The organism is Acinetobacter sp. 25-47-130, assembly GCF_056779705.1.
In genome coordinates, this window is sequence record NZ_JBWYII010000002.1 from 346,030 (window position 1) to 403,700 (window position 57,671).

Below are 57,671 nucleotides of genomic sequence, written 5' to 3' on the forward strand. Positions count from 1 at the left end.
AATGATTTTGACGATTAAGTGCAGTACTCCACTCAAAATGTCTAGCCGTTGGAATATGTCCACCACGACGTGCCGCGAGACGTTGCCCGGTATACTCCTCAGCCGTTCGGCAGTCCCATACTTGGCAAGTTTTATTTTCAATTTTTTTTATTAAAGTTGAATAATCAATACGGTGTTGATCAACATTGGATGTCTTAACTTGAAAAAGACATGTGACTGGCTGAACCTCTTCAACTTCTGAAGAAGTAGGATAGTTGGCGCCTAACCATGCATGAATACCACCATTTAATAAACTGGTGTTATAAAAACCCATACAGTGTAGATTCCAGATCAGTCGACCAGCCCATGCCCCACCTTCATCATCATAGACCACGACATGATGCTCAGGTGATATGTTTAATATCTCGACTAGCTGCTGAAGCCCTTCATCATCAGGCAATAAACCCGTAGTTTGTTCCTCTTGGCGCACTAAAAATTTTGGCTTCAGATGTATAGCATGCGGAATATGTAATTGCTCATAGACCGAACTTCGGGTCAAATCAACAATACGTAACTTTTCACTTCCTAAATGAGGAACAAGTTGTTCTGCTTCAATGAGCAGACCGAAATCAAAAGCGTTAGTGGTCATATTTATTGAATAGTTCTATTGGCCTTGTTCAAATCTTAGCACAAGACTTTTTCAAAATTATTCTGATTTTTTGCATGGTATTAGCAAAAAATCAGAAAAGGGAAATTATGATTAAGGAGACTCAACATCAAATACCTGACGCAAATATGCGAGGAAGGTATCATTATCAGTCATCGTTTTTCCTGGACTATCAGAGAGTTTAGCTACCGATTGACCATTGCATTCGACTAACTTTAAAACAATATTCAAAGCAGTTTGTCCCATATCATTGGTGAGGTTAGTACCAATCCCGAAACTGACTTGGAAACGATCTTTAAAATATTGATGCAAATCCCATGCCTTCTCTAAGTTTAGACCATCACTGAAAGTGAGCATTTTAGTTTTGCTGTCAATTTTTAATTTTTTATAATGTGCGTAGGCTTTATCGCCCCACTCATATGGATCACCACTGTCATGTCGTAGACCATCAAACAATTTGGCAAAATACAAATCAAAGTCTCTTAGGAATGCATCCATACCAACAACATCTGTCAGTGCAATGCCTAAATCTCCGCGATATTCCTGCACCCAAGTTTCAAGTGCAGCTTTTTGGAAATCACGTAAGCGAACATCCAGTGCTTGGAAAGCTTGTAAAAATTCATGCGCCATCGTACCAATGGGTGTAATACCCAACTGCTTTGCCAATAAAACATTACTTGTGCCACGAAAAATATGTGGTGCAGCCTTATTAAACTCTTCCACCACATGTTTCTGCCAGTCAAAACTATAGCGACGGCGTGTTCCAAAATCGGAAACAAGGAATGGTGGATCATTGGGTTGTTGACTACTTTCATAGTGTTTCAACAATTCAATTTTAGCTTTAAGACGGCGCTCTCCTTCTGCCAATACCTGCTCATCGCGAATACGACGAAAATAGAGTTCATTGACGATTGCAAGCACAAAAATTTCAAACATCATTGCTTGAACCATAGGTCCTTCGATACGAATATCTAAACGACCTTGATCATCGATACTGGTTTTAATAAAGCGGCGCTTAAGTTGGAATAATTCTAAATAGTCTACAAAATCACTTTTAATAAAGCGTAAACTTCTTAAATATTGTAATTCATCTTCTTTAAATTTGAGCTGACACAGTAAATCTAACTGTTCGTTCAGTTCCTCTAATATATCCACGAGTGGATAGGCTGTATCTTCAAGGTTACGACAACGAAATTGATAGACACTATCCGTTTGAGGAAATTGATGTAATACCACTTGTAACATCGTGAATTTATACAAGTCAGTATCAAGTAAGGATTGAATAATGGCAGACATATTATTTTTCAGTTTTTAGCAACTTATTGCATTAAAGCACATTTTGTTGCGATTCATAGCTCGTTTTAGTAATTGTCGAAGATTATTCGACTAATTACTAAAACTTAAACTGATTATTTTTTTGCATTGTCTTGACTATATGACTCAGTCAAAGCTTTCAATGCTTTATCTTGCCCAATAACTTTTGCGAATTCTTCTGTGGTCTTGTGTCCTGTCTGTTTTGCTTGAGCATCACAATCGACCTGGCGTAATTGTTTGGCAATTGACCATTCAAGCTTAAAGATAGCACCCATCAAAGCTGTATTACCCTTATTATCACGAGCACAGCGGTCTGCGCCGTTTTCCAATAGAGTCGTTACAATATCTTGATGACCATAGTAGGTCGCCATCATTAATGGTGTAAAACCAGCATGGTTTTTAATATTGACTGGAAAACCATGTTTCAAAAATTCATGAATAACTTCTTTGTTTCCTGTTTTCGCTGCTGCAAAAAATAAGTCAATCACTTCTTTCTGATCTGATTGTTGTGAGCCACTGACAGACGTCGTTTGAGCGTGAAGCATTACTGAACTTAAACTCAGTAAAGCGATTAATAAACTATATACAATATTTTTCATTCTTCCCTCACCTGAGTTTAAATTCGATAACGAATGCCTGTAAAACTCCCCTAGGGTTGCAGGAAAGGAATTGAGTTTTACAGGACTTTTTTGAGGTGACACCTTAGACCCTAATCACCAATTCAAAGACTAATCTTGATTAGTCTTTTAAAGCTGCCGCTTTCGCTTTAACAGTCGCTAAGTTACCGTTTACAGCTTTAGTCATACGTGTGCCGTAATCCGCATCTGCTTTATAGAAATAAGACAACATGATGTGTTTAGTTTCTGAATCTTTTACGTTACCAAGATCAGCTGCTAAGTTCATAATGAGGTCAGATTTCTCTTTAGCAGAGTATGAACGGTATAAATCACCCGCTTGCTTAAAGTTTTGCTCTTTCACACCACGTTGCTGAACTGTGCCAGAAAGTGGAGTTTCAACAGCACGTGCTTTAGGAGTCGATGGTTTTGGCTCCATTCGGCTTGGTTCATAGTTCACGTTAGATGAAGTTGCACCAACATTCATATAACCATCTTGGTTATTGTTGTTCACATTTACCAATGGACGGTTTACTGGAATTTGCTGGTGATTTGCACCCAAACGGTACATTTGTGTATCAGAGTAAGAGAAGATACGACCTTGAAGTAAGCGGTCTTCTGATGGCTCGATACCTGGTACTAAATTACCTGGTGCTAAAGCAACTTGTTCCGTTTCTTGGAAGAAATTCTTCGGCATACGATTTAATGTCAAAGTACCCACTTTTGTTTCTGGTACTAAATCAGTAGGCCAGATTTTAGTTGGATCAAGTGGATCGAAATCGAAGCTATTCAAATCTTTAGGATCCAACACTTGGATATAAAGATCCCATTTCGGGAAATTGCCCGCATTGATGTTCTTATAAAGATCATTCGTTAAGTGGTTGAAGTCTTTACCTTGTAATTCAGCAGCTTCTTTAACGTTTAGACCTTTAACACCTTGCTTAGAACGGAAGTTAAATTTAACGTATTTATATTCGCCTTTGTCGTTGTACAATTTAAATGCATGTACACCGAAACCGTCTTGTTCACGGTAGCTCGTAGGAACACCTTGGTTACCATATACATAAGTCAACATATTTGTTGCCCATGGCTGGCTAGACAAGAAGTCAAATACGCGATTAGCGTCTTGAACGTTGTCAATTGGGCTTGGTTTCATTGCGTGGATGAAGTCTGGGAACTTGATCGCATCACGAATGAAGAATACAGGCGTTTGGTTACCAACTAAATCCCAGTTACCTTCTTGAGTATAAAACTTAATTGCGAAGCCATGTGGGTCACGTAAAGTTTCTGGAGAATGCTTACCATGAATTACTGTAGAGAAGCGTAAGAATACTGGAGTTTTCGTACCTGCTTTGAAAAGTGAAGCAATAGTAAGATCTGATAAATCTTTAGTTGCAACGAATTCACCATAAGCTCCCGTACCACGTGCGTGTACAACACGCTCAGGGATACGCTCACGACCGAAACGTTGAAGTTTTTGAATCAACTGTACATCTTGTAATAATACAGAACCATTTGGACCTGCAGTGATTGAATTTTGGTTATCACCCACTGGTGCGCCGTTATCTTTTGTTAATGGTGCAGCTGATGCTGCTGTCGCAGTTGCAAGCATTGCAACCAACATTGAACGCTTAAACATCGTTTTCTCTCTCAAATTTACCTTTCCTGCAGGCGTAAAGTACCTTCTTTAACAAAATTGGTAAAAAGGTTAATTTTTATCATTTCAATCGCTTTATCAGATCAAAGGTATATACTCAGATTAATTATTTTTTTATCAACAACTTATGAGGATAGATGACGACTTTATCCCTTTTCTTTTTTCCAATTTGATACAATTCATTTGAATTAAAAAACATCAAACTTGGTTGAATTATGCGTGCTTTACTCCAACGCGTCCTTGAAGCGAAAGTCGTTGTGGATGGTGAGATTACTGGTCAAATCGAAAAAGGGATTTTAGTTTTTATTGGTATTGGCAAAGAAGATAACTTTGAAAAAGGTAAGAAGCTCATCGATAAGATTTTAAAATACCGTTTTTTTGATGATGACCAAGGAAAAATGGGTTGGAATCTTAGCCAAGCCGGAGGCGGGTTATTATTAGTCTCGCAATTTACCCTGATGGCACAAACCCAAAAAGGTTTGCGTCCTGACTTCGGCCCTGCAATGCCGCCTCTCGAAGCAAAAGAACTGTATGAACAGTTAGTTGAATACGCAAAATCTCAGTTTGAACATGTACAAACAGGAATCTTTGCAGCGGATATGAAAGTGCATCTCATCAATGATGGTCCGGTAACCTTCAATCTTGAAGTTGAATGACTAGAAAAGCCCTCTGATGAGGGCTTTTTCTCTTGCATTTAAATACTCATTTCTAGAATCAAAACGAGAAAATTCCGTATAGGTGCTGTATTACTTACCCGTCTTTTCTTTAATAAATTGACGAGCAAATTGTATTTTTTCTTTTACAGGTTTAGGAATTTTCGGTGGAATTAATTTAGCGACTTGGTTAAACCATACCAATAAGCTGAAATCACCTTCCATTTTAATACTGCCATTTTGCATACCCGTCATGAATGCAGTTGGATCACCTTTCATCAGGGTTTTAACACCTTGCTCGCTATCAGCAAACTGAAGTACGAAATCTGCTTTCTCTGCATCACCTGAAACAGAATCAATCTGGCCATTGTTGACTAAAATCTGACGTGCAACACCTAGATCTGTACCAATTTGAATACGGAACTCACGATCATGAATTAACTCAATAAATTTTGGACTCGTACGTGACAATTGTTTCATACGCAACGCCAAACCTAACACCAAAAGGTCTAGTGGATCTGTGCTTGCATCAACGATAGGTAATTTCACAACAGGTATTGAAGATAGTTTCATGACAATTTAAGTCCGTTTTTTTAATATCAAAAATAATTGATTCATCCTAGCATATCTTATAAGTAAGGAAATGCAGCTTTGTTTAACAAAACGTATAGGCAAAAAAAAGGTATATCATTTTGATACACCTTTAAATATAAAATTGTTACTACGCAGTTTTGGTCTACATCTCATCTGTCATGAGCTGGATTTAATCGTCCTCATATACAGGAGTATGTTCAATATAACGACGATTTTCTAAAGCCTTTTGCGCACGACTATCTTCGCGAAGTAAGAAAGCCGTTAAAGCCACCATGGCTAAGCTAATCGCTGTTAAATAACTATATGCCAAGGACATGTCAAAGACGTGTTGAACACTATAACGAATACCTTCAAGTAAACCCCAGAAGACCATACCCGCCAACATAAACCCTAGCCAATGACGATAAGGTGAAAAGAATACGGCCGCCAATGCTACAGCGATCAGAGCAAATCCGAGTATCGTTGCAAAAGTTAAAGTGACCATAAAAATCTCCGTCAAAATTTAGATGTTTCAAATACTGCCCAATGATGTTTCACAACAAATTAAATAACGCTTCACTTTCTTCAATGGTCTTGTTGGCGTCTATGAAAGCATTATGGTGAGTTTTTTTCAGAAAAAAAGACCTGATGCTTTTGTAAGCGACACATATTGTCGCAACATTCTTTTGTCATTACATTTTTTAAGATTAGACATTTTTCATAGAATCAGGATCAGTCAATCTTGGCGTGTCATTACAAAAAAATACCTCGTAATTTTTTGTCAAAAACATCTTTTTTTCGATGATGACCATCTGTTTTTTCGTCTGAACTTAGCTGATTAAAATTTGTCTAAGAATGATTCACTTAGATAAAAAAAAAGCGACCATTTGGTCGCCTTTTTAATAAGCTTTTTTTGATTTTAAGCTCGACTTAAATCTTTATCATGTACACCTAACAGGTACAGAACACCATCCAAACCAACACTTGAGATGGCTTGATTTGCATTTTGACGCACCAATGGTTTAGCACGGAATGCAACGCCCAAGCCCGCTATAGAGAGCATTGGCAAATCATTCGCACCATCACCTACTGCAATCGTTTGCTCAAGTGAAATGCCCATTTCATCCGCAATTTGGCCTAATAAAAATGCTTTACGAGCGCCATCCACAATATGCCCTTTAACTTCGCCAGTGACCTCCCCATCTTGAACATCCAAGATATTGGCATGAACTTCATCAATCCCAAGTTTTGCTTGTAAATATTCAGCAAAGTATTGGAAGCCACCAGATAAAATAGCCGTACGATAACCCAAAGATTTCAGGGTTGAAATAAGACGTTCTGCACCTTCAGTAATCGTTAAACGTTCTGCAATTTTAGGCAATACAGAAGCATCCATACCTTTCAGTAGCGCCACACGCGCACGGAAACTGCTCTGAAAGTCCAGCTCACCTTGCATAGCACGCTCAGTAATTTCTGCGACTTGTGCACCGACACCTGCTTCAATTGCAAGCTCATCAATCACTTCTTGTTCGATCAGCGTTGAATCCATATCAAAGCAAACTAAACGACGATTACGACGGTACGGCGTGTCTTCTTGTACTGCAACATCGACACTAAGGTCATTTGATAAACTTAAACATGCCGCTCGCATCGTTGCAGCATCTAACATCTGACCGCTCAAACCAAATTGCACACAAGCACGTTTTGGTTCATTTTCAAAATGATTCAACGTTGGGCGACCAGACAAACGAGTGACTGTTTCAATATTAAACCCTTGACTTGAAACAATATTAGTCACTGCTTGCAAATGTGCTGCAGTAAGTTCAGGTGCCAATGCCGTCACGATATATCGTGTACGTCCACCCTCTTTCACCCATTGCTCATAATCTTCTGAATCGATCGGTTTAAAGCGCACAGTAAGACCAATATCGTGTGCTAAAATCAGAATATCCTTCATGGCCAAAGCCGTTGCTGTCTGGTCTTCGGAAGCAACCACGATGCCGAGAGTCAATTGGTTATGGATAACTGCTTGTCCTACATCTAAAATTTGCAAAGAATGTACGGACAACACCTGCATCAATCGAGTAAACTGATTCGGTTGGTCAGGTCCTAAAAATGAAATAAGAATGATTTCTCGCATGAATTGACTCGGGTCTGAGCTACGAATATTGTAAGAATCATAATCGAAATTGAATTAATTTTCTTTGGAAGTTTACGTTGAATGCGCCTAGACAAGGGCTATTTGCTAGCCTGCTGATTGTAAGTTTTGCCTTGCATACCTTTTTATTGGTTATTGCAACGACACATCAATTAAATGAAAACCGTGCAAGCCAAGGTTTGCTAATGACGACTCAACTGGTCGCAGATAGCTTAACTGAACTTGAACCTGCCAATACTGTATCTCTTGCCTTATTAGCCAATCGCTATGCAACGAATCCAAGTGTTGCATATATACGTATTCTTGGCACAGGAGATCAAGTTCTCGCAACTGCGGGCTTGTCTAAGACGCGTCAGGGTGAAATCTTCGTTCGAGATGCACTACAAAATGAAAAGAAAATTGGCAGTGTGGAAATCACATTGGTTAAACCAAGTATCGGTGAAATATTAAGAACACAATGGCTGGCGATCCTCTCTTCACTCTTTATTCATGGCTTATTATGGTTGGCTTATCGTGCCATTGCTCGCCCTACGCGTAGCGAATATCTTGCGAGATTAAATAATGAGTCCCGTTTACGTCATGAGATCAAGCTGCTCACTGAAGCATTAGAACTGGAAAAGAGTCAGCCTAAACAACCTCATACGCCAGAGCAAAATAAAGAACAAGCTGCAATTACGCCAAAAGTACCGACTCTGCAGTTAGATCAGGATGCTTTATCCCTGAATATCCAATTTTATGATCCGAAACAATTAATTAATACGGTTAACAAATCTGTCTCTTTACCTTATTTTAATTTATGTCAAATTTTCTTAAATAAGAGTATCGAACTGTGTACAGCGCATTATCATTTGAATGTTGATGATATCGTTGTGAATCGTAGTTTTGATCAACAAGGCGCTGTCATCAGTATTTCTTCACTCAAGAATAACTCGATTGCTTGCATCTTAATGATTGGTTCGGTGTTTCAATTATTGTCAGAAGTACTCTATAAGCGTTACCGTGAGGATAAACGGTTCGTATTGCAAACGCGCTGTGCTGTAACCGCCCCAGTGGAGGCAATGCAACTCGATTCAGTACAAGCGGCGGAAAGACTCACACATCACCTAATTGCGAAAGAAATGGCGCTATATTTGACCCACGATCAGTTAAAGCATATTGGTGAATGCTATCAATTGGTTCCGATGCCGAATCCAACCAGTGTGTTAACACGTCACGCTTTCATGATTAATGGTATGAACGAAGCCTGTGCCGAACTCGCACAAAATATCCGTACTGAGATTTTGAAAGGCAAAGCCCAAAGCTCCTCGACGGATCGTACAATCAGCTCTTAATTAGATTAAATTTTAATAAGTAAACCAGATTTGATGCTAAGTTAAATCTGGTTTTTCTTTTTAAAAGCTCACAGTCGTGAAAAGTTAGACTAAGCGTCTAGTTTGTATACAAAATTGCTCTTTTGGTAATTTTATCTCTCTTTTCAATGTGCTATGAAGGTGTATGTTTGACTGTGTTGAATGGTACAGTCATAAGCATAGGCAAACTGACTAAAAAAGCGTTAGACTATGGCGCAACAAATTTATTCAAATGTCAGAATGACATAACAAAAAGGTGAAGGTTGATGTCGCTCAATACTGTAGAAGAACTTGTAGCAGATATCCGTGCAGGAAAAATGGTCATCCTGATGGATGATGAAGATCGTGAAAATGAAGGCGACCTCGTTATTGCTGCAACACACGTACGACCTGAAGACATTAATTTCATGATCACGCATGCTCGTGGCTTGGTTTGCTTAACGTTAAGTCGTGAACGCTGCAAACAATTAAATTTACCGTTAATGGTTGATGCGAATGGCGCTCAACACGGGACAAACTTCACGCTTTCTATTGAAGCTGCAAATGGCATTTCTACAGGTATTTCTCCAGCAGAACGTGCGCACACGATTCAAACAGCAGTTGCGGCACATGCAAAACCAGCAGATATCGTTCAGCCAGGCCATATTTTCCCACTCATGGCACAACCAGGTGGTGTGCTCCATCGTGCAGGTCATACCGAAGCAGGTTGTGATTTAGCTCGTCTTGCAGGTCTTGAACCAGCTTCTGTGATTTGTGAAATTATCAATGAAGACGGGACTATGGCCCGTCGTGCTGACCTTGAAATTTTTGCTGAAAAACACGGTCTAAAAATTGGTACAATTGCTGATCTTATTCACTACCGCATGACCAATGAACAAACGGTAGAGCGTTTGGATCAACAAAAACTCGATACCGAGTATGGTACTTTTGATCTTTACCGTTATCGTGAAGTCGGGAATCCTGATATTCATTTGGCATTGGTTAAAGGTCAACCTGAAGAAGGTGTGACGACTGTTCGCGTTCATGGCTTCAATCCAGCGCGAGACTTATTAAAACTTAATAAGCAAGATGGTGAAGCAGCTTGGAACTTAGATCGTGCTTTAAAAGAAATTGCTCAAAGCGATCGTGGTGTCTTGGTATGGATTGGACAACGTCAGCCGTCTGATTTAGGTCCAGCATTAGAAGCATTAACTGCGCCAAAACCAGCCAAGTCAAATGCTGCCTTATCTCAGCAATACCAAACTATTGGTGTGGGTGCACAAATTTTACGTGATTTAGGCGTACAGAAAATGAAGCTCCTGAGCTCACCTTTACGCTTCAATGCATTGTCTGGCTTTAATTTAGAAGTGGTCGAATACATCACAGCTGATCAGAGCTCTCATTCATAACTCTTATTAAATATCGAGGTTGCTATGGCGATTCGCCGTATTGAAGGTTTATTACATCTCGCGAGCGAAGATCGTTACGCGATTCTAGTTGGTCGTTTTAACAGCTTTGTTGTTGAACATTTATTAGAAGGTGCAATTGATACATTGCATCGACATGGTGTTAAAGACGATAATATCACTGTCGTTCACGCGCCAGGCGCTTGGGAACTTCCGGTTGTGGCGAAAAAACTCGCAAATTCTGGTAAGTTTGATGCGGTAATTGCACTTGGTGCAGTTATTCGCGGTAGCACTCCTCACTTTGACTTTGTTGCTGGTGAATGTGCAAAAGGCCTTGGTGTTGTTGGTTTAGAAGCTGGTTTACCTGTAATCAATGGCGTATTGACTACAGACAGCATTGAACAAGCCATCGAGCGTTCAGGTACAAAAGCAGGTAATAAAGGTGGTGAAGCTGCCTTGACTGCAATTGAAATGGTTAACTTGCTAAAGGCGATCTAAAGCATGTCGCAGACACTCCAAGCTACTTATGCAGCTAAACGCAAAGCACGTCGTTTTGCTGTACAAGGGATTTATGAATGGCAAATGAGCCACAACCCTGTGCATGAAATTGAAGCACGTACACGTGCTGAAAATGCCATGCATAAAGTGGATCTCAGCTATTATCACGAGTTGCTCACACAAGTGATTGCAAATCATGAAGCATTGGATGCGTTATTAATTCCAGTACTAGATCGTGAGATCTCGGCACTGGACGGCGTTGAATTAGCTACTTTGCGTCTTGGCGCGTATGAATTGAAAGAGCATCTTGAAATTCCATATCGCGTCGTTCTCGATGAAGCAATTGAATTGGCTAAACACTTCGGCGGTGCAGATAGTCACAAATACATCAATGGTGTATTAGACCGTTTGGCACAAAGCCTGCGTGAAGCAGAAAAGCAACAAGCAAAATAAGTTGTTGTTGAAATGGCTGAGTTTTCTATTATTGACACCTATTTCAATCGACCGAGTTATTCTTCAGTCGATTTAGGTGTCGGTGATGACTCAGCCCTGCTCACCCCACCTCCACAGCAACTATTGGTCATTTGTGCCGATACCCTCGTTGCTGGTCGACATTTCCCCATCGATACAGATCCCCATGCGATTGGATGGAAATCTGTAGCTGTGAATCTTTCAGACATTGCAGCCATGGGTGCAAAACCTCAAAGCATTCTCTTGGCATTGAGCCTACCCCAAATTGATCATCACTGGCTAAAAGGGTTTAGTCAGGGTTTGTATGATTGTTGCGATCAATTTGGAGTAAGTTTAATTGGCGGCGACACAACGCAAAGCCCACATCTCACATTATCAGTTACCGCTCTAGGCTGGGTGGATATTGGAAAAGCCGTGCCACGTTCTGGTGCTCAAGCAGGTGATTTAATCTGTGTATCCGGCACTGTCGGTGATGCTGCATTCGGATTAAAATATCCCGATCATGCTTTAAAAAAACGTCTCGATTATCCCACTCCACGTTGTGAACTCGGTCAAGCGCTTAAAGGATTGGCGCATAGTATGATTGACGTATCCGATGGTTTAGCACAAGATCTAGGACATATTCTCAAAGCATCTCATGTTGGTGCCGACCTACACTTAGATCAACTTCCACTTAGTCCTGCCTTACAAGCATTGCCCAATCAACAAAAATGGCAATTGGCTTTAGCAGGTGGTGATGATTATGAATTGTGTTTTACCATTCCTTCACCTGCCTTGGATGAATTAAAAGCTCGACACTGCGATACACCGATCACGGTGATTGGTGTCGTAAAAGAGACTCAGCAATTAGATTTTTATCATCATCAACAACCACAAGAACTAGAATTACAGGGATATCAGCACTTTGCCAAAACAACCAATTAATTTTAAAGCGATGACTTGGTCTGAACGTTTCATTGTTTTTTGTGGCGTTGGATTCGGCTCTGGTTTGGCACCAAAAGCACCGGGTACTTTTGGTTCAGCTTTTGCCTTGTTGTTTATCCCTGCTTTCATGACAATAGGTTTTTTGTATAGCACGATTGCCATAATCGTTATGTCATTGATTGGAATATATATTTGTGGAAGAGCCGCTGATATAATGCGCGTCCATGATGACGGACGAATTGTGTGGGATGAATTTGCGGGGCAATCGATCACGTTTCTCCCTTTAATCTACCTAGGCCTAATGAATTGGGTATGGCTATTGGTCGGTTTTGCACTTTTCCGTCTCTTTGATGTTTGGAAACCTTGGCCGATTCGTGTCATTGATCGTCAAGTCGACGGTGGTTTCGGCATTATGCTTGATGACCTGATCGCAGGTCTGTGGGCAGCACTTTGTATTATAATTTATCTCTATATTGATATGGCTTAAGCCAAGCTCCAAAGAAAGGATGTTGTATGTCAACCACAGTTGTTATTCTTGCTGCAGGTAAAGGGACGCGAATGCGTTCAAAACTACCAAAAGTATTACAGCCTTTAGCAGGACGTCCACTCTTAGGGCATGTCATTGAAACCGCAAAAAAAATACAAGCTGAAAATATTATTACTATTTTCGGTCACGGCGGCGCTCTAGTTAAACAAGCATTTTCGACAGAAAATATTGACTGGGTTGAACAAGCTGAACAACTTGGTACAGGTCACGCTGTTCAAATGACCTTACCTGTATTACCCAAAGATGGTATTTCTTTAATTTTATCCGGTGATGTTCCTTGTATTACAGCCGATACATTACAAAAATTACTTGAAGCAACACAATCTAAAGGTATTGGCTTAGTCACACTTACACTAGACGATGCTTCAGGTTACGGTCGTATCGTGAGAGAAAATGGTAAAATCCAAGCCATTGTTGAACATAAAGATGCTTCTGAAGCGCAACGTTTAATTAAAGAAATTAATACTGGCATTTATGCGGTAAGCAATGCCAAATTGCACGAGTGGTTGCCACGTCTGAATAATAATAATGCGCAAGGCGAATATTATTTAACAGATATCGTAGCAATGGCTATTGACGATGGACTCGAAATTGCTTCAGTTGAACCTGCTTTAGCTTTCGAAGTTGAAGGTGTAAATGATCGTGTGCAATTGGCAGCATTGGAAAGAGAATACCAAAACTACCAAGCGAAATTGCTGATGCAGCAAGGTGTACATTTGATCGACCCGAGTCGTTTCGATCTCCGAGGTTCACTCAAGGTTGGTCAAGATGTACGTATCGATATCAATGTCATTATCGAGGGCGAATGTGAACTTGGTGACAATGTCGAAATCGGTGCAGGATGTGTAATTAAAAACTCCAAAATTGCTGCAGGCACGAAAGTTCAACCATATAGCGTATTTGATTCAGCCATTGTGGGTGAGCAGACTCAAATTGGACCATTCGCACGTTTACGCCCTGGTGCTAAATTGGCAAATGAAGTACACATTGGCAACTTTGTTGAAGTGAAAAACACCACCATTGGTTTAGGATCTAAAGCCAATCATTTTACGTACTTAGGTGATGCTGAAGTGGGTGAGGGTTCAAATATCGGCGCGGGTACGATCACATGTAATTATGATGGTGCCAACAAGTTTAAAACGATCATTGGTGACCAAGCCTTTATAGGTTCAAACAGCTCTTTAGTCGCGCCGGTTAAAATTGGTAATGGTGCAACAGTTGGTGCTGGATCGACGATTACTCGTGATGTGGATGATCATAGTTTAGCCGTAGAACGCTCTAAACAATTTGTGAAAGACAATTATCCACGTCCACAAAAGATTAAGAATTAAGGGGATTACAATATGTGTGGTATCGTCGGCGGTGTAGCAGAACGAAGCGTAACGAATATTCTAATTGAAGGCTTAAAGCGTCTTGAATACCGTGGTTATGACTCAGCGGGATTAGCTTTAATCAATGCAGGTCAAGTTTTACGTGAACGTCGTGTCGGTAAAGTTATCAACCTTGAAGAAGCGGTTTCAGAAGCAGCAATCACTGGCGCGCTTGGTATCGCACATACACGTTGGGCTACTCATGGCAAACCTACAGAAAATAATGCACATCCGCATATATCTGGTCAAGTCGCTGTGGTACATAACGGTATTATTGAAAATTACCAAGAGCTTAAAGATGATCTTGAAGCATTAGGATATGTGTTTACATCCCAAACAGATACTGAAGTTGTTGCACACTTAGTTCATGATGCACTGAAGTCTGCTCCTAACCTGCTTAAAGCCGTTGAACAAGTTGTGCCTCAACTCAAAGGTGCATTTGCACTCGGTATCGTACATACAGATTACCCAAATGAATTGATCACTGTTCGTGAAGGTTCACCGCTCGTGATCGGTGTGGGAATTGGTGAGAACTTTATCAGTTCTGATCAATTGGCCCTATTACCGATTACCAATCGTTTTATATACCTTGAAGAAGGTGATATTGCGCGTTTAACACGTGATACGATTGAAGTCTATGTACAAGGTGAGCGCGTTGAACGCCCTGTCAAAGAACTTGATGCGACAGTGAGTAATGCTTCAAAAGGTGAATATAAGCATTACATGCTGAAAGAAATTTTTGAGCAACCCGAAGCGATCAAGCAAACCATCTCTCAAGCCTTAAATGCCGATCACTTACGTGATGATTTTCTTGCAAATGCTGTAGAAGATTTTTCTCAGATTCAGCAAGTTCAAATCATCGCTTGCGGTACCAGTTACCATGCAGGCATGATCGCAAAATATTGGTTTGAACAACTGATTGATGTACCTTGCCAAGTTGAAATTGCAAGTGAGTTCCGCTATCGCACTCCAGTCATCGTGAACAATACACTCTATGTGTGTATTTCTCAATCAGGTGAAACTGCCGACACATTGGCTGCTCTTCGTGATACACAAAAACGTGCCAAAGCGAAAAATATTAATATCACCACGATGACGATCTGTAACGTTGCAACATCTTCCATGGTGCGTGAAACAGATTACAGCTTATTGACATTAGCAGGTCCAGAAATTGGGGTTGCGTCGACCAAAGCATTCACCACACAACTTGCTGCCTTGATGCTTCTCGTGCTTAAGTTCGGTCAAGTTAAACAAACGATTTCTAATGAACAAGTAACTGAAATCATTACTGGATTGTGGCATACACCTAAAGTGATTCTTGATACATTACAATGTGATAAAGAAATTTTACGCCTATCTGAATTGTTTGTTGAAAAACAACATTGCCTATTTTTAGGTCGTGGAACACAGTTCCCAATCGCGCTTGAAGGAGCGCTTAAACTGAAAGAAATTTCATATATTCATGCTGAAGGTTATGCAGCTGGTGAGTTGAAACACGGCCCATTGGCCTTAGTTGATAATGATATGCCTGTTGTCATTCTTGCTCCTCAGGATGACATGCTTGATAAGCTCAAATCAAATATGGAAGAGGTTCAAGCACGTGGTGGTGAGCTGTTTGTATTTGCAGATGAAAATAGTGGCATTAAGGAGAAAGAGCGCCAACACGTCGTTCAAGTTCCGAGCGTTTCAGCACTATTATCACCAATCGTATACAGTATTCCTGTGCAGCTTTTGTCCTATCATGTCGCTGTACTACGTGGTACCGATGTAGATCAGCCGCGTAACTTAGCTAAGTCAGTTACGGTTGAATAATTCAATTTGATCTACACTTAAAAAGATCGATAATGAAAATTATCGGTCTTTTTTTTATCAAATGAAATATCTTATCAGTGCATGTTTAGTCGGACATCCAGTTCGCTACGATGGTCAACATTGCCTTCAAGAAAAAATTAAAACGCTGATTGATACCGATCAGGCCGTCGTAATCTGCCCTGAAATTTCTGGAGGACTTAGCACTCCCAGAGCCCCTGCTGAAATTCAAAAAGGAACAGGCTCCGATGTTTTGAGTGGTCATGCAAAAGTATTTGATCTTTCGGGAAAAGATGTTACCGAAGCATTTATTTTAGGTGCCAAACAGACCTTAGCTTTTGCGAAAAAACATGGGATTACTCATGCGATTTTGAAAGCTAAAAGTCCATCATGTGGTTTTGGTCAGATTTATGATGGCTCTTTTTCGGGGTCAAAAATAAATGCGGACGGTGTTACAGCAGCGCTTTTAAAGCAACATGGTATTCACATCATGACTGAAAAAGAATTTCTAGATCAGTTAATGAAATAAAATCAGCTACTTAATCACATCATCGTCATATTCATGTTTTTTAAGGTGAGCTTTGTCACGCGTCGCCCAATAACTCGCCAAGATGGGTCCCGAAATATTGTGCCATAAACTAAAAATCGCACTTGGAATTGCTGTAATGGGTGTTGCCGCAAAATGAACCGCAGCTAAAGCAACGCCTAAGCCAGAATTTTGCATCCCTACTTCTATCGAAACTGCTTTAGCATCTGCTTGATTGAGCTGCAATAATTTTGCAGTCCAATAACCTATAAAATATCCTAATCCATTATGTAAAATTACAACAGCAAGGATCAGTAACCCTGACTGTAAAATTTGCACTTTACTTCCAGCAATAATCGCAGCCACAATCAATACAATCGCGATGACTGAAACCATAGGCATCATTGCGATATATCGATCTATTTTTTGCTTAAATAGGCCGCTCACGATCACCCCTAAAATGATAGGGAACAAAATCACTTGCATTACCGATACAAGCATTGCTACCGCATCTATATCGATCCACTGACTCGCTAAGAGATAAAAAATCAATGGTGTCAGCAAAGGTGCTAACATCGTTGAAACTGAGGTACACGCGACGGACAAAGCCACATTTGCCTTTGCCATATAAGCAATGACGTTAGATGCTGTACCTCCGGGACAACATCCAACAAGGAGTACGCCAACGGCAATTTCAGCGGGTAATCGAAATGCTATGCACAAGCCCCATGCCAATAATGGCATCACTATAAATTGAGCACCCACCCCAATGGCAACCGCCTTAGGCTGACTGAGAACACTTTTAAAATCCTTCCACGACAGGGTCATTCCCATGCCAAACATGATAATCCCGAGCATCCAAGTGATATAAGACTTAAGCCAAATAAAAGCTTCTGGCATATACATGGCAATTCCTGCAAAAAGGAGTACCCACAGCGCAAAGGTTTTTTGCAAGAATTGATTGATGGCTTTCATTTAAAAAGTTCACTTATTGGATTAACGACGTATGATCTTGAACCATGACCTTTAAATGGTCTACGCGGAGTGTCTGAGAGTCATCAGTTCTTTGGCGTAAATTCGTTTCACACCTTGTGCAAGCATTTCTTGCCATGCATGTTGCAACGAACCATTTAAATCAATGCCTTTAGTCGCATCTGACACGACATAACTATTAAAACCTAATTTTGCAGCATCAATTGCCGTCCAAGCCACACAAAAATCAGTGGCGATCCCGACAATGAAGACATCACGAATTCCACGCTCACGCAGATAACCTGCTAAGCCAGTCGACGTTCGATGATCAGCTTCTAAAAAGGCAGAATAACTATCAATATGTGGATGAAAACCTTTACGAATGATCAACTGCACTTTGGGTATATTCAAGTCTGGATGAAAATCTGCATCATGTGTACCCTGCACACAATGTGAAGGCCATAACACCTGACGGCCATAAGCTAATTCAATCGTATCATAAGCAGACTTTCCAGGATGATTTTCAAAAAATGAAATATGGTCTTGAGGATGCCAATCTTGGGTAAGGACAACATTGTCAAAATGCCGAGCAAGTGAATTAATGGTTGGAATAATTTGATCTGAATTTGCTACCGCCAAATTTCCCCCAGGGGTAAATCCATTCTGAACATCAACAACGATAAGTGCACTTTGTTGTGGTTGGAACATCCTTTTCAGCTCCCAATATTTTTAAAATTGTTAGGGACTATTGCATAGGATCAAGAGAACTACAATTGCTTGAGTTGAAAATTTGATATCAAAATTCTATAAAAAAAGCCTGCATCAAGCAGGCTTTAATCTATGTTTTTGTCTTAATTCTGGATACGACGTACCAACATTAACATGAAGATTGCAGAAATAATAATACAAGGGATTGCTGCAGAGATTACGCCTGCTGCACCAAATCCAGCCGTTAATAATGATCCTGCAATTGCTGGCCCAAGCATAGCACCGATACGACCTACTGCTGATGCTACACCAACACCTGTACCACGTACTTCTGTTGGGTACACAATACCACCAAATGCGTAAAGCACACCTTGACAGCCAATCACGAAAGCACCAACCAATGCTGAAGCCAAATACATTTGTGTGAGTGAGCTTGCTGCATTCAACGCAAGAAGGCCAGCCAAAATACCACCGTACATTAACAAGATCACATAAGCTTTTTTCCAGCGGTCAGTTAATACACCTAAAATCACAGTACCTACAGTAGCACTTACCATGAAGTAGAATTGCGCTGTCGCACCTTCTTTTCTCGAAAAACCTAATTCTTGGAATAGAGAAGGTAACCAGCTGAGCATGATGTAAACCACCATGAGCGTGAAGAAATAGCTACACCAGATGAACATCGTACGAAGAAGATTCTGTGAATTAAACAAATCTTTAAACGAACCTTGTGGAGCTTCTGCAATTTCAGCTTCAGTTCTATTTTGCGTTTTCAAAAATTCTTTAGATTCAGGTAAGAATTTCATCATCACTGGTATAACAATTAATGGTAATAAACCACCAAGATAGAAAATATTTTTCCAATTAGCACCGAAATCTGTACTTGCAATTAAAGATAAGATCGCAGCACCGACAGGCATACCACAGTACATTAGCCCTACAGCACGACCACGATTTTGTGGGGTTACTGCTTCAGAAGCCAAAGTGATGAGAATTGGCATTGCTGCACCTAGTCCTGCACCTGCAAGGAAACGTACAGCCAATAAACTGTTAAAACTATTTACCCATACCGTACATAAAGTGAATACAGCGAAAACAGCAACAGACCAAATTAAAACTGTTTTACGACCAATACGGTCCGCAATACGCCCACCTACCAGTGCCCCAGGTAACAGACCTAAAATACCAGCACTAAAAAACACACCTAATTGTGAACTATCTAAACCAAAATGTTCACGAATACCCGCAGCTGCAATACCTGCAGCCTGAATATCTAAGCCTTCAATTACTGCAATGAGGAAGCAGATACCTACCGTCAAAATTGCATGTTTGTTACTTACTGATTCTTGCATTGAACTTCCCTCACTCATCAGCATTTGAGTCCGATGCCCGATTATCTATGTAAGTCAATGAAAGTGAGAGTTATCAAATGGTGTAATAAAATGTAATCAAAATAAGATTAAATTTCATACCTCTTGCCAACCAAAATAAATTCTAGTCTTCAAAACGATTAATTATTTTTTTTATTTAAAAAAAAACCAAGAAAAATCTATTATAAAATCTGTAAGTATTAGAATAATTTAACCTTTAAGTAAAAAAATTAAGACGTTTTATAAATTATAATAATCACATAATTTAAAAATTATTAGTTTATTCACCTTTATATACATACATCTTAAATCTGATGTAAGTGATATAAGATATTAATTCAGGGTAAATTGGTCAGATTTTAGTTCGAATTTTCATTTTTATCCGCAATACTTTCATAGACGAACATCTATCTTCACTGTTATTTAAATGCCTAACCATAAGGTCTTAAAATTGCTTTTTTTAAAAAAAGTTACTTGTTTTAACTAAACTTTTTTTTGACTGAAGTGAATTCATATTGTTCTTATTGGTAGCTTAGTTCATAATTTGCATACGCATTATCCAGTATGCAGGCATATTGGATCGTGATATAAATCAAAATACATACCCATCCAAACTTCGCTTCTCAACCTTCACTGGATGGAAAAATAGGATCGTGTTTTAAAATGACTACTCAGCAAGCTCAGGTAATTCAAGGCTCAATCGTCGCAATCGTCACTCCAATGTTTGAAGATGGAACTGTTGATTGGAAGGGTCTCGAGAAGCTTGTTGAATGGCACATTGAACAAGGTACAAACAGTATCGTTGCCGTGGGAACAACAGGTGAAGCTTCGACCTTAAGCATGGCTGAACACACTCAAGTGATCAAAGAAATCATTCGTGTAGCCAATAAACGCATTCCAATTATTGCCGGCACAGGCGCAAACTCAACGCATGAAGCGATTGAGCTTACCAAAGAAGCTAAAGAGCTTGGTGCAGATGCTGCACTTTTAGTAACGCCATATTATAACAAACCGACTCAAGAAGGCTTGTATCAGCATTACAAAGCAATTGCTGAAGCTGTTGATTTACCGCAAATTCTTTATAACGTACCTGGCCGTACTGGCGTTGATATGAGCAATGAAACTGTAGTTCGTCTTGCTGATATTCCTCAAATCGTAGGGATTAAAGATGCAACAGGTGATGTTCCTCGCGGTGCTGAGCTTTTAAAAGCACTTGAAGGCAAAGATATGGTGGTCTATTCAGGTGATGACGCAACAGCATATCAACTGATTGAGCATGGTGCGAAAGGTAATATTTCTGTGACCGCTAACGTTGCTCCAAAGCAAATGAGCCAAGTGTGTGCCGCTGGTTTAGTGGGTGATGCAGCTCAAGCAAAAGCAATTAATGATCAAGTTGCAAATTTACACGAAATTCTATTTTGTGAATCAAACCCAATTCCTGTGAAATGGGCACTTCATGAAATGGGATTAATTGGTACAGGTATCCGTTTACCACTTACTCCATTAGCAGAACAATATCGAGCTTCACTGCGTGATGCATTAAAAGCTGCGAGCATTATTTAAAGAAGAGTTTAACAACTATGCAACTACGTTTTGGTTTACCCCTTGCCCTTTCAGCCCTCAGCATGATCGGTTGTAGTACGATTGGTATCGATAATGGTTCACTCGATTATAAAAAATCTACTGCACAAACCCCGCTTAAATTTCCTGAAGGTTCAATGGTTAGACCAGCAACACCGCTTTATCCAGCGCCTGTTGTTGAACAGCTTGCAATAGACAATGCGCCACAAATGGTTAATAAGCGAGGTAATCGTTTCGAGCTACCTCGTCCTAATGTGGCACCAACCGTTTCTAATCCTGTTGAGACTGAACAATCAACTGCTGTTGGTCGTCCACAACTTTTAACTGATGGAAATGGCAATCCGTTGATCAAAATTGACGGAAATTCTGCTACAATTTGGCAATACACAATCGCCACCCTCAGTAGCCTCAACTACAACTTTGTCAATCAACCTAAGAATCCCCATTCCGCGACAATTCAAGTGGATGGTGAAAGTTTAGTGCTTAAACTGACATCTGTAGGTTCGAGTCATACCTTGGCCGTGTTTACCCCAACTAACGCGTTTGCAGACAAACAAAAAGCTGCGAGCCTGTTAACCCAGATTTATCAAAACTGGCCAGCCTAGTCGTTCTAGGCATATTTTTTCTGAAAAAGGTTCCACCATGTTAAAACAAACCTTGCTCTATACTGGTAAAGCTAAATCCGTTTATGAAACCGATAGTGCAGACCACCTGATTTTAGTCTTTCGTGATGATGCCTCAGCATTTAATGGCGAAAAAATCGAACAGCTAGATCGCAAAGGTAAGGTGAACAACCGTTTTAACGCCTTTATCATGGAAAAACTTGCAGCTGCAGGTATCGAAACTCATTTCGAAAAACTTTTAACACCAAACGAAGTTTTGGTTAAAAAGTTAAACATGATTCCAGTTGAATGTGTAATCCGTAACTATGCAGCTGGTTCGCTTTGCCGTCGTTTGGGTGTTGAAGAAGGTTTAGAACTTACACCACCTACATTTGAATTATTTTTCAAAGATGACGCTTTGGGCGACCCAATGGTGAATGAATCTCAAGCCATTGCTTTAGGTTGGGCTACTGCTGAACAACTTGAGCGTATGAAAGAGTTAACTCACCAAGTAAACGTGGTTTTAAAAGATCTTTTTGCTCAAGGCAACATGCTTTTAGTTGATTTTAAACTTGAATTTGGTGTGTTCCATGACCGTATCGTTCTTGGTGATGAGTTCTCTCCAGATGGTTGCCGTCTATGGGACAAAGATACCAAGAAAAAATTAGATAAAGACCGTTTCCGCCAAGGTTTAGGTGGTGTGGTTGAAGCTTATGAAGAAGTTGCTACACGTATCGGTGTTGACCTTTCTGATATCTAAATCAAAATTTAGATAAAATAAAGCCGAGTCATATGACTCGGCTTTTTTGTATCTGTTGATATTATTTTTATATTTTCAAATTATTGTTATACATTCATTATTTTTGTTAAGTCGCATTACCAATGCTCTCTCCTCATTGGTAATGCTATTAATTTATCGAATCGATATTTAAATAAGATGACAAATCTGGGTCATTGATCATTAAAAAACTCAATTGTTGTTTTTGTTTTTAAATTTACCCCCATTAATCGAATAAATTAATGCTATTTATTAAAATGATCGTTTTTACAATATCACTAAGTTCAACTAATATATTTTTATACCAGGCAACTACAGGAGTTGGTGGCTCAAGAGAGAGACTGTAGTTGCCGACCAGATGAATCGCTTTTCACCCAGCTTCCCATAGAACTGGGCTTTTTTTATTGTTGTTGCTGCTCTTGCTTCCAACGTCGCTGCTGTAAACGCTCTGCTTCGACTTCACGCTTATTACGAGCTGATTCGTACAATTTGGTGCCTTTCAGCTCTGGAGGCATATAATCCTGCAACACGAAATGTTCTGGATAGTGATGTGGATATAAGTAATCTACACCATATCCCTGCTCTTTCATTAACTTGGTTGGAGCATTTCTTAAATGCAATGGAACTGGAAGATTTGACGTACGTTCAGCCAACTCTAATGCTTTATTGATTGCTAAGTAAGTGCTGTTACTTTTCGCGCTTGTGGCCAAATACACTGCACATTGTCCTAAAATAATACGGCATTCTGGCATCCCAACCGCTTGAACGGACCTAAAACACTCCCCAGCCAATAACAACGCATTAGGATTAGAATTTCCAATATCTTCCGAAGCGGCTATCAACATCCGACGCGCAATAAAGACTGGATCTTCCCCCCCTTTTAACATTCTCGCCATCCAATATAGTGCAGCGTCAGGATCACTTCCACGAATTGATTTAATGAATGCTGAGACTAAATCATAGTGCTGCTCACCAGATTTGTCATATCGCGCAATATTTTGTTGAGCTACTTTCACCACGATGGCATTGGTGACAATATTTTCAACATCTGCTTCAAATGTGCTCGCTATGAGATCCAATAAATTCAGTGCTTTACGAGCATCACCTGCGGCAAATTGAATTAATGCATCATATTCTTCGATGTGAATATGACGGTCTTTCAAAAATTGGTCTTGCTTGAGTGCACGTTCAATTAAATGTTGAATATCATGCTCAGATAATGCATTCAGCGTATACACCAGACAGCGCGACAACAAAGCATTATTGACTTCAAAAGAAGGATTTTCTGTGGTTGCACCAACCAGAGTAATCTTGCCTTTTTCTACTGCGCTCAGTAAGGCATCTTGTTGAGATTTATTAAAGCGATGAATTTCATCAATAAAAACCACTGGCGCAATGAGATCGCCACTTTCCCCAATGATTTCTCGAAGCTCTTTAACACCAGTGTTGAGTGCAGACAAGCTAATAAAAGTACGATCTACAGCTTGAGCTAACAATAGCGCAATGGTGGTCTTGCCGACCCCTGGAGGCCCCCAAAAAATAATCGAAGGTAAATGTCCTTGGTCAATCATTTGACGTAAAGGTGCGTCTTCACCAAGTAAATGATCTTGTCCGATAATCTCAGACAAATCACGTGGACGTAAGCGTTCAGGTAGCGGAATTTGTGTATCGGACATATTTTTTATAGATCTCAAAGTGCTGTTGACTAGTCTACTATGTAATAGTCAAATTCCAATATTAATAGTCAAAACAACCATCACTATTCAACATTTTTCATTTTACTCAGATTCGAGTTTTGCTTTTAATTTGAATAAATAAGCTTGCGGTCCATCTTCTATTCCCCAAATTGTGCCATCCTTCGCTTCATGCAAGTCTCGTACTCGAACCCCCATATCCAAGCGCTGAATTTCTCGTACAGGTTCAGATTGTGGATCTACCACAATAATGGCTTTCGATGATAATCCACCGATTAAGGCTTTGTTCTTCCATTGTGGAAAATAGTTAGATTTATAAAAAATCAGACTCGAGGGTGAAATCACTGGAGACCAATCAAGTTTAGGGGCTATAAATTCAGGTCGCGTTTCATGATTCGGAATCTGTTTCCCATCATAGTGATCACCATTAGATACAATTGGATAGCCATAATTCTTACCTTTTTCAATAAGATTGAACTCATCGCCACCTTTAGGGCCCATTTCTGCCACCCACAAACGATTTTGATGATCAAATGCCATACCTAAAGGATTACGATGACCTAAACTCCAAATCTGCGCTGAGACACCACCTTGTTTGGCAAATGGATTAGATTCTTGAGCACGACCATCATCATACAAATATACAATTTTACCTAGATTAGACTGCATATCTTGTGCAGGCTGAAACTTCTGCCGTTCCCCTGAACTAATCCATAAATTCGCTTGCTGGTCAAACACTATACGATGTGCATAATGCCCCTGACCCGACACTTTAGGGACTTGCTCCCATATGCGTTCGATATCCGTCAGTTTCGGTGCTTCGATATTCGATAAATCCAATTTCGCTCGGATTACCACTGCACCAAACAATCCATTTTTTTCTTCGGCATAACTGAGATATAGCCAAGCGTTATTATTGAAATTAGGATGAATCGAAACATCACCTAACCCACCTTGTCCGCCATAAGCAACTTGAGGCACACCAGCCACGTTAAAACTACGTTTTGATTGTGGGTCAAACAACTTAAGTATGCCTGACTTTTCTGTAATTAACAGTTGACCATTTGGTAAAGTTGCAATCGCCCATGGTTCATTAAATAGAGCAATTTTTTCAACTTGATATCGTTGTTCTTGAGCTTTTGAATTCTCGTTTTTGACTGTTGATTCCTGCGGATTCTGTGCTTCAGTGGCTTTATTTTGATTGGCATGACACGCCATTATGATTCCGCTCAAACCAACAATCCAAATTAGTTTTGCAGCTTTTAACATGCCTTTCCCTTTTTAAATCCTTGAATATCAGTCTCAAGGATTAAACGGCAATGATCATTTTAAAAGTGTTTTTATATTACAAAATATGTGTAGTCTAGCAATTGAATGTACTAGCGTACCCACCGCACGATGTATTCATCTATTTCATTTTCATTAACAAGCTGTTCAGATATACAACGACCTGCTACAGATTTTCGAGCACTAATCACACTTTGTTTATTGCCTGTCACCAAGTGATGCCAATTCGGTAGCTTTTTACCTTCATTAATACGTCGATATGCACAACTCGAAGGTAGCCATCGTATTTGTTGTAATTTTTTAGGCGTTAACTGAATACAGTCAGGTACATGCACCTGACGATTTTCATAATCTGAACAATGCCCCGTCTGACAATCTAGAAGTTTGCACGCAACTTTGGTATATGCGATTTCTTCGGTTTCATCATCTTCTAATTTAACCAAACAACACATACCACAACCATCACACAGTGCCTCCCACTCTGCTTGGTTCATTTCAAACAGTGAATAATGTTTCCAAAATTCAGGGCGTAAAGATGTGCTCATGATTCAGCTAAATATCAAAAATTTGAGTCAGTATATCACTAATAATTCTCATAAAATTTCATCAATCTCAGTTACAGTTGATTAACTAAAGAATATCAATACTCTACGTTAAAATACCCTTTGTATACATTTTGCTCAGTTTATTTTCTTATACTGAATGAACATTAATAAAAATTTATGGAGAATCAAAATGTTCCGTTGGGCGATTATTTTTGCAGTGATTGCATTGATAGCAAGTTTGCTAGGGTTTGGTGGTGTAGCAGGCTTATCTAAAGATTTCGCAATTATCTTACTTGTGATTGCAGTGATTCTCGCAATTGTAGGCTTTATCTCAAGAGGCAAAGTCTAGTGTTCTAAATCACTAGATTAAATTGAAAAGACAAGATTGATGAAAAGAAGAAGGTACTCCTTCTTCTTTTTTTATTTCTTTTTATCCGTTCATTGATACGCGTTTTACATATTCCAATCTTTCATAAATTCTCACATTTGATTTTACTTTCTTACTGCAAATTCATCACTTCGGAAAACATTTATGCTTTAATCTTTGCTGATTTTCATAAACGAAAGGACTTTCAATAATGACTTCAGCAATTCAAACAAGAGAAATTCAGTATAAAGCGGCAGATGGTACACAATTGATTGGTTATTTTGCCGCACCTGAAAACTCTTCAGGAGCTGCGGGTATTATTGTAGCCCCAGAGTGGTGGGGTCGTAATGAATATACAGAACAACGTGCTCGAGAACTTGCAGAACAAGGATATGCTGCTTTTGCCATTGATATGTACGGCGACAAAAAGGTAACCACTGAAGCTTCTCAAGCAAATGAGTGGATGATGCAAACTTTCGCACAGCCTGAAACGATTGTACAACGCGCTACAGCTGCGTTAGACACTTTATCTGCACAGCCTGAAGTTGACGCAACTCGATTAGCTGCGATTGGTTTTTGTTACGGCGGAAAAGTTGTTTTAGATCTTGCTCGCTCTGGTGCGAACTTAAAAGCAGTTGCTACCTTCCATGCTAATTTATCTGCGCAAACACCTGCTCAACAAGGTCAAGTAAAAGCTGAAATTCTGGTTTTGCATGGTGAGCTAGATAGCATGGTCACGCTAGATGATGTGGCACAATTTAAAGAAGAAATGTTTGCAGCTCAGGTGCCACATGAGGTCATTATCTTTGAGGATGCAAAACATGGTTTTAGCAATCCACAAGCTGATGAACGGGCAAAAGCCAATGGTGTAGATCTCGGTTATAACGCTGAAGCTGAGGAAAAAAGCTTAGCTGCGATGTATGAGTTACTGTCGCGTCACTTAGATTAATTACTTTCAAAGTTTATTAGCGCTAAGATTATTGAAGAAAGAAGATAAAATATAAGAGGAATATAAGGATGAGTGAACAATGTACTTATTGCAATCACGATGAATATGATGTGATTGATAAAAATGAATTCGGTGTGATTTTGCCAGAACAGCAGCCGTTGACTAAAGGACATTCCGTTATTATTCCTTTACGTCATGTGAGTTCTTTTTTTGAAATTACCGATAAAGAGCGTAAAAGTTTACAGTCGTTGTTAGAACTGGCACGTAACGAGTTAAAAATCCGTCATCATCCGGAAGGCTTTCATATCGCTTTTAATGATGGCAAAGTTTTTGGCGATGAAGAGTCGGAACATTTACACATCCATATTATTCCTCGTTACAAAAACCAACCGCTTAAATTAGATAGTCGTTGGGGCATTATTCAAGAGTAATGTTGATTTTACAAAAAGGCGCAATATGCGCCTTTTTCATGCTTTTTTAAAAGGTCTTTGCCTAGATTGGTTATACTGAGCACAGATTGTATTAATGGTATTTTCATGTTTTCTTTTTCAACTGCGTTACTGGATTGGTTTGATGTACATGGTCGACATGACCTGCCATGGCAAGTCGCAGATGATCCTTACAAAGTTTGGGTCTCTGAAATTATGTTGCAGCAAACCCAAGTGAAAACTGTTCTGAAATACTATGATCGTTTTATTGAGCGCTTTCCGACGGTCACCGATTTAGGTCATGCTACTTGGGATGAAGTTGCTCCTTACTGGGCAGGTCTAGGCTATTATGCGCGTGCTCGCAACCTGCATAAAGCAGCCACAATCGTAAGTCAAAATGGACATTTTCCAGAGACTTTAGAAGCTTGGATGGCCCTGCCAGGAATAGGTAGATCAACTGCTGGTGCATTGATGTCACTTGGATTACGCAAATACGGCGTGATAATGGATGGAAATGTTAAGCGTGTTTTAGCACGTTTCTTTGCCATTGAAGATGATTTATCAAAGCCTGTCCATGAACGTGCAATGTGGGAATTAGCCGAGCAACTCTGTCCTGAACAACGCAACCATGATTACACGCAAGCCATTATGGATTTGGGTGCAACAATTTGTACTCCTAAAAAACCACTTTGCCTGCACTGTCCAATGCAGTCAGAATGCCAAGCTTTAAAGCAGGGTCTGACACAAGAGTTACCATTTAAAAAGCCAAAAAAAGCAGTGCCTATAAAGACTGCGGATGTTTTATTACTGCGAAGTACTGAAAATACATGGTTATGGCAACAACGTCCGCATTCAGGCTTATGGGGTGGTTTATGGACCTTACCCATCATTGATGAAACTTCAGAATTTAGTCAATTGACTCAGCAATATGGTTTGGTGAGTAATCAATTACCAACTCAAATTTCACACAGTTTCACCCACTTTACCTGGTTACTGAATGCACATATTTTCCATGTTGATCTCGACCAGATGGAATACTTCCAAACAGAATTAGGAGGTGAATGGCTCGCTCCACAAGTTGTAACAGAAATGGGCATTCCAACTGCGATGAAAAAATTGATCTCAGCCGTGAAATTGTGACATAGTCGATTCAAATAAGTGTGGCTGTATCAATCAAGGAGTTGGAGTGACTAAGTATTTGCGACATTACATCATCCTAAGTGTAGCTATTTTACTTGTTGCCTGCAGTAGCCAACCTCCAAAACAAACGCCGCTTGACCCAACCCTCGTTGCTCGCTTACATATGCTTCCTTTGGACCGCAAATTACCTATCCCAGTACAAGGTGTAAAAGCGAGACAACTCACTGACACTTGGGGTGCATCACGAAGTCACGGTCGAACACATGAAGGCATTGATATCTTGGCGGCTCGTGGTACAAAAGTTTATAGTGCAACTGATGGAATTGTTCGCAGTATGCGCGATAATAAGCTGGGTGGGAAAGTCATTTGGATTTTAGGACCCGCTGGTTCTTGGCATTATTATGCGCATTTAGATCAGCATAAAAAAGGTCTCAATGAGGGTGACTTTGTGCGACGCGGTGACCATATTGGTTATGTCGGCAATACGGGTAATGCTCGACATACTGCCCCTCATTTACATTATGGAATTTACTTAGATGGTCGCGGTCGAGGCCCTGTCAATCCATACCCTTATTTGCGTTAAATTAAAATTTTTATTTTTTAGGAAGTTTTCATGTCAGAAGCCTTGATTAATCGTCTAGTTGAATTTGCAGAATCTGGCAATCAACAACGTATTGTCTTAAATGGACAAAGCCATCAGGGCTGGATTATGGAAATTACCGAAGAAGCTCTGTTGATTAGCACTGGTTTTGCAGATAAAGCAGGTAAAGATTTCTGGATTAATTTTTCAGATTTAGAACAAGCAGAGTTGTTCTTTTGGGACAATCAAAACGATCAGTGGGTTGCTTTTACCATTTGATCACTTCAGAGCATTCGCATGACGATTCAACGCTGTGGCTGGTGCTCCGATGAGCAGATTTATATTAATTATCACGATCAAGAATGGGGTGTGCCTGTATATGATGAACACACCTTATTTGAAATGCTCTGTTTAGAAGGTCAGCAAGCAGGACTCGCTTGGGTTATTGTTTTAAAAAAACGCGAGCGATATCGATATCATTTCTTTCAATACACCATTGAAGAAATTGCGACTTTTACAGATGAACATTTAATCGAAATAGCACAAGATCCGGGCATAATTCGTCATTTAGGTAAACTAAAGGCGATTCGAGATAATGCTCGAGCATGGTTGAATATGCGCCAAATCATGCCTGATATGGTCAAATGGTTATGGAGTTTTGTAGGGCATCAACCCAAAGTTCATTCTGTGCCAGACTATCGCTTAGCACCAACACAAAGCGAATTAAGCCTGCAACTGTCTAAAACTCTAAAAAAGAATGGTTTTAAATTCGTGGGTCCAACCATTATCTATTCTTATCTGCAAGCGGTAGGAATGATTGATGATCATGAAAATCACTGCTTTAAAAAGCTTACTTTAGCGCCATAATCTTTTTAAGAAGGTGCTTGGGATGATGACCTCATTTTTTGTTTCACCCAATCCGCTAAAAACACGATGGAGTCATGAATTTCATGAGTTAGTTCATGCCCTGCATTTAAGCGAATATAATTTTTATAACGGCGCTCTTCTCCAAAAACATCTCCGGGAACAATGTTAATACCATGTTGACGTGCAGCATAATAGAGTTCTAAACCATCAATATGTGTCGGCAATTGCAGCCATAAAACATAGCCACCATCTGGCTGACTTAAACCAATGTCAATCCCGTGAAAAGCGCTTAATATCGTTTGTCGATATTCATCAACTTGATGATTTAATTTTGGTTTTAATCGGAGTAGATGCTCACGATAGGCTCTACTATACATCAGGTCAGCCAAAGCCAATTGCAAAGGTGTATTCACACTGACATTTTGAATGACGATTTGACGATGCAAATATTTAAGCCTCGGCGGTAAACAAAACCAACCTACTCGATATGCGCTGGACAATGATTTTGATATTGAACTGCATAAAATGACATAGCCTGCTTCATCCCAATGCTTAATCGGTAAAGGTCTTTGTAAATTAAAACTACATTCAGCATAAATATCATCTTCAATCACATAGCATTGATATTGTTCAGCTAATTGCACAATTTTCTGTTTATCATGATTTGAAAGCTCAAATCCTAGTGGATTTTGATAATTCACAGTCAATAGACAGGCTTTGGTATCGGGGTGCTGCATTGCTCTTTCTAAGCGTTCTAAATCAAAACCATCCACATTTGCAGGTATCTCAATCAACTTGCGTTTCAGTGTCCCTAACAACTGTAATTGACCATTAAAATTTGGGGTTGGAATCACAATGCCATCCCCTTCCTTGGTCAAGAGCTGAACCACGAGTGATAACGCAGCCATACAGCCATTGGTGATATAAATCTCGTCTGGATTGATATAAAAACCATCTTCAGCCCAATGGGCTGATAAAGCTTGTCTCAATCTCAAATGCCCTTGTCGATTACTGTAAAGGAAATCTTCTGGTTGACTGTGTTTTAAAGCACGTTGAATTGACTTTCGGATTGCATCTACAGGCACGTGATTTGGAGAGATTTGTACTGCACCTAAATGAATTGATCGATTATTGGTTGAAGACTCCTGTATTTCAATTTGCAAATTTAAGTTACTGATATCCTTTGCTTCAGCTTCAAATTCATGATGATAAGGCAATACTGGCGGATCGTTTCTGGATTTCAAATGTTGAACAAAATAACCCGATTTATTTTTAACAGTGATGAGCCCTTCCGATTCCAATAATGCATAACAATTTTTTGCTGTATTTAAACTGACGGCATGTAATGCTGAAAATTGTCGAAGGGAAATGAGCTTCTGTCCTGAACACAGTTCTCCACTCAGAATTTTCTGTTTGATATGTTTGGCTAAGATTTGATACTGGAACATGAACTGTGCTCATTTTTATAAAATGTGTGTATCTGTATCTATAAACCTAGCAAATTTATGATGGTCTTACAGCTAAAAAAACACAGGAGGCCACATGAACAACGATAAATTATATTTGATATTACCCTTGGTAACACTTATGACAGCTTGCCAACCAGAGCATGCGATCGATCAAGTTGCACTTGAGCAAAAATTTATTTGTACATCATTAATTGATGGCTTCTTGAAAGTGACACACAACAGCCATTATCGTTTTACGAAAAATATTGAATCTCCAGAGCAGCAGAAAATTTACCTTTACACCGTGTCTTCTGATCATGCAGTCAAGCTCAATAGCCCCACACAAAAAAATTTAAATTTTCAATGTGATGATTCCAAAAAACAGACCTACCAAGTTTTTCTATTGGATCAGACGTCTAAGACTAAGCAACCAATTTTGAGTTTTCATTTGCCTCAAGCAGCAGAGTTAAAGCAATTTACAGCTTACACTTTGAAAAATGATTAAATGACTGATATAAAGTCATTATTTCAAAATATCTGGTAACGATATCTGCGCAGATTGAGATTTTGCTAATTCAGTTTTCATTTTTTGCAACATTTGATAAGGCTGCTGTTGTACAAACATATTGGTCACACTTTGTGGAATTGCACCTTCTGGATCCGCATATCCTGAAGTGCTGACCTTCACCTTATTCGGTCCAATCTGTTCAAAGCTCCAGTCTCCAACATAGTGTTGCAGCCGAATATACTGAGGATTCTTCGATTTTCCCGTTTGCGAAGCTTTATTCTTAATATGAACAATACCTTTTGAATCCTTATACATTTTCCCTTGCACAATCAGATCTCGATCTTTCAAAGGAAATGGAAAATCTAACACCATGTAGAGTTTAAATTCCCCTTGCTTCAAATCTTGAGAAATCACCTGTGCTGAACCGACATTGGGTACCCATGATTTTGCATTTTCCACATCCAAAACTATTGCAACGGCTCTTTCGAGTGAAGCATCCACTACTGTTTCAGCACGATAGGACAACACAGGATGATCAGGATTTTGCATCGTCCACACTTTAATATTGTTTTTGTTAATGGTGAGTCGAGAGGCTTCATTGGCTTGAACTTGGCTTGTCAGGCCAATGGCACTGACAAGCAAGCAGATCATAGAAATTTTCTTCATTTTTATTCTTCATATTTCACATTATTATTTAGATGATCACGCAGTATTTTTAAACTTAAACTTTGATATCGTTGAAGCCTAAAACGTCTTTCATGTCATATTTTTTCGGTGCTTTACCGACAACCCAAGCAGCGGCACGTACTGCACCTGCAGCAAAATTCATGCGGTTCGTGGCTTTATGTGTGATTTCTACACGTTCACCTTCACCAATAAACATTACCGTATGTTCACCCACAATATCGCCACCACGAATGGTTTGGAAACCAATACTTTGACGTTCACGAGGACCAGTATGTCCTTCACGGTGATACACCGCATCTTGCTTCAAATCACGACCTAATGCATCAGCAATCGCCTCACCCATCATTAAAGCAGTACCTGATGGCGCATCAACTTTATGACGATGATGTGCTTCGATCACTTCAATATCGACACTGTCACCAAAGACTTTAGATGCTAATTCTAAAAGTTTAATGGATACATTCACGCCTACGGAGTAGTTTGCTGCGTAGACTACAGGAGCAATCGTTGCACTTTCATCTAAAAATGCTTTTTGCTCATCGTTCATTCCTGTCGTACCGATCACTAATGCAACACCAGCCTCACGGCACAGTTTCAAATGCTGTTCAGTTGCAACTGGTGCAGTAAAGTCAATAAATACATCACAATCATTTAAAACATCTTGGATATCACCCACGACTTTCACACCAAGTGTACCAATACCCGCTAATTCGCCTGCATCCGCGCCAATAAGGCTACTGCCTGGACGCTCTACCGCTGCTGCTAATTGATAACCAGCATCTTGAACTGCTTGAATCAATGTACGACCCATACGGCCACCAGCACCTAAAATCCCAATACGCGGAGCGACAGACATAACCTATTCCTAGTGTTGCTTTAAAATTGTTCTTACTATAACAAAAGTCTATACATACGCTAAGTTTATCGATATAAAAAATTATGCTGTCTTTTAAGCATTTGATTTGAACCTTAATCGAATAATTAGATTAAATTAAGAAAAATATTCGGTTTTTTATATTTATAAGTTTTAACTATGATCAATGCCATGAAATTCAACACTTTTATAAGGAAATAATATGGCAGACCAAGCTCGAAAATTATCAACGATCCAAACGATCGAACAGTTACAGTTGGATGCTTCATTAGTTCAAGGTTTAGATCATGCCGAAACTGCGTGGATCATTATCGAAGCTATTCAACAATTGCAGGAATATCATAATCAGTGGCACTGAGATGAAACGGATCAGATGATTTTTCTTATTTAAAAGAAAATCATCTTCTGTGTTATTAAAATATTTACAATTTAAAAATCATATTAGGATTCAAAATTTAAAATTGCTCAAAGCATTGATTGCTCAGCTAAAGCATCGGTTTCTATTTTCATTCCTATTAAAATATGTTCTTATTATCTCGTTATTTTTAATCTAAATTACATTCTATCTTCACAGTTTCTCTGCATTTTTTCAGTACATTAGTGTGAACCCCAATTTATAAGGTCAACGAGGGCGGAATATGAAAAAGATTATGACAGTTTTGACATTATCTTTAAGTGCAATATTTACAGCAAATATTGCCAATGCTGCTCCTTACTCTGATGACTACCAAGATAAAGGTTCACGTGAACGTGGTAAAGGATTTGAGAAACCTACTCAACATGATGCTTCATCAGATCAAGAGTTCCAAGATCGTCGTAAAAACAGAGAAGAGCGTGGCGTAAAACGTTTACGTCAACATAAATGGCAAACTGGCTACGTCATGCCTCAACACTATCGTGGCAATAGTTATAAAACCGAATATAGAGATCATAACCTACCAAAACCTGGTAAAAACCAACAATGGTACAAAGTGAATAATGACTTTATTCTGGTGGATTCAAACAGCAATAGTATTTTGAAAATCCAGCAAGATTAATTTTGACGTTTAAATCGACCCGACTTCATGTCGGGTTTTTTTGTTGAGTGCAATCCTAATCATTCATCTTCATCACTTCTTCATACATTTCACAAATTGACTATATCTCTCCACGGTTTATCTCAAATCATTTTGTACTTTAGCGATATAGGATAAATAACAAAGTTAGAGGTATCCCACATGAAAAAGTTAGTATCAGTACTTACATTAGCAATGAGTGGTTTATTGGCAACATCTGCGATGGCTGGTCCACATGACGATGGTCGTCACTATTCAAAACCAACTCCTCCACCAGCGCATTGGAATAAAGGTCAGACTGCGAAATATCAACATGACCGCTATGAACAAAATCGTGGCTTCCAAAATGTAAATCCAAGCCGTCAATGGCGAGTAGGTCAACAGTTACCACGTCAATTCCACTCTTCAAAATTTGAGTTAAGTGATCGTCAAGCGAAGAATCTACCTAAAGCGGCGCGTAACCAGCAGTGGTACAAAATTAATGGTGACTATGTCTTAGTGAATGAGCGTACAGATCGCATCGTGCGTATCATCGGATAAGCTTATTCCTAGATCTTCTCAAATTGATCTTCCCTGCACTCAGCCCAAACTCAGTTTGGGCTTTTTTATGTCTTTATTTTAATGCAGGTGTGGAAAATCATTTTTTTGTTTAGAATCTGATGACCACTTCCCGCTTCTATCGGTACATGCATGCAATCGGACTCAATAGATACAACTCAAAATATGACACAGCAATATGTGCATTGGTTCCGAAACTCAGCGCCGTATATCAACGCCCATCGTAATAAAACCTTCGTTTTAATGTTTGGCGGCGAAGCAGTTCAATCACCAAATTTTCAACATATTATTCATGATATTGCCCTTTTACATTCTCTCGGCATTCGACTCATTCTGGTTCATGGAGCACGACCACAAATCAGTGCAAATCTTGCTGAGAAGAATTTAGATAGTCCTTTTCATAATCATCGTAGAGTAACAACACGTGACTCATTAGGTGCGGTCATGTCTGCCGTAGGCTCAATCCGTTTACAAATCGAAGCCTTATTGTCTATGGGACTTGCAAATTCACCCATGTATGGTGCTCGCATTGATGTGGTATCTGGTAATTTTATAACAGCTAAACCTTATGGCATTCGTAATGGTATCGATTTTCAACTTACCGGTGAAGTGCGTTCAGTCGATGCAGATGCGATTCAAAAACATTTGGACAATCACAATATTGTATTGCTTGGCCCCTCAGGTTATTCAACCACTGGTGAAGTTTATAACTTGCTTGCTGAAGAAGTGGCGACCAAAACAGCTATCCAACTCGGTGCCGATAAACTCATTTTTCTCGGTTCCGAACAAGGTTTAATGCAAAGCCCACAGCAGTTGTTGCGCGAAGTGACCCCGCATCAGCTAGATCAACATATTGACGTTGCTTTAGAGCAAAATTATGAATTGGCATTGCATTTACAAAATGCCAAGGAAGCCTCTTTAAATGGCGTTAACCGCGTTCATTTATTATCTTATGAACATGATGGTGCATTAATCGAAGAATTATTTACTCGTGATGGGCATGGCACGATGATCACCGATGCACATTATGAAGAAGTCCGCACAGCGACGATTCAGGATGTCGGTGGATTAATCAGTTTATTACGCCCATTAGAACAAGAAGGCATTTTGGTATACCGCTCTAGAGAACGCTTGGAAAATGAAATTGATCATTTCGCTGTGATTGAACGTGACGGTATGGTTCTGGCTTGTGCAGCATTATATCCAATACCAACTGAATCAAATGAAATTCGTTCTGCAGAAATAGCCTGTGTGGCAGTACATCCAAGTTACCGCAAATCAAATCGTGGTAGCCAAATCTTGCACTATTTAGAAGAGAAAGCAAAAAAGTCTAATATCCAACAGTTATTTATTCTTACGACACGAACCGCACATTGGTTTTTGGAACAAGGGTTTGTCAAAGCATCGGTGGATGACTTACCACAAGCGCGTCAGGCACTTTATAATTTCCAAAGAAACTCAATTGTTTGTAAAAAGCCACTCTAAAGTGGCTTTTTTATTGCACCCTTATGAACTGCTTTATCTTTCTTTTATATATCGATATTCCTAGGTGAACTATCTTCACAATCATTCGATATATTCATACAAATCATATCCTTATCACAATTTAATATTTTAATATATATTTATATATTTCACAAACTTAGAAACAAAAATATCGTTATTCTTAGATTGAGCCTTTTGCATTTTTTTAGATATTTTTTTCTCTTTTAATTTTATCTTTTTTATTCATTAGGAATTCCTGAATTCTTATTTTTTACGAAATAGAAAATTCATTAACTTAGGCGTGTTACATGACGCATTTATTTTTTTGATTTTTTTTATTTTTAAGTTTTCAGGATTTTCAATATGAGCAGCTTTAACGCTAATCTTTGGAAAAAAACACTCATTTTGTCTTCTGCGTTAACAGGTGCTTTGCTACTCACTGGTTGCGACTCAAAAAAAGAAGATAAAACCCAAGTGTTAAATATCGGTTATCAAAAGTATGGCTTACTGCCCGTGATTAAAGAACGTGGTGAATTAGAAGCCGCTTTGAAGGATCAAAACATTCAAGTGAAATGGGTAGAGTTCCCAGGTGGACCACAACTGTTAGAAGGTTTGAATGTCGGCAGTGTTTCATTTGGTGAAGTCGGTGAAGCACCCCCTATTTTTGCCCAAGCAGCGAATTCAAATTTGGTTTATGTCGCAAATCAACCTGCGACTCCACGCGCTGAAGCGTTGATTGTTCAAAAAAATTCGAACATCAAAGATATTCAACAACTTAAAGGTAAGCGTGTAGCGTTAAACAAAGGTTCTAACGTTCATTATCTTCTCTTGAAGATCTTAGAAAAGAATCATTTGACGCTTGATGATATTGAAGTGGTTTACCTACCACCATCGGATGCTCGTGCAGCATTTGAGCGCGGTGCAGTCGATGCATGGGTAATCTGGGATCCGTTCTTTGCAGCGGCAGAGCATCAAATCGGCGCACGTGTTCTCGCTTCTGGCGAAGGGCATGCCAATAACTACCAATTCTATATGGCTGATCGTAAGTTCGTTGAACAGAATCCTGAAATTATACAAACCGTTGTTCAAGAACTTAATGAAGCATCTGATTGGATTGCTTCCAATAAAGATGAAGCCGCTCAACTGCTCGTGAAGCCTACAGGTCTAGATTACAAAATTCTTCAAACCTCAATTGGACGTATGAGCTTCGGCGTTTATCCAATTAGTACTGAAGTTACTCAACATCAGCAAAAAGTTGCCGATGTATTCCATCAACAGAAATTGATTCCAAACAAAATCAATATTCAGGCCGCAATTATTGCGCCTACACCCAAATAACAAGATGAAAAGGTGATGAACATGACTCAATATCAATCAGGAAATACAGCACACACTTGGTTTAAAACCTCAAGTCATTCAATGACAACGATGCTATTTGCCTGTGCGATGTTGGGTTGCTCAGCTGCATGGGCTGTTGATCCCTCAGTGAAAGAATTACGCCTTGGCTTCCAAAAATCTTCCGTAAATTTGGTGATTGCTCAACAGCAAAAACTGTTTGAGCAAGAATTTCCCAATGCCAAAATTACATGGAATGAGTTCCCTGGTGGTCCTCAAATTTTAGAAGCACTTGCAGTGGGTTCAGTGGATATTGGTGCAACAGGTGATACCCCCCCTGTTTATGCGCAAGCAGGAAACAAACCTTTGCATTACATTGCTTATGAGGCGGCGAAGCCACTTTCTTCAGCAATCTTAGTGCCGCAAAAATCCAAAATTACTCAGCTTAAACACCTCAAAGGCAAGCGTGTCGCAGTACATCGTGGCTCTAGTTCACATTATCTATTGGTCCAAGCCGTCCGAAAAGCAGGTTTGCAATGGAGCGATGTAAAACCAATTTGGTTAAGTCCTGCTGATGCACGCGCAGCATTCCAAAAAGGTGCTGTTGATGCATGGGCCATTTGGGACCCGTATTACGCTGCTGCTGAACTTGAAGATAAAGCAAAAGTTTTGACCACTGGACAAGGGCTGAGCCCGAATTACACGTTCTATCTCGCTTCAGGCAAGTTTATCGACAAACATCCTCAAGCGATTTCAGGTGTCATTGAACAGATTAATCTTGCTGATCAATGGGTTCAAAAGAACTTAAAAACTACAGCAACGATTTTTGCCAAAACAACAGGTTTAAAGCCGAATGTCAGCCAAACCTTTGTTCAGCGCCGACCTCGTCCATCTTATGCAGCACCTTTAACCGCGAAAGTCATTGCAGATCAGCAACAACTGGCTGATCGCTTTGCTGAGCTCAAAATCATTCCTAAACCGATACAAATTAACCAAGTCGTATGGACTGGTAAGTAACTCATATTAAGGACTTAAGTAATGAAAATTTTCTGGTTTATTCCTACTCATGGTGATAGTCGCTACCTAGGTACAAGCAAAGGCGGACGTGTTGTCGACCATGCCTACATGAAACAAATCGCTGTGGCGGTGGATAATCTAGGTTATGAAGGTGTGCTTATCCCGACTGGTCGTTCTTGTGAAGATCCATGGTTGACTGCCGCAAGTTTAATTGATGCCACCAAAAATCTTAAATTTCTCGTTGCTTTGCGTCCAGGGGTAACCACTCCTGCACTGGCTGCACGTATGGCAGCAACCTTTGACCGTCTTTCAAATGGCCGTGTTCTATTGAACTTGGTCACTGGTGGTGATGAGCAAGAGTTAAAAGGTGACGGCGTCTATGAAGATCATAAAACGCGTTATAAAACTGCGACTGAATATACTACGATTTGGCGCGAAATTTTAAAACGCTCACATACGGGTGAAAGCTTCACTTTCCATGGTGAACGTCTAAGCGTGGACGATGCAAAATTATTATATCCACCCGTGCAAAAACCTTATCCACCATTGTGGTTTGGTGGTTCTTCTGATGATGCTGTTGAACTGGCAACTGATCAAGTAGATACCTATTTAACTTGGGGAGAGCCTCCAGCAGCGGTTAAAGAAAAAATTGAAAATGTCCGCGCTAAGGCGGCAGCTAAAGGTCGCACCCTAGATTACGGTATTCGTTTACATGTCATCGTCCGCGAAACCAACGAGGAAGCATGGCGAGCTGCTGAAGAATTAATTCAGTATGTTGATGATGAAACCATCGCTGCGGCACAGAAAAAATTTAAACAAATGGACTCTGTTGGTCAACGTCGTATGGCTGAACTTCATAATGGAGATCGCTCGAAACTTGAAGTGTCACCAAACTTATGGGCTGGCGTAGGTCTCGTCCGTGGGGGTGCAGGCACGGCATTAGTAGGTGACCCTGAAACTGTGGCGGCACGTATCCAAGAATATGCAGATTTAGGCATTAATACCTTTATTTTCTCGGGTTATCCGCATCTTGAAGAATCAATTCGTTTTGCTGAATTGGTATTCCCTCTTCTACCATTAGAAACACGCCAAAAACTGACTCAACCTAATCTGACTGGTCCTTTTGGTGAGATTGTCGCGAATAACTATACTCCTGAAGAAAATAAAAAAGGAGATCAGGTTCAGGAGCCGGCATGACAACAGCGGTAGATAAAACTCAAAAGCATTCTATCGTGTTGAGTAAAACCAAGGTGGTTAAAGCTGAAGGTTTTCTCTCTCGAGGAACCAAACAACTGGGGCAACGTTTGTTGCCTTGGTTAGTACCTATTTTCCTTATTGTGATTTGGCAACTGGCATCAGTCACTGGCATTTTAGAAAGCCGTGTCTTGCCTGCTCCAACCGCAGTGGTTTTGGCTTTTTGGCATCTATTGCTCAGTGGTGAACTGTGGACACATGTCCAAGTCAGTGCGGGACGTGCACTGATTGGCTTGCTGATTGGTGGGGGCTTAGGATTATTTTTAGGATTGTTAAATGGCTCATCTAAAGTCGCTTCTACGTTACTCGACACGACCCTACAAATGATCCGTAATATTCCAGCTTTAGCTTTAATTCCATTGGTGATTCTATGGTTTGGAATTGACGAATCTGCCAAATTATTTTTGGTCGCGATTGGCGTGTTTTTCCCAATTTATATCAATACGTATCACGGTATCCGATCTGTAGATCCTCAGCTGATCGAGATGGGCAAGAGTTATGGTTTAACACGCTGGCAGTTATACAAAGAAATTATTTTACCAGGCGCACTTCCTTCCATTTTAGTTGGTTTACGCTTCGCACTAGGTTTAGTTTGGGTACTTTTAATTGTGGCGGAAACCATCTCGGCACAGGCTGGAATTGGCTACATGACCATGAATGCGCGTGAATTTTTACAAACAGATGTCGTTTTAGTTGGGATTCTACTGTATGCCCTACTAGGTAAATTAGCGGATGTACTCGCGGTTGCCTTAGAAAAATATTTATTACGCTGGCATCCAGGCTATCAAAAATAGGAATGCGTATGACTGATTTAAGTATTTCAAATCTCGCTGATGAACATGTTATTCCAGATCATGCCAGATCAGCTCCACAAAAAATCGGTGCAGAAATCAATCTTGAACAACTGCACAAGTTCTATGGCAAAGTTAAAGTATTAGAGGATTTAGACCTACATATAGAACCTGGTGAATTTGTTGCCATTGTGGGTCGAAGTGGCTGTGGTAAGAGTACGTTGTTACGGTTAATCGCGGATTTAGAACAACCGAGTTATGGTGAGATTAAATTTAAATCTGCACTGAACTTTCGTGAAGGTATTACCGCTGATGACATCCGCGTCATGTTCCAAGATCCTCGCCTATTACCATGGAAAAGCATTTTAAAAAATGTGCAATTGGGCTTAGATAAATCCCAGCATGATAAGGCTGAAGCATTATTGGAAAAAGTTGGCTTAAATGAAAAAGCTGAACTTTGGCCTGCACAACTTTCAGGTGGACAACGTCAACGAGCAGCGCTAGCACGTGCCTTGTCTCATACCCCTCGAATACTATTACTTGATGAACCTTTGGGGGCTTTAGATGCGCTTACGCGTTTAGACATGCAAAATCTAATCGAGAAACTATGGTTAGAACAAGGCTTCACCACCATCTTAGTGACACATGATGTCAGTGAAGCAGTCCAGTTAGCAGATCGTATTATTTTGCTCGATAAAGGTCATATCGCACATCAGTTCAAAGTAGATTTACCACGACCGCGACAAAAAAATGTCAAATTTGCAGAGCTTGAACAACAAGTTTTAGAAGCCGTACTCTCAACTTAAGCGATACAAAATATGACATTCTGAATTGTTGAATGAGGTAAATGGAAGTGTCTAATTTTCGTCGGAAAATTAGACACTTTTCGTACTGATAAATGGCTTTTTTTAATTAAATTAAAAGATATTCTCGATCAGCATTTCCCACATGAGTAATATGTATTTGTTTATCAAATAAATTGTACATGTGTCTTATTATTAGTTTTATCACTTAACTACACAATTATTCTTCATATTCTTTTGCAAATGCCCTAATCCTTGTGCACAAATCGCGCGTTTTGCCGTACAATTTGAGGTTCCTTTTTATAATTTACTGACGAGATGGAACAAAAGAAGAGTACGCAAAAACGTCAACAGCTTTTAGCTGCTGCATTAGATGTGTTTTCTGTGTATGGTTTTAGTGGTGCAAGCTTAGATGAAATTGCACAACTCGCGGAAATGCACAAATCGAATATTTTCTATTACTATGAAAATAAAGAAGCGCTCTATGTCGAAGTGCTGACTACTGTCATGCAAAAATGGTTAGCTCCACTGCAAATGTTGGAAGCTGATTTAGAGCCTGCTGAAGCGATCACGCAATATCTCATGCAAAAGATTGAGGTTTCCCGTACTCAACATAAGGCATCAAAATTATTTGCTTTAGAAATTATCCAAGGCGCACCACATATCCTGCCAATTTTGAAAGGCCCATTAAAAAAACTCTTCAAACGCAAATCTAAAGTCATTTCCACGTGGCAAGAGCAAGGCAAAATATCAGACAAGATCGATGCTGAGGTTTTAATTATTAACCTTTGGGGTATCACACAAAACTATGCTGATTTTAGCACCCAAACTGAAATGGTAACGGGAAAAACCTTACGGAATCGCACCATGTATCAACGTACCATCGAGCATACAGTCCATATGATGCTATACGGTATTTTACCTCGACCATAATTGGTTTATCTAAATCTCTTCGAGATTGATCTCTGGCATACGACCATAGTTTCTATGGTCGCCAAAATCTTCAAAATCTAGTGTTCCATACTCTGATATAAAGCCAATAATTTTTGAGCGCCCAACAACAAGTTCTCCTCCCAATCTAAATGTGCGGTGTCGTTTGCCCCATCTGTAATGTATTTCACGGAAATCAAACGAACGCCAAGTTTCTTACATACTTTGGCGAGCGCATATCCTTCCATATCAACCAACTGACATGGCACCTTAGGTGCACCAGTTTCAAAGCTATCGCCAGTCCCACAAATACCCTTGGGAAGATGTTGAAAATACGGCTCTAGGTTAATCGCTGCGGGAAATTCCTGATCCATCGGTGTAACACCAACTTCAAAGCCAAGCGGTGAAACATCCATATCTCGCTGTACAAATGTTGTTACTTCAACCAAGGAATGCGCATCAAAATGCGAACTTCCTGCTGTTCCTAAATTCAGCAAAGTTGTGCATCCCGTTTTTTGAATCACTTCAAAAGCTTTAAATGCTGCATTGACCTTACCAATACCACTGTAATGTACTGCAATATTTTCAGCTTCGAATAATCCTTTAGATTCGCTTGCTAAGGCCATAATTAGGGCTAGATCAGACATCACTTACTCATTAAATATTGAATGGAACACATTAGACAAAATATATCCGGAAATAAAAGTTTCTTTGATCTAATGACTCAAGCATCTTGATCTAGAATAAGAAAAGTATTGAATAAAAACACAACAACAAGACGAAACTGTGAGAATATGGCAATATATAGCCCAAATTAATTTTAGTCACCATTTCGCCCATGAAGCTACTCCGTCTGAATGCTTTAGCGCCCAACTTTCAATTGCCCAAAACTGCCGTCACCATTGGCAATTTTGATGGTGTTCATTTGGGTCATCAGGCGATGGTTCAGCAATTAAAAGACATAGCACAACAACAAGATTTAAAAACTGTGGTGATGATTTTTGAACCACAGCCTTTAGAATATTTTAAAAGTTACGACGCACCACCACGAATTAGTTCATTACGTGAAAAAGTGGAACATTTGGCTGCACTTGGTATCGACTACATTGTTGTTGCCAAATTTGATGACACATTCCGTAATTTAAGTGCGGAAGAGTTTGCTGATATTTTAAAATACAAGCTGAATACCCAAAGCCTAGTACTCGGTGAAGATCATCATTTTGGTAAAAACCGACAAGGTAATAGCCAATTCTTGCGCGATTATGGTTTTCAAGTCACCGATTTAAATAACGTTGAACTGAATGGCGAGCGTATTAGCTCCACCTTAATTCGCCAAACTTTGGCTACAGGGGACCTTAAAAAAGCTGCGGAGCTACTTGGTCGCCCGTATAGCATTACGGGTCGTGTTCAATATGGTGATCAAATCGGTCGCACCATTAACTTTCCAACTATCAATGTTCGTCTAAACCGCCATAAGCCCTGTTTGCATGGCATCTATGGTGTTGAAGTGATTTGTGAAACAGAATCGTTAAAAGACAAAGTTCGCAATGAAAATGCCGGATATCCAGGTGTCGCTGGTTATAAGGCTACAGCCCTTTTCGGTGCAGGACATGTCGGCACCCGACCAGCCATCGAACAGGAACATCCAGAGTGGCGATTAGAAGTACATTTCCCTGATGTTTCTGCTAATCTGTATGGCCTGTTAATGCGGGTAACATTTTTGAACTTTGTTCATGGCGAAAAGAATTATCCTTCGCTAGAAGCACTCAAAGCTGGGATCGATGATGATGTTGAGCAACTGCTTGAGTTTCGCCGAAACAACCCCAACTTTCCTTATTAATACTCCTTAATTTTTGTAAAACGCGTCAGCTTTAGACTGATTAAATTGGAAGACAACTTGCATGAGCGATAAGCAAACTCCTGAAAATGCAGTGGACTATAAAGCCACGCTAAACCTCCCAGGTACTGACTTTGCGATGAAAGCAAATCTCGCAGTACGTGAAGCGAAATGGTTAGAAGAGTGGTATGCCGACAACATTTATCAGCAGATTCGTGCGTCGCGTATTGGCAAGAAAAAATATGTGCTTCATGACGGCCCTCCATATGCGAATGGTCAAATTCACTTAGGTCATGCGGTTAACAAAGTCTTAAAAGACATCATCATTAAAAGCCGAGTGATGGATGGTTTTGATGCACCATACGTACCGGGCTGGGACTGTCATGGTCTTCCAATTGAACTTAAAGTTGAAGAAAAAGTCGGTAAAGTCGGCGTAAAAGTAGATGCTTCTACATTCCGTAAAGCCTGCCGTGAATATGCTTACACACAAGTTGAACTGCAAAAGAAAGACTTCGTGCGTATGGGCGTGTTTGGTGATTGGGACAATCCGTACTTAACGATGAACTTCAAACAAGAAGCCGACATCGTGCGTTCATTGGGTGCTATTGCCAAAGCAGGTCATATCGAACCAGGTCTTAAACCCGTCAACTGGTGTTTAGACTGTGGTTCATCATTGGCTGAAGCTGAAGTTGAATACGAAGATAAAAAATCAGACGCAATTGATGTGGGTTTCAGCGTTGTTGATTTAGCTGACCTTTCTGCACGTTTGGGTGTAGACATTGCTGAACGTACCGACATCGTGATTTGGACCACAACACCTTGGACTATGCCTGCCAACCAAGCGGTTGCGCTTCATACTGATCTCGAATATCAACTTGTGAAAGCGACTGGTGAAGACAAAGCACCTCAAAACTTCATTCTTGCGAAATCATTGGTTGAATCAGCTATTCAGCGTTATGGTTTTACTGCATTTGAAGTCATTGCAGAATTCACTGGTGCAAAACTTGAAAACCTTGTTCTGCAACACCCACTGATCGCTGAACGCCAAGTGCCTGTAATCTTAGGTGAGCACGTGACTGACGGTAGCGGTACAGGTGCTGTACATACTGCACCAGGTCATGGTGTAGACGATTATAAAGTTGGCTTACAGTACAACTTAAAAGTTGAAAACCCAGTCGGTGGTAATGGTGTGTATCTACCAACTTCGCCACTCTTTGCAGGCGAGCACATCTACAAAGCCAATCCAAAAATTATTGCAGCATTGACTGAAGCAGGCAAACTTTGGGCACATGTTGTGATTAAACATAGCTACCCACATTGCTGGCGCCATAAAACACCTATTATCTTCCGTGCAACACCACAATGGTTCATCAGCATGGATGCCAAAGGTCTACGCCAAGGTGCATTGAACGCGATTGAAAATGATATTGAGTTCGTACCAGATTGGGGTAAAAACCGTATTCAAGCGATGATCGAAGGTCGCCCAGATTGGTGTATCTCTCGCCAACGTACTTGGGGTGTGCCAATTCCATTCTTCGTTCATAAAGATACTAACGAGTTACACCCTCGTACACCTGAATTGATTGAAGAAGTTGCGAAGTTAATCGAGCAAGAAGGTATTGATGGTTGGTATAACCGTGATGCACGCGAATTCATCGGTGATGATGCAGATTGCTATAATGCTGTTCGAGATACTTTAGACGTATGGTTCGATTCAGGTACAACACACTTTGCAGTCCTTCGTGAACGTGAAGAGCTACAAGACCCTGCTGATTTGTACCTTGAAGGTTCAGACCAACACCGTGGTTGGTTCCAATCTTCATTGTTGACTTCAATGGCAATCAACGAACGCGCACCGTATAAAGGCTTGTTGACACACGGCTTCGTGGTCGATGAGAAAGGCCGTAAGATGTCGAAATCGATCGGTAACGTCATCACACCGCAAGACATCATTAAAGATATGGGTGCTGATGGCCTTCGTTTCTGGATTGCATCTGCAGACTACCGTTATGAAATGACCGCAGGTAAAGAAATCTTTAACCGTGCCTCAGACGGTTACCGTCGTATTCGTAACACATTGCGTTTCTTGTTAGCAAACTTAAATGGTTTCCAACCTGCGACTGATTGCTTAGCGATTGATGATTTGATTGCACTTGATCAATACATCTTGCAACGTGCTTCAGAAGTGCAAGAAACCATTAAGAAAGCTTACGAAGATATGAACTTCCATATCGTGACAAGTGCGCTAACGAATTTCTGTATCAACGATTTAGGTGGTTTCTACCTAGACATTATCAAAGACCGTCAGTACACCACCAAAGCAGATTCTCAAGCACGCCGTTCTGCACAAACTGCGTTGTACCATTTGGTTCAAGCATTTGTACGTTGGATGGCACCTATTTTAACGTTCACCGCACAAGAAGCTTGGCCATTGATTCCCGGTCAAACTGAGAAATATGTCTTCACTGCTGAATGGTATGATATTCCGACTGCATCAAGTGCCAATGTCGTATCAGAAACTGAATGGCAAACATTGATCAATGTGAAATCGGCAGTGAATAAGTTTATCGAGGCAGCACGTGGTGCGAAAACTGTGGGTTCAAACTTGTCTGCTAAGGTTGAGCTTTGGGCGAATGATGAACTTAAAGCCGTTCTAGACAAGTTAGGCGATGAACTTCGTTTCGTTCTCATTACTTCACAAGTGATGGTCAATAGTTTCGATGCAGCACAAGGTGAAGTATCTGACTTAGAAGGCTTGAATGTGAAAGTTTCTGCTGCTGACGGCGAAAAATGCGTTCGTTGCTGGCATGTTCTGCCTGATGTGAATACACATCCATCACATCCAGGACTATGTGGTCGTTGTATTATTAACCTCCCTACAGGTCAAGGCGAAGAGAGAAAATATGCCTAATCCACAAAATAATAAAAAAGGTTTATTCCAATTCTATCCCCACAATTTGTGGTGGATAGGATTGTCTATTGTTGCCATTATTTTGGATCAATGGACTAAATGGATAGCAAGTACACATCTGACTTATGCAGACCCTGTACCTGTTTTACCTTTTTTAAATTGGACATTACTACATAACTACGGCGCTGCCTTTAGTTTCTTGTCCGATGCCGGTGGATGGCAACGTTATTTCTTTACATCACTTGCAGGAATTGTCTCGGTTATTTTTGTGTTTTGGATTATGCGTATGCCAAAAAACATGAAAGTATTGCCTTTAGCCATCGCACTCATCTTAGGTGGGGCGATTGGTAATCTTATTGATCGAGTAAGTTTAGGCTATGTTGTAGATTTTATTCATGTCTACTATAACAATAGCCACTTCCCTGCTTTTAACCTTGCAGATAGTGCCATTACTTTAGGTACCATCTTAATGCTGATCGATACTTTTTTCTTAGAGAAACATCGTATTCAACGTGCGGAAGCGCAAAATGACTGATTTTATTAATCCAAATGAAGATACTCGCATTGAAGCGGGTTCAAAAGTACATTTACACTTTTCAGTAGCCATTGAAAATGGTGTTGAAATTGATAATACACGTAGTCGCGAAGAACCTGTAAGCCTTGTGATAGGTGATGGCAGCTTATTGCCTGGTTTTGAAAAAGCTTTATTTGGCTTACGTGCGGGGGACCGTCGTACAGTAAGTTTACCTGCTGAAGATGCTTTTGGCCCTTGGAACCAAGAGAACGTGCAAAAATTTGATACTGTTAAATTTGAGCAACGTCCTGCTGAAGGTCAAATGATTGAGTTTGAAGATAAAGCAAAGCAGTCATTATATGGTGTGGTTAAATCGGTTGGTGATGATATCACTGAGGTCGACTTTAACCATCCGCTTGCTGGTAAAGATATTACTTTTGAAGTTGAAATTTTCAAAGTAACACCAGCAGGTCAGCAAGGCATCAAAATTATGTAATGCCTGATTCGTGCATAAAAAAGCGCCTTATGGCGCTTTTTTTTAGATACATTTTCGATCTACCTTTTTAAAAAAAAACATTTTAAAGTCAGTGTGATAACAGTTAGAAGGATAAATTTGGTGAATATTCAAATTATTGTGGGAAGCGTTCGAGAAGGCCGCACAGCCATTAAAGTTGCAAATTGGGTTCAAAACACGATTTCATCATATAACTACAGCACGATTCAGACAGAAATTGTGGACTTAAAAGAATGGGATTTACCGTTTTTCGCTGGAGAAAATCCACCACTAACGGGTATATATGATCAACCTAAGCAACAAGAATGGGCTGCTCAAATCGCGAAAGGTGATGCATTTATATTTATTAGTCCTGAGTATAATCATGGTTACAGCCCTGCACTTAAAAATGCACTCGACTATTTAGGTAAAGAGTGGAATGGAAAACCTGCTGCTTATGTCAGTTATGGCGGTAGTAATGGCTCTCGCTCTATCGATCAAATCCGTCAAGTTGCTACGCAATTAGGTTTAGTCGACTCAAATGCCGTGGTTGAGATTCGCGATATTTTTGCACGCAATCGCAATGAAACATTCGAAGGCAATGAATTCGATGACAAAGCGCTTAAATCTGCATTTGATAAAATTGTGCAATATGTAAGTGCGTAAAAATCATCTTCAGATCATCAGTAGGTGCGCGATTACAAATACCGAAGACACTTTGATCGAGATAAAATTATAGTTGAAAAAGTGAACCCTCTAAAATTAGAGGGTTCTTTTTAGATACAGATCCCAATGAATTAACTAATTTTGTCCAACCGTTAAACTTTGATTCCCTATACATTTGCATCCACATGCCAAAGGTGAATTATGCTGTGCGGCGGGTTTTCCCATAATAACCATTTTGCTGTCACCCGCAACAATTGTCGTCACCGTTTTATGTTTAGGACAGGTGGCCTTATCCCCTACACAAGCAACTGGCTTACCTTCGATTAAGAAAGAACTATTTGCTGAAATAACCTGCCCACCACCAGTGGTTGGAGAGCCAATCGTAATATAAGGGAAAGCCATACACTTGTTCCTTTTATAATATTTTATTGAACTTCAAACTCGATTCTTCGATTTTTCTTACGACCCTCTTCCGTTGCATTGTCTGCAACAGGTTCATCAGCACCCATACCCGCTGTACTTAATCGTGAAGGTGAAATATTCTTGGCAATCAAATATTGTTTTACTACATCCGCACGTTGCAAGCTCAATTCTTTGTTTTTCTGTGGATTACCTTGACTGTCAGTATGTCCGATGATTTTGACATTTTTGCCTTGAACTTTGTTTAGCGCAACCACCATTTCGTCTAAAATTTGTGTGCCTGCTGGTAAAAGTGTGGCACTTCCAGAAGCAAATTCAATAATTCGATTTTTTAAAGCATTATCAATGATGGCTTGTTCTGCATGATTCACAGATAACTGTGCATTAAAGCGATAAGGTGCCACAACTAAATTTTGAAATGTATTTTGAGTCGGTACGATATCATTTTGATTGAGGACTTTACCTGTGAGCTCAACTTGTGTTCCTCTTACACTCAATTTTCCTTGAGAAACTTTTTTAAGATCAGGTGTAATGACTTGTGTCACGGAATCACTCCATCCATTGGGTGCAGTGACAGGACGAACCTGAATTTTATCGATAATTTGGTCTTGGCTATAGACCACTTTCATTTTATTCAATATGGCCTGTTTGCTCATCTCGTTAGGAACAACTCCCTCAACGATAATTTCTTTCGCAAACGATATAACACTTATACTCAATATCGAACTAAGCAATGAAATCTTTAATAAGGTTTTCTTCATCATTATTCTTCTATAAAAGTCTGTCGGAATAATTTCATTCCTTGATTTAAACTTAACTGTCGTTCGCACAAAGATTGCTCGAGTGCAGCAAGACCTGCATTTTGCTCCAAATAGCGATCAATCCACTGTGCTTGTACCAATGAAACCCAATGTTCAGAGCTTAAGTTCTGATTGAAAATATCACTTAATGCTTCAATATCTGCGCCCTGAAAGCCAAATAATAAAACTGGACGTTCTGAATGAAGAATACCAATTAACACTTCGGTATTATGTTTTGGCAAAAATCTTGCGATTAAACTAACCCAGAATGCTGCGATTTCATAACAAAAACTAGGGTTGTGAATCGGTAAAATTAACACCTTATTCAGTTTACTCGTTCCATTTTTTAATACAGGTTGGAGTAAAAGACCTAGTCCAATCATGCTTTGTGCAAGCTCATAGACCGATATTTTCATCATTTGTGCAAACGAATGCATGGTATGATTTTCAAAAAAAGCGGTTGATTCAGTTACATCAAGAACTTGAATTTCTTTTTTGAGCTGAGCCAGTTTTTCGATTAAATCATCAGCATCTCGAATTTGACGAATCACTCGGTTTCTTTGAAATAAGTCAATCAAAACTGGCTTATAGCTATAAGGTGCATAGAGCAAATTTTGGTAGGGTGCATCCACTTCCAATAAGTGACTCAACACCATAGGAAACTGACGACCTGAGCTGTCTTGGCTGGTCACTAAGTTTGCAACCAAGAACATATTTTCACGCGGATTGGCAATAAAGAAATCTAATGATGCCAAACTTTGATAATTTTGATCGAAGTTTGGATTTCTCATTGCCATTTCAAGTGCTTCAGTAATCCACTGATCAATCACTTGAATCAGAGAATACTGTCCTTTGGTTTTCAGAAAATCGCCACGAGCAGGACTCTTACCATAGTACAAAGGCGTTGTTTTCACACTGTACATATCGCCTCCTACTGATGATCCATCTTAAGTTGTACTCCATACATCATGGCTGTGCTCCTTGTGTTGCATTTTGCAATGCCGTATTCGTTGAATTCTCAGCTTGAGGTGCTGGTGTTGGTGCCTTTTGAGCAGATACCACACGTGCTGTCGCCTTGTTGGTCGTCACCTTATCAACCAATTGCAAACCGTTTAAATCACGATTAGAACCAACGCCTGTTCCACCTTGACCTGAATTCCCACTGATCAAACGGAAGTTTACTTTTACCGCTAATGATGGTTGTTGAGCACTTGCCCAAGTCATTTCGATGACACCATTTTGATCACGACGTTGCGAAGAGTCGATCAAACGATTGATCCCGTATTCACCTGGTGCATCAAAAATCGTATGCGTTTTCCCTTCGAGATCGACTGCAGTAATACGTGCTCCAGGAATAGCACCAGTATTCGGCCAAACAAAGTTCACCCACTGTTGGATACCATTTTCAAAGACCATACGTTGACCATCAATATCAATCGTATAAGACAGCAACTGTGGATTAGACAATGGATAGAATTGGAAGTTGGACTGATTGGTCGCAGCAGGCGCAGAACCTTGTGACAAAGTACCTGTAGCTACACCGTTAAGTGGTGAAACATAGCGTTGGAAACTCATCACAAATTGTGGGTTCAAGATAATGCCTTGGTCTTTCCACGTTTTAGAAGTCAGTGTGTAGCCACGACGAATCACAAATGGATCGAGCGTTTCTTTAACAAAATTGGCAATACTACCGCCCTCACCGAAGATTTGACCGATTTCACTACTCGTCGCTTGGATTGAAGCCGAGGTATTGAATGGAACCTTTTGGCTCAGAGTCTGATTAAACGGTTGATAAGCTTGCATCACCCATAATTTATTAATCTCATCTTGTGCTGGCGTGATTAAGCTTGCAAAGGATTGTGTCAGTGGACTCACCAAAAGCTTTTGAATGAGCTTATTGTCAATATCATTCAGACCGACCGTCAGTTTTTCATCGACAAGTTTTTGCGTAGTATTAAATACTGAGGTTTGTTCATTGATGGTTTGTTTTACCAAAGCCATCGCATTTGGGCCAATATCCCCTGCATTTCGGAGATCATTAAACTTACTGCGTACCTGTGCGAGATTTTCTAAATACTCATCAAGTAATGATTTATTTTGCTGATCATCACGTTTACGAACCAACTGATAAAAAACGTTAAATTCTTTTGAGATAGCACCTTGGGCACGCTCAGCTGCACGTTGAATTTCATTGGTATTATCTTGACGAAGAACCTTACGTTTAAACCAAGCGATAAATCCTGTTTGTGGAGCCGCCAATTCCGCTTGAACCACAGGGTTATCCCAATTGGTTTCTTTCGCTGTATGCTCAATGAGCAAACGTATCGGGGAGTTTTGAGGCTCACCCAATAAATCTATTGTTTTATGTTGCTGGGCAAAATCAGGTTGTTTTGCATAATAAATTCCATTCAAGAATTTACGCCACTCTGCGATATATTCTTTCTTATAGAGTTCAGTCAGCTGCTTACGAATTTGATCTGGACTACCACTAAAGGTGAGGTCATCTGATTGATTGCTGTTCAACACCCAGTCACGACTGTCTGTCGGACTATTCGCAGCTTCATCAATGGCTTGATCGATATATTCGTTCCATGCCTTATATGTAAATACCCCAGGAAGAGCATAAGAACCTAATACGGCACTACGATTGTTCTCACCTACAATTTGAGCTGCTGTCACTGCTGGATATCGTACAGCAGCACGCATTTTGATCTCATTATAAACTCGATCACGTGCTGGCATCCCCTTCATCACCGCCAACAATACTTGTCGGCTTTGATCAACCAATTGCGCATCCGCTGACAACTGTGGGAATTTTGGATCATTCGCCAATGTCATGGTATAGGTCAGCACCTGCTCCGCTTTTTGGATCATTTCACCACGTGGCATTTGTCCACGATTGGCATCTAACCATGAACGCCAAAAGCGCGTAACCTGATCACTCAGATGACTTGCTTCCATATATTTTGAATTGCTCATCATCAAATAAGCTTTCAATGCGTTGTAAGCATCTTGGGGATTCGAATCAGAAGGTTCCAAAGCATTTTGTGCAGGTTTAGCCGATACTTGCTGAATTTCAACATTAACGTGATTTTCTTTTAGTGTCGCTTCATTATTTTTTACACGTTGCAAGAACTGACCAATATTTTGTTGAGATGGTTCTAAAACAATTTGTCGCACACCATTTAAATATTCGGTTTTAAGTTTTTCCCGCAGATCATTGCCTTGATACAAACCAAAGCCAAACTTTAATGGACGATCTTCTTCAAATTGATCTAACTGTTCTAAACGCTGTTGTAAAATTAGTAACGAGTCGAGCTGTGTCGCCAAATGCTGACCTGATGCCTGCTCCATTTGCATCACTTTATTCAGATCAGCTTGAACATCTGCGATCAACTGTTGATTGTTACGGTAAGACCACACCCACAGGCCTAAAATTACAGATACCCCAAGTAAAGCTGCAATAAAACTCAAATAACGTTGGCGCTTTTTCGCCGGGTTAATATGTTGCTTCACCAAGTTTTTATCTTTCAGAATGACATCTGAAAATAATCCCTTTAAGAAATACCCATGATTCTGTGATACAGAATTTTGTGGAATACCATGTTCGCTGTTCGGAATTTTCTGAAGTCTAAATTCTTGAGCAATTTGCTCCGTCATTGGACTCTCGATCGTTCCTTCTTGTAAGGCACTGGTGAAGTAAAAACCACGGAATACAGGTTTGAACTGATACGGATTTTCCTCAAATAGTGTTCCTATAAAAGTTTTGAGTGCTGGTTTTAAAGTCTTAAACTCAAGCGGAAAAGTCATCACACTTGGTGAGATATTCTGTGCATGACGGCGACTTAAATGAGTCGTACTTACGCTTTTCAATCCATCATACAAAATATTGTAATGATGCTCGAATAGATCAACAGCATTTTCAGATGAATCTGGATTATAAGGCAGCGTTGCTCCCCAAACTTGGTCAAATTCATCCTGATCATAACAATCAAAAAACTCAGTGAATCCTGCGATCAAATCCATTTTAGAAAACACCAAATACACAGGTGCAAAGATTTCTAAACGTTCCGTCAAATCTTGTATACGTGCTCTCAAGTTTTTAGCGAGTTTCAAAGATTTTTCAGGACTTTGGCTAACTAACTCGGCAATACTGACGGTGACAATCAGTCCATTAATCGGCGCTTTAGATCTATTTTTTTTGAGCAAGTTCAAAAAACCAATCCACTCAGAGTGATCTTCTGCATAGACTGAGTAACGACCAGCAGTATCCAACAACACCCCTTCTGTTGAGAAAAACCAGTCGCAATTACGTGTTCCACTCAAACCTGAAGACACTGCATTTTTATGCGTTTCTTCGAATGGGAACTTTAAGCCCGAGTTATAAATGGCAGAACTCTTACCGGCAGCAGGGTTACCAATGACCATATACCAAGGCAACTCATATAGCGCTGCATTCCCTTTTTTATCACCCAGCTTTGACTTACGAATGAGCTGAATTGAATCCTTCATCTGTTGATGAACCAATTGTAGTTCATCTTTATCCTTCTGCTTACCATACTCAGCTTGGGTATCTTTTTCGATTGCTTCCGCCAATTCTTCCCCTTGCTTCTCATGGCGTTTGCGTTGAATGAACCAATAGATTCCATAACCGATTAGACCCAGTACATAAGCCACCGCAAGCGGCCAGAAATACTGTCTAGGTATCGTGTGATAGGCAGACACTAAGGCAACAAACAATGACAATGCAATGATTGCCTTTGGGTTTGAAACGTACTGCCATACATAGCCTAATATCGTGTGCATTGTATTCTCATTTTTTTCGTAAATTTTTAAACGTTTTGCTGCTCAGGATTTATGTCTGATTCTGATTGATAAGTTTGAATAAATGTCTGAACATCTGGGTTTTGAGTTGTATACACCATTGTCATCAAGGCATCATCAAACTGAAAAGCGAGAGTAAAGCCAAAAATTTTAGCTAAGCTTTGTGTATTCCCAAGTGTTGGAAAAAGCATTAAATAGTGATGTTGCTCAATATTCGTATTGGCAAAATTTTGCTCAATTTTCTTAAGTGTTTTGAGTTGAGTAATGTCATCCAACAGAACTGTAAAGGGCTGCTCATTTTCCACTTTGAACTGATGATCAATGTTATAGCGATCTAAACTCTGTTTCAGTTGTTTTTCATTTATCGCAATATCTAATGTTTTCGTAGGTAAAACATTTTCAATTTGAATTTTAGGTGAAGCTAAACAACAGCTCGAAATATATTCTGCAGGAATATACTGCTCTGAAATCCAAATCTTTTCATCTAATGTATCTTGGTCAATTTCGGAATCAACGATAAACACAAGACTTATAGACGACTCATCTTTTTCAATACTTTGTAAAAGATGAATCCATTCACTATAGCTTGTTTCAGCACCCCAATAGTGGTGTTCCACGTGAAACACTTCAGGAATATAATTGAGCTGACTCAGGTAGTCTGAAATGAGTTGCTCAGAATCTTGTTCATCCCAAACATGCAGTAATTCTTCAGCGAGAATCAGGTGGATTTTAAGCTTATTCAGTCGATAAACTTGCTGCACAGAAGGAGTATCTTCTTCCCCATCATGATACTCAGCCTGAGGATCAATCCATGCTGGATGCATACGATAAGATTGGCTAATTTGAGTATCGTAGAAAAGTGCAGATTTTTTTAAATGCTCACTAATTTCCCAGAGTATTTCTGTTTGTTGTTCGAGTTGAGTCAGAATCAATTGGTGAATGCGGTATTGCCGTTTGAAGCTATATTCATCCTCTTCATCTTGTTCGACGTCTAAATCAGAAATTCGATAACTCAGAATAGGCAAGCCATACCCATTCAATAATTTGTCATCAAGTTCAGGACTCTTGAATTCCCGAATCGCATCAATAATCAGATGATTTTCACCCAAAGCATTGAGTGCATAAGCGCGATAGACATTTAAATTGATCCACACCACAGGCTCAGGCTGTAGCTCCTCAATTGTGGTCTCATCGCTAAGTTGAGGATCATTCTGTTTATTTTTTTGCTCTTTTATCCAATGATAAATCATATAGGGCATCACCAAAAAAGCAGTGGTTGCAACAGGTAACAATCCAAAAAAGATAAGTAGATCACTGCCAGAAGGATCAAAATTGATGTCACGCCAATACAGCACCACAATCGCAGAAATCACCAGATAAACAGTAAGGAACACTCCAACAATGATTTTGATCATGACGCTACTCCAAGCAATGGGTAGCAAGTTTCATCATTGTCTAGCGGTTGATTATGAGCTAAAAAGGCACCCTGACTAAGCCCCATAGAATGCTCCGAATTTAAAGTAATAGGCTGTATTTCTTGTTTTGATAAAATTAAACGAACATCAACCAATAAGGTTGGGCTACACCAGCTTTGTAGTAGTTTTTTTAATTTTAAACTTAGTTTTTGTTGTGGTAGAAAATCTAGGTAAGTTTTACGATCCAACGGTCCAATTTGAATTTCAATTTTGCCATCAATTTGGGTAATAGTCTCTCCACAAAATGTATTCAATCCTAACAAGCTTGGCGTCGCCCCTCCTAAGGATGTTCTCTGCTGAAGCTCTAATTTAAATTTTTCAGGGATAAACTCTTGTATTGCCACATGCTGATTAAATACCTGTGCAATCATAGTTTTTAAAGCATGTGCTGTATTATTTTGCCCCTGCATTAATCCTGCAAATTCAGCAAAATAATCATCAAGTTCTTGTTGTTGATGTTGCTGACTAATATAACCATTTAAAGCATGGATAATATTCAGATAATGATTTTCAGACTCGACCTCATACCGTACTGGTAAATTGTACTTGACCGTCGCATCAACGAATTGTGAAGTGAGCTTATGATTAAATAAACTCAAGAATTGCGTTGTTTCAACTCGAAAT

General features: G+C 39.8%; 59 protein-coding genes (2 of these 59 only partly in view). 36 read left to right on the top strand and 23 right to left on the bottom strand.

Annotated features, from left to right (window positions below; genetic code table 11):
- From AC1M83_RS05375 to AC1M83_RS05390, 4 genes are all read right to left on the bottom strand, one after another.
- A protein-coding gene (locus AC1M83_RS05375; protein ID WP_481590171.1) for a sulfurtransferase crosses the window boundary here: on the bottom strand, positions 1–628 show its 5' portion. Its footprint begins 221 nt before the window's first position; only the first 628 of its 849 coding nucleotides appear in the window; it begins with the start codon at positions 626–628; its stop codon lies off the left edge, out of view.
- A gap of 111 nt (positions 629–739) precedes the next feature.
- Positions 740–1,942 carry a nicotinate phosphoribosyltransferase gene (pncB, locus tag AC1M83_RS05380; protein ID WP_481590172.1) on the bottom strand — a complete coding sequence of 401 codons (1,203 nt, stop codon included), beginning with the start codon at positions 1,940–1,942 and terminating at the stop codon, positions 740–742.
- A 113-nt stretch (positions 1,943–2,055) separates the two neighbouring features.
- Entirely contained in the window at positions 2,056–2,559 is a 504-nt protein-coding gene (locus AC1M83_RS05385) for an ankyrin repeat domain-containing protein (RefSeq protein ID WP_035264806.1), read from the bottom strand.
- Positions 2,560–2,698: 139 nt separating this feature from the next.
- Positions 2,699–4,213, bottom strand: coding sequence for a catalase (locus tag AC1M83_RS05390; RefSeq protein WP_035264807.1), 1,515 nt, complete (start codon positions 4,211–4,213; stop codon positions 2,699–2,701).
- Between the two features lie 233 nt (positions 4,214–4,446).
- On the opposite strand from AC1M83_RS05390, the gene dtd reads away from it, so the two are divergent.
- On the top strand, positions 4,447–4,887 hold the full coding sequence (gene dtd, locus AC1M83_RS05395; RefSeq protein WP_035264810.1) for a D-aminoacyl-tRNA deacylase: 441 nt from the start codon (positions 4,447–4,449) through the stop codon (positions 4,885–4,887).
- 90 nt (positions 4,888–4,977) lie between these two features.
- Here dtd and AC1M83_RS05400 read toward each other — a convergent pair whose 3' ends face one another.
- The 3 genes from AC1M83_RS05400 to serB form a co-directional block, all read right to left on the bottom strand.
- A complete protein-coding gene (locus AC1M83_RS05400; RefSeq protein ID WP_035264813.1) occupies positions 4,978–5,457 on the bottom strand; it encodes an SCP-2 sterol transfer family protein in 480 nt (159 codons plus the stop codon).
- Between the two features lie 190 nt (positions 5,458–5,647).
- Positions 5,648–5,962, bottom strand: coding sequence for a ciprofloxacin tolerance protein AciT (aciT, locus tag AC1M83_RS05405; protein ID WP_035264816.1), 315 nt, complete (start codon positions 5,960–5,962; stop codon positions 5,648–5,650).
- Between the two features lie 414 nt (positions 5,963–6,376).
- Positions 6,377–7,597 carry a phosphoserine phosphatase SerB gene (gene serB / locus AC1M83_RS05410; protein ID WP_481590173.1) on the bottom strand — a complete coding sequence of 407 codons (1,221 nt, stop codon included), beginning with the start codon at positions 7,595–7,597 and terminating at the stop codon, positions 6,377–6,379.
- A 77-nt stretch (positions 7,598–7,674) separates the two neighbouring features.
- Between serB and AC1M83_RS05415 the strand changes: the two genes are divergently transcribed.
- The 9 genes from AC1M83_RS05415 to AC1M83_RS05455 all read left to right on the top strand — a co-directional run bounded on the left by AC1M83_RS05415 (position 7,675) and on the right by AC1M83_RS05455 (position 16,497).
- Positions 7,675–8,946, top strand: coding sequence for a hypothetical protein (locus AC1M83_RS05415; RefSeq protein WP_092766563.1), 1,272 nt, complete (start codon positions 7,675–7,677; stop codon positions 8,944–8,946).
- A 284-nt stretch (positions 8,947–9,230) separates the two neighbouring features.
- Positions 9,231–10,352, top strand: a complete 1,122-nt coding sequence (gene ribBA, locus AC1M83_RS05420) for a bifunctional 3,4-dihydroxy-2-butanone-4-phosphate synthase/GTP cyclohydrolase II (protein WP_035264829.1) — start codon at positions 9,231–9,233, stop codon at positions 10,350–10,352.
- Between the two features lie 24 nt (positions 10,353–10,376).
- Positions 10,377–10,847 carry a 6,7-dimethyl-8-ribityllumazine synthase gene (gene ribH, locus AC1M83_RS05425; RefSeq protein ID WP_035264832.1) on the top strand — a complete coding sequence of 157 codons (471 nt, stop codon included), beginning with the start codon at positions 10,377–10,379 and terminating at the stop codon, positions 10,845–10,847.
- A 3-nt stretch (positions 10,848–10,850) separates the two neighbouring features.
- Complete coding sequence (nusB, locus tag AC1M83_RS05430; protein WP_035264834.1) at positions 10,851–11,300, top strand: transcription antitermination factor NusB; 450 nt, start codon at positions 10,851–10,853, stop codon at positions 11,298–11,300.
- 12 nt (positions 11,301–11,312) lie between these two features.
- On the top strand, positions 11,313–12,242 hold the full coding sequence (gene thiL / locus AC1M83_RS05435) for a thiamine-phosphate kinase (RefSeq protein ID WP_481590174.1): 930 nt from the start codon (positions 11,313–11,315) through the stop codon (positions 12,240–12,242).
- A 10-nt stretch (positions 12,243–12,252) separates the two neighbouring features.
- A complete protein-coding gene (locus tag AC1M83_RS05440) occupies positions 12,253–12,729 on the top strand; it encodes a phosphatidylglycerophosphatase A family protein (protein WP_481590207.1) in 477 nt (158 codons plus the stop codon).
- 26 nt (positions 12,730–12,755) lie between these two features.
- Entirely contained in the window at positions 12,756–14,120 is a 1,365-nt protein-coding gene (gene glmU, locus AC1M83_RS05445; protein WP_481590175.1) for a bifunctional UDP-N-acetylglucosamine diphosphorylase/glucosamine-1-phosphate N-acetyltransferase GlmU, read from the top strand.
- Between the two features lie 12 nt (positions 14,121–14,132).
- Entirely contained in the window at positions 14,133–15,971 is a 1,839-nt protein-coding gene (gene glmS, locus AC1M83_RS05450) for a glutamine--fructose-6-phosphate transaminase (isomerizing) (RefSeq protein WP_481590176.1), read from the top strand.
- Between the two features lie 61 nt (positions 15,972–16,032).
- A complete protein-coding gene (locus AC1M83_RS05455) occupies positions 16,033–16,497 on the top strand; it encodes a 2-thiouracil desulfurase family protein (RefSeq protein ID WP_035264844.1) in 465 nt (154 codons plus the stop codon).
- A 6-nt stretch (positions 16,498–16,503) separates the two neighbouring features.
- Here AC1M83_RS05455 and AC1M83_RS05460 read toward each other — a convergent pair whose 3' ends face one another.
- The 3 genes from AC1M83_RS05460 to mhpT all read right to left on the bottom strand — a co-directional run bounded on the left by AC1M83_RS05460 (position 16,504) and on the right by mhpT (position 19,526).
- Entirely contained in the window at positions 16,504–17,469 is a 966-nt protein-coding gene (locus AC1M83_RS05460) for a bile acid:sodium symporter family protein (RefSeq protein WP_481590177.1), read from the bottom strand.
- 60 nt (positions 17,470–17,529) lie between these two features.
- Entirely contained in the window at positions 17,530–18,174 is a 645-nt protein-coding gene (gene pncA / locus AC1M83_RS05465; protein ID WP_481588762.1) for a bifunctional nicotinamidase/pyrazinamidase, read from the bottom strand.
- Between the two features lie 143 nt (positions 18,175–18,317).
- On the bottom strand, positions 18,318–19,526 hold the full coding sequence (gene mhpT, locus AC1M83_RS05470) for a 3-(3-hydroxy-phenyl)propionate transporter MhpT (protein WP_035264856.1): 1,209 nt from the start codon (positions 19,524–19,526) through the stop codon (positions 18,318–18,320).
- 681 nt (positions 19,527–20,207) lie between these two features.
- On the opposite strand from mhpT, the gene dapA reads away from it, so the two are divergent.
- From dapA to purC, 3 genes are read left to right on the top strand one after another with little or no spacing between them, the layout of a single operon-like run.
- Positions 20,208–21,107 (top strand): 4-hydroxy-tetrahydrodipicolinate synthase, encoded by a 900-nt coding sequence (dapA, locus tag AC1M83_RS05475; RefSeq protein ID WP_179999608.1) that lies wholly within the window; start codon positions 20,208–20,210, stop codon positions 21,105–21,107.
- Positions 21,108–21,124: 17 nt separating this feature from the next.
- On the top strand, positions 21,125–21,730 hold the full coding sequence (locus tag AC1M83_RS05480) for a lipoprotein-34 precursor (NlpB) (protein ID WP_481590178.1): 606 nt from the start codon (positions 21,125–21,127) through the stop codon (positions 21,728–21,730).
- Positions 21,731–21,767: 37 nt separating this feature from the next.
- Complete coding sequence (purC, locus tag AC1M83_RS05485; protein ID WP_092766585.1) at positions 21,768–22,487, top strand: phosphoribosylaminoimidazolesuccinocarboxamide synthase; 720 nt, start codon at positions 21,768–21,770, stop codon at positions 22,485–22,487.
- 419 nt (positions 22,488–22,906) lie between these two features.
- On the opposite strand, the gene AC1M83_RS05490 is transcribed toward purC, so the two are convergent.
- The 3 genes from AC1M83_RS05490 to AC1M83_RS05500 all read right to left on the bottom strand — a co-directional run bounded on the left by AC1M83_RS05490 (position 22,907) and on the right by AC1M83_RS05500 (position 26,031).
- Positions 22,907–24,181, bottom strand: coding sequence for a replication-associated recombination protein A (locus tag AC1M83_RS05490; protein ID WP_481590179.1), 1,275 nt, complete (start codon positions 24,179–24,181; stop codon positions 22,907–22,909).
- 102 nt (positions 24,182–24,283) lie between these two features.
- A complete protein-coding gene (locus AC1M83_RS05495; protein ID WP_180028374.1) occupies positions 24,284–25,468 on the bottom strand; it encodes a PQQ-dependent sugar dehydrogenase in 1,185 nt (394 codons plus the stop codon).
- A 110-nt stretch (positions 25,469–25,578) separates the two neighbouring features.
- Positions 25,579–26,031, bottom strand: a complete 453-nt coding sequence (locus AC1M83_RS05500; protein ID WP_481590180.1) for a YcgN family cysteine cluster protein — start codon at positions 26,029–26,031, stop codon at positions 25,579–25,581.
- A gap of 190 nt (positions 26,032–26,221) precedes the next feature.
- On the opposite strand from AC1M83_RS05500, the gene AC1M83_RS05505 reads away from it, so the two are divergent.
- From AC1M83_RS05505 to AC1M83_RS05535, 7 genes are all read left to right on the top strand, one after another.
- Positions 26,222–26,380, top strand: a complete 159-nt coding sequence (locus tag AC1M83_RS05505; protein ID WP_035264869.1) for a DUF1328 domain-containing protein — start codon at positions 26,222–26,224, stop codon at positions 26,378–26,380.
- 229 nt (positions 26,381–26,609) lie between these two features.
- Positions 26,610–27,347 (top strand): dienelactone hydrolase family protein, encoded by a 738-nt coding sequence (locus AC1M83_RS05510; protein ID WP_035264872.1) that lies wholly within the window; start codon positions 26,610–26,612, stop codon positions 27,345–27,347.
- A gap of 62 nt (positions 27,348–27,409) precedes the next feature.
- A complete protein-coding gene (locus AC1M83_RS05515; protein WP_265596980.1) occupies positions 27,410–27,778 on the top strand; it encodes an HIT family protein in 369 nt (122 codons plus the stop codon).
- A 105-nt stretch (positions 27,779–27,883) separates the two neighbouring features.
- Positions 27,884–28,915: an A/G-specific adenine glycosylase gene (gene mutY, locus AC1M83_RS05520; RefSeq protein WP_481590181.1), complete on the top strand. Its 1,032-nt coding sequence runs from the start codon at positions 27,884–27,886 to the stop codon at positions 28,913–28,915.
- Between the two features lie 58 nt (positions 28,916–28,973).
- Positions 28,974–29,498 (top strand): M23 family metallopeptidase, encoded by a 525-nt coding sequence (locus tag AC1M83_RS05525; RefSeq protein ID WP_035264946.1) that lies wholly within the window; start codon positions 28,974–28,976, stop codon positions 29,496–29,498.
- Positions 29,499–29,528: 30 nt separating this feature from the next.
- Positions 29,529–29,774, top strand: coding sequence for a hypothetical protein (locus AC1M83_RS05530; RefSeq protein ID WP_035264881.1), 246 nt, complete (start codon positions 29,529–29,531; stop codon positions 29,772–29,774).
- Positions 29,775–29,792: 18 nt separating this feature from the next.
- Positions 29,793–30,362 carry a DNA-3-methyladenine glycosylase I gene (locus tag AC1M83_RS05535; RefSeq protein WP_481590182.1) on the top strand — a complete coding sequence of 190 codons (570 nt, stop codon included), beginning with the start codon at positions 29,793–29,795 and terminating at the stop codon, positions 30,360–30,362.
- Between the two features lie 5 nt (positions 30,363–30,367).
- On the opposite strand, the gene AC1M83_RS05540 is transcribed toward AC1M83_RS05535, so the two are convergent.
- Positions 30,368–31,810: an aminotransferase-like domain-containing protein gene (locus AC1M83_RS05540; protein ID WP_481590183.1), complete on the bottom strand. Its 1,443-nt coding sequence runs from the start codon at positions 31,808–31,810 to the stop codon at positions 30,368–30,370.
- Positions 31,811–31,904: 94 nt separating this feature from the next.
- Here AC1M83_RS05540 and AC1M83_RS05545 point away from each other — a divergent pair, with 94 nt between their 5' ends.
- Positions 31,905–32,315, top strand: coding sequence for a hypothetical protein (locus AC1M83_RS05545; RefSeq protein WP_481590184.1), 411 nt, complete (start codon positions 31,905–31,907; stop codon positions 32,313–32,315).
- 18 nt (positions 32,316–32,333) lie between these two features.
- Here the strand turns inward: AC1M83_RS05545 and AC1M83_RS05550 are convergent, their stop codons facing one another.
- Together AC1M83_RS05550 and dapB are read right to left on the bottom strand one after the other, a co-directional pair.
- On the bottom strand, positions 32,334–32,984 hold the full coding sequence (locus AC1M83_RS05550) for an START domain-containing protein (protein ID WP_092766592.1): 651 nt from the start codon (positions 32,982–32,984) through the stop codon (positions 32,334–32,336).
- Between the two features lie 55 nt (positions 32,985–33,039).
- A complete protein-coding gene (gene dapB, locus AC1M83_RS05555) occupies positions 33,040–33,861 on the bottom strand; it encodes a 4-hydroxy-tetrahydrodipicolinate reductase (protein ID WP_035264896.1) in 822 nt (273 codons plus the stop codon).
- Positions 33,862–34,081: 220 nt separating this feature from the next.
- Here dapB and AC1M83_RS05560 point away from each other — a divergent pair, with 220 nt between their 5' ends.
- The 10 genes from AC1M83_RS05560 (at position 34,082) to AC1M83_RS05605 (ending at position 43,110) form a co-directional block, all read left to right on the top strand.
- Positions 34,082–34,237 (top strand): hypothetical protein, encoded by a 156-nt coding sequence (locus AC1M83_RS05560; RefSeq protein ID WP_171076739.1) that lies wholly within the window; start codon positions 34,082–34,084, stop codon positions 34,235–34,237.
- Between the two features lie 280 nt (positions 34,238–34,517).
- Positions 34,518–34,916, top strand: a complete 399-nt coding sequence (locus tag AC1M83_RS05565; RefSeq protein WP_481590185.1) for an RcnB family protein — start codon at positions 34,518–34,520, stop codon at positions 34,914–34,916.
- A gap of 180 nt (positions 34,917–35,096) precedes the next feature.
- Complete coding sequence (locus AC1M83_RS05570) at positions 35,097–35,474, top strand: RcnB family protein (RefSeq protein ID WP_481590186.1); 378 nt, start codon at positions 35,097–35,099, stop codon at positions 35,472–35,474.
- Positions 35,475–35,624: 150 nt separating this feature from the next.
- Positions 35,625–36,977, top strand: coding sequence for an amino-acid N-acetyltransferase (argA, locus tag AC1M83_RS05575; protein WP_035264904.1), 1,353 nt, complete (start codon positions 35,625–35,627; stop codon positions 36,975–36,977).
- A 363-nt stretch (positions 36,978–37,340) separates the two neighbouring features.
- Positions 37,341–38,315, top strand: a complete 975-nt coding sequence (locus AC1M83_RS05580; RefSeq protein WP_481590187.1) for a sulfonate ABC transporter substrate-binding protein — start codon at positions 37,341–37,343, stop codon at positions 38,313–38,315.
- Between the two features lie 81 nt (positions 38,316–38,396).
- The gene (locus tag AC1M83_RS05585) at positions 38,397–39,329 is read left to right on the top strand and encodes a sulfonate ABC transporter substrate-binding protein (RefSeq protein WP_481590208.1); all 933 of its coding nucleotides are present in this window, start codon (positions 38,397–38,399) and stop codon (positions 39,327–39,329) included.
- A gap of 21 nt (positions 39,330–39,350) precedes the next feature.
- Positions 39,351–40,526, top strand: coding sequence for an FMNH2-dependent alkanesulfonate monooxygenase (gene ssuD / locus AC1M83_RS05590; RefSeq protein WP_092766595.1), 1,176 nt, complete (start codon positions 39,351–39,353; stop codon positions 40,524–40,526).
- Positions 40,527–40,579: 53 nt separating this feature from the next.
- Positions 40,580–41,377 carry an aliphatic sulfonate ABC transporter permease SsuC gene (gene ssuC / locus AC1M83_RS05595; RefSeq protein WP_180000343.1) on the top strand — a complete coding sequence of 266 codons (798 nt, stop codon included), beginning with the start codon at positions 40,580–40,582 and terminating at the stop codon, positions 41,375–41,377.
- Between the two features lie 8 nt (positions 41,378–41,385).
- The gene (locus AC1M83_RS05600) at positions 41,386–42,180 is read left to right on the top strand and encodes an ABC transporter ATP-binding protein (protein ID WP_035264921.1); all 795 of its coding nucleotides are present in this window, start codon (positions 41,386–41,388) and stop codon (positions 42,178–42,180) included.
- Positions 42,181–42,495: 315 nt separating this feature from the next.
- On the top strand, positions 42,496–43,110 hold the full coding sequence (locus tag AC1M83_RS05605; protein WP_035264923.1) for a TetR/AcrR family transcriptional regulator: 615 nt from the start codon (positions 42,496–42,498) through the stop codon (positions 43,108–43,110).
- A gap of 77 nt (positions 43,111–43,187) precedes the next feature.
- On the opposite strand, the gene AC1M83_RS05610 is transcribed toward AC1M83_RS05605, so the two are convergent.
- Positions 43,188–43,757, bottom strand: coding sequence for a 5'-methylthioadenosine/S-adenosylhomocysteine nucleosidase family protein (locus AC1M83_RS05610; RefSeq protein ID WP_481588753.1), 570 nt, complete (start codon positions 43,755–43,757; stop codon positions 43,188–43,190).
- A gap of 188 nt (positions 43,758–43,945) precedes the next feature.
- On the opposite strand from AC1M83_RS05610, the gene ribF reads away from it, so the two are divergent.
- From ribF to AC1M83_RS05635, 5 genes are all read left to right on the top strand, one after another.
- Positions 43,946–44,947, top strand: a complete 1,002-nt coding sequence (gene ribF, locus AC1M83_RS05615; RefSeq protein WP_481590188.1) for a riboflavin biosynthesis protein RibF — start codon at positions 43,946–43,948, stop codon at positions 44,945–44,947.
- Positions 44,948–45,008: 61 nt separating this feature from the next.
- Complete coding sequence (gene ileS, locus AC1M83_RS05620) at positions 45,009–47,855, top strand: isoleucine--tRNA ligase (RefSeq protein WP_481590189.1); 2,847 nt, start codon at positions 45,009–45,011, stop codon at positions 47,853–47,855.
- Entirely contained in the window at positions 47,848–48,390 is a 543-nt protein-coding gene (gene lspA, locus AC1M83_RS05625) for a signal peptidase II (RefSeq protein ID WP_035270556.1), read from the top strand. Before ileS ends, lspA begins: the two co-directional genes overlap by 8 nt.
- The gene (locus tag AC1M83_RS05630; protein WP_035270560.1) at positions 48,383–48,865 is read left to right on the top strand and encodes an FKBP-type peptidyl-prolyl cis-trans isomerase; all 483 of its coding nucleotides are present in this window, start codon (positions 48,383–48,385) and stop codon (positions 48,863–48,865) included. The genes lspA and AC1M83_RS05630 overlap by 8 nt, the downstream gene beginning before the upstream one ends.
- A 120-nt stretch (positions 48,866–48,985) precedes the next feature.
- Positions 48,986–49,528, top strand: coding sequence for an NADPH-dependent FMN reductase (locus tag AC1M83_RS05635; RefSeq protein WP_481590190.1), 543 nt, complete (start codon positions 48,986–48,988; stop codon positions 49,526–49,528).
- A gap of 135 nt (positions 49,529–49,663) precedes the next feature.
- On the opposite strand, the gene AC1M83_RS05640 is transcribed toward AC1M83_RS05635, so the two are convergent.
- The 6 genes in view from AC1M83_RS05640 to tssG are tightly spaced (at most 43 nt apart) and all read right to left on the bottom strand, a layout consistent with a single transcriptional unit that may run on beyond the window.
- On the bottom strand, positions 49,664–49,930 hold the full coding sequence (locus AC1M83_RS05640; RefSeq protein WP_092766603.1) for a PAAR domain-containing protein: 267 nt from the start codon (positions 49,928–49,930) through the stop codon (positions 49,664–49,666).
- Between the two features lie 23 nt (positions 49,931–49,953).
- Complete coding sequence (locus tag AC1M83_RS05645; RefSeq protein ID WP_481590191.1) at positions 49,954–50,712, bottom strand: OmpA family protein; 759 nt, start codon at positions 50,710–50,712, stop codon at positions 49,954–49,956.
- Positions 50,712–51,671 carry a type VI secretion system-associated protein TagF gene (tagF, locus tag AC1M83_RS05650; protein ID WP_092766605.1) on the bottom strand — a complete coding sequence of 320 codons (960 nt, stop codon included), beginning with the start codon at positions 51,669–51,671 and terminating at the stop codon, positions 50,712–50,714. The genes AC1M83_RS05645 and tagF overlap by 1 nt, the downstream gene beginning before the upstream one ends.
- A 43-nt stretch (positions 51,672–51,714) precedes the next feature.
- Entirely contained in the window at positions 51,715–55,554 is a 3,840-nt protein-coding gene (gene tssM / locus AC1M83_RS05655) for a type VI secretion system membrane subunit TssM (RefSeq protein WP_481590192.1), read from the bottom strand.
- Between the two features lie 26 nt (positions 55,555–55,580).
- Positions 55,581–56,987, bottom strand: coding sequence for a hypothetical protein (locus tag AC1M83_RS05660; protein ID WP_481590193.1), 1,407 nt, complete (start codon positions 56,985–56,987; stop codon positions 55,581–55,583).
- Positions 56,984–57,671, bottom strand: the 3' portion of a protein-coding gene (gene tssG, locus AC1M83_RS05665) for a type VI secretion system baseplate subunit TssG (protein ID WP_481590194.1). 308 nt of this gene lie beyond the right edge of the window; only the last 688 of its 996 coding nucleotides appear in the window; its start codon lies beyond the right edge, outside the window; the stop codon is at positions 56,984–56,986. Before tssG ends, AC1M83_RS05660 begins: the two co-directional genes overlap by 4 nt.

Coding starts and splice junctions, on each gene's coding strand:
- pncB (WP_481590172.1), bottom strand. CDS start 1,942: ATGTCTGCCATTATTCAATCCTTACTTGATACTGACTTGTATAAATTC.
- AC1M83_RS05385 (WP_035264806.1), bottom strand. CDS start 2,559: ATGAAAAATATTGTATATAGTTTATTAATCGCTTTACTGAGTTTAAGT.
- AC1M83_RS05390 (WP_035264807.1), bottom strand. CDS start 4,213: ATGTTTAAGCGTTCAATGTTGGTTGCAATGCTTGCAACTGCGACAGCA.
- dtd (WP_035264810.1), top strand. CDS start 4,447: ATGCGTGCTTTACTCCAACGCGTCCTTGAAGCGAAAGTCGTTGTGGAT.
- AC1M83_RS05400 (WP_035264813.1), bottom strand. CDS start 5,457: ATGAAACTATCTTCAATACCTGTTGTGAAATTACCTATCGTTGATGCA.
- aciT (WP_035264816.1), bottom strand. CDS start 5,962: ATGGTCACTTTAACTTTTGCAACGATACTCGGATTTGCTCTGATCGCT.
- serB (WP_481590173.1), bottom strand. CDS start 7,597: ATGCGAGAAATCATTCTTATTTCATTTTTAGGACCTGACCAACCGAAT.
- ribBA (WP_035264829.1), top strand. CDS start 9,231: ATGTCGCTCAATACTGTAGAAGAACTTGTAGCAGATATCCGTGCAGGA.
- ribH (WP_035264832.1), top strand. CDS start 10,377: ATGGCGATTCGCCGTATTGAAGGTTTATTACATCTCGCGAGCGAAGAT.
- nusB (WP_035264834.1), top strand. CDS start 10,851: ATGTCGCAGACACTCCAAGCTACTTATGCAGCTAAACGCAAAGCACGT.
- thiL (WP_481590174.1), top strand. CDS start 11,313: ATGGCTGAGTTTTCTATTATTGACACCTATTTCAATCGACCGAGTTAT.
- AC1M83_RS05440 (WP_481590207.1), top strand. CDS start 12,253: ATGACTTGGTCTGAACGTTTCATTGTTTTTTGTGGCGTTGGATTCGGC.
- glmU (WP_481590175.1), top strand. CDS start 12,756: ATGTCAACCACAGTTGTTATTCTTGCTGCAGGTAAAGGGACGCGAATG.
- glmS (WP_481590176.1), top strand. CDS start 14,133: ATGTGTGGTATCGTCGGCGGTGTAGCAGAACGAAGCGTAACGAATATT.
- AC1M83_RS05455 (WP_035264844.1), top strand. CDS start 16,033: ATGAAATATCTTATCAGTGCATGTTTAGTCGGACATCCAGTTCGCTAC.
- AC1M83_RS05460 (WP_481590177.1), bottom strand. CDS start 17,469: ATGAAAGCCATCAATCAATTCTTGCAAAAAACCTTTGCGCTGTGGGTA.
- pncA (WP_481588762.1), bottom strand. CDS start 18,174: ATGTTCCAACCACAACAAAGTGCACTTATCGTTGTTGATGTTCAGAAT.
- mhpT (WP_035264856.1), bottom strand. CDS start 19,526: ATGCAAGAATCAGTAAGTAACAAACATGCAATTTTGACGGTAGGTATC.
- dapA (WP_179999608.1), top strand. CDS start 20,208: ATGACTACTCAGCAAGCTCAGGTAATTCAAGGCTCAATCGTCGCAATC.
- AC1M83_RS05480 (WP_481590178.1), top strand. CDS start 21,125: ATGCAACTACGTTTTGGTTTACCCCTTGCCCTTTCAGCCCTCAGCATG.
- purC (WP_092766585.1), top strand. CDS start 21,768: ATGTTAAAACAAACCTTGCTCTATACTGGTAAAGCTAAATCCGTTTAT.
- AC1M83_RS05490 (WP_481590179.1), bottom strand. CDS start 24,181: ATGTCCGATACACAAATTCCGCTACCTGAACGCTTACGTCCACGTGAT.
- AC1M83_RS05495 (WP_180028374.1), bottom strand. CDS start 25,468: ATGTTAAAAGCTGCAAAACTAATTTGGATTGTTGGTTTGAGCGGAATC.
- AC1M83_RS05500 (WP_481590180.1), bottom strand. CDS start 26,031: ATGAGCACATCTTTACGCCCTGAATTTTGGAAACATTATTCACTGTTT.
- AC1M83_RS05505 (WP_035264869.1), top strand. CDS start 26,222: ATGTTCCGTTGGGCGATTATTTTTGCAGTGATTGCATTGATAGCAAGT.
- AC1M83_RS05510 (WP_035264872.1), top strand. CDS start 26,610: ATGACTTCAGCAATTCAAACAAGAGAAATTCAGTATAAAGCGGCAGAT.
- mutY (WP_481590181.1), top strand. CDS start 27,884: ATGTTTTCTTTTTCAACTGCGTTACTGGATTGGTTTGATGTACATGGT.
- AC1M83_RS05530 (WP_035264881.1), top strand. CDS start 29,529: ATGTCAGAAGCCTTGATTAATCGTCTAGTTGAATTTGCAGAATCTGGC.
- AC1M83_RS05535 (WP_481590182.1), top strand. CDS start 29,793: ATGACGATTCAACGCTGTGGCTGGTGCTCCGATGAGCAGATTTATATT.
- AC1M83_RS05540 (WP_481590183.1), bottom strand. CDS start 31,810: ATGTTCCAGTATCAAATCTTAGCCAAACATATCAAACAGAAAATTCTG.
- AC1M83_RS05545 (WP_481590184.1), top strand. CDS start 31,905: ATGAACAACGATAAATTATATTTGATATTACCCTTGGTAACACTTATG.
- AC1M83_RS05550 (WP_092766592.1), bottom strand. CDS start 32,984: ATGAAGAAAATTTCTATGATCTGCTTGCTTGTCAGTGCCATTGGCCTG.
- dapB (WP_035264896.1), bottom strand. CDS start 33,861: ATGTCTGTCGCTCCGCGTATTGGGATTTTAGGTGCTGGTGGCCGTATG.
- AC1M83_RS05560 (WP_171076739.1), top strand. CDS start 34,082: ATGGCAGACCAAGCTCGAAAATTATCAACGATCCAAACGATCGAACAG.
- AC1M83_RS05565 (WP_481590185.1), top strand. CDS start 34,518: ATGAAAAAGATTATGACAGTTTTGACATTATCTTTAAGTGCAATATTT.
- AC1M83_RS05570 (WP_481590186.1), top strand. CDS start 35,097: ATGAAAAAGTTAGTATCAGTACTTACATTAGCAATGAGTGGTTTATTG.
- argA (WP_035264904.1), top strand. CDS start 35,625: ATGCAATCGGACTCAATAGATACAACTCAAAATATGACACAGCAATAT.
- AC1M83_RS05580 (WP_481590187.1), top strand. CDS start 37,341: ATGAGCAGCTTTAACGCTAATCTTTGGAAAAAAACACTCATTTTGTCT.
- AC1M83_RS05585 (WP_481590208.1), top strand. CDS start 38,397: ATGACAACGATGCTATTTGCCTGTGCGATGTTGGGTTGCTCAGCTGCA.
- ssuD (WP_092766595.1), top strand. CDS start 39,351: ATGAAAATTTTCTGGTTTATTCCTACTCATGGTGATAGTCGCTACCTA.
- AC1M83_RS05600 (WP_035264921.1), top strand. CDS start 41,386: ATGACTGATTTAAGTATTTCAAATCTCGCTGATGAACATGTTATTCCA.
- AC1M83_RS05605 (WP_035264923.1), top strand. CDS start 42,496: ATGGAACAAAAGAAGAGTACGCAAAAACGTCAACAGCTTTTAGCTGCT.
- ribF (WP_481590188.1), top strand. CDS start 43,946: ATGAAGCTACTCCGTCTGAATGCTTTAGCGCCCAACTTTCAATTGCCC.
- ileS (WP_481590189.1), top strand. CDS start 45,009: ATGAGCGATAAGCAAACTCCTGAAAATGCAGTGGACTATAAAGCCACG.
- lspA (WP_035270556.1), top strand. CDS start 47,848: ATGCCTAATCCACAAAATAATAAAAAAGGTTTATTCCAATTCTATCCC.
- AC1M83_RS05630 (WP_035270560.1), top strand. CDS start 48,383: ATGACTGATTTTATTAATCCAAATGAAGATACTCGCATTGAAGCGGGT.
- AC1M83_RS05640 (WP_092766603.1), bottom strand. CDS start 49,930: ATGGCTTTCCCTTATATTACGATTGGCTCTCCAACCACTGGTGGTGGG.
- AC1M83_RS05645 (WP_481590191.1), bottom strand. CDS start 50,712: ATGATGAAGAAAACCTTATTAAAGATTTCATTGCTTAGTTCGATATTG.
- tagF (WP_092766605.1), bottom strand. CDS start 51,671: ATGTACAGTGTGAAAACAACGCCTTTGTACTATGGTAAGAGTCCTGCT.
- tssM (WP_481590192.1), bottom strand. CDS start 55,554: ATGCACACGATATTAGGCTATGTATGGCAGTACGTTTCAAACCCAAAG.
- AC1M83_RS05660 (WP_481590193.1), bottom strand. CDS start 56,987: ATGATCAAAATCATTGTTGGAGTGTTCCTTACTGTTTATCTGGTGATT.